Source organism: Gilliamella sp. B3023 (assembly GCF_026536845.1).
Lineage (GTDB): Bacteria > Pseudomonadota > Gammaproteobacteria > Enterobacterales > Orbaceae > Gilliamella > Gilliamella apicola_E.
Map to the genome: position 1 here is coordinate 57,672 of NZ_JAFNNH010000005.1, position 57,671 is coordinate 115,342.

Below are 57,671 nucleotides of genomic sequence, written 5' to 3' on the forward strand. Positions count from 1 at the left end.
ATACTTTCATACAAGGTCCTTTCAATACTTTTATAATTAATGCCTAAAATGACGCATATTGGTGAAGATCATGGCAATATTATGCTCATTAGCGGCTTGAATTACTTCGTCATCACGAATTGAACCACCCGGCTGAATAACACAGGTGACACCAACCGCAGCCGCGGCATCAACACCATCTCTAAACGGGAAGAATGCATCAGAAGCTACAACTGAACCAGCAACTTCTAGATTCTCATCTTGTGCTTTTATTCCAGCAATTTTGGCCGAATAAACACGACTCATTTGCCCTGCACCAATGCCAATAGTCATCTTATCTTTAGCGTAAACAATAGCATTAGATTTCACAAATTTTGCCACTTTCCAACAAAATAGTGCATCAGATAACTCTTTTTCAGTCGGTTGTCGTTTGGTAACTACCGTTAATTGGTCTTTGGTTACCATACCTAAATCACGATCTTGTACAAGCAATCCGCCATTAACGCGTTTTAAATCTAAACTGGCTTTTGTGCTCGCAGACCATTCGCCACATTCTAATACTCGAACATTTTTTTTCGTTTGTGTAATGGCCAAAGCATTTTGATCAACTGATGGTGCAATGATTACTTCAACAAATTGTTTATCAACAATAGTTTGGGCTGTTTTAGCATCTAATGGACGATTAAAAGCAATAATGCCCCCAAAGGCAGAAGTTGGGTCGGTTTTAAAAGCATTAAGATAGGCATTTAAGATGTTATCACTCACCGCAACACCACATGGGTTAGCGTGTTTAACTATTACACAAGCTGGTTCATCAAATGATTTTACACATTCTAATGCAGCATCGGTATCGGCAATATTGTTATAAGATAGCTCTTTACCTTGTATTTGTTTGGCAGTAGCAATAGAACCTGGCTCAAGATGTTCTTCCACATAAAAAGCTGCATGTTGATGTGAGTTTTCGCCATATCGCATATCTTGTTTTTTAACAACTTGTAGATTTAAAGTGCGAGGGAATTCACCAGCAGGCTTTTCAGTATCGCCATAATATGGAGGTACAAGTTTACCAAAATAGTTAGCGATCATACCGTCATATTGAGCAGTGTGTTCAAATGCTTTTATTGCTAAGCTAAATCGATACTTGAAAGAGAGGCAATTTTGCTGTTTATCTAACATATCAATGATTGTGCTATAGTCCTGACAATCAACAACAATGGCGACATCTTTATTATTTTTAGCTGCAGATCGCACCATAGTTGGTCCGCCAATATCAATATTTTCTATCGCATCTTCTAAACTACAATTTGGGTCAGCTACCGTTTTCGCGAAAGGATATAAGTTGACAACCACCATATCAATCGGTGCGATCTGATGTTGTTGCATCACTTCGTCATCAATCCCTCGACGCCCTAAAATGCCACCGTGTATTTTAGGATGTAACGTTTTGACTCGACCATCCATCATTTCAGGGAATCCCGTATAATTCGATACTTCGGTAACAGGAATGTGGTTGTCGATTAAAAGTTTGGCGGTGCCACCAGTAGAAAGGAGTTCAATATTACGTTCAGATAAAGCTTTAGCAAATTCAATGATTCCTGTTTTATCAGAAACACTGAGTAAAGCACGACGGATAGGACGAAACTGCTGCATGAAAAAGCTCCGAAATTGATATTCTAAATCCAAGTCTGTGAGCGGCTATTATATATAAAACGAGGAGCGATGTTTAGCATTAACTTTCTGAAAAAATAATTACCTAATAATTTGTATTTATTCAATGATATGGTCATTTTGCTTATCATAAAAGTAAAGCGAGTTGACACTTTGGATTTTTCTTTCATTTTGTTCTCGAGTGCTATTGCGATATTTTTGAGGACATAGACCAATTCTTTTTTTGAAGATTCGCGAAAAATAAAGTTGATCATCAAATCCGATTGAACGGCTAATTTCTGCGATACTCATATTAGTGGTTTGCAATAACAGTTTTGCACGATTTACCCGTTGCTCTTGTCGCCATTCTCCAATAGACATACCAATCTGGTCTTTAAATATATGAGCAATTCGCGATGTCGACAAACACACTTTCTGCGATACGATATCAAGCGTAAAATTATTTTCATCCAGAGTATCAATTAAATAGTTGCAAACTTGTAGTACTCGGGTATCTATTTTAGGGGGATTAGTGCAAGAAGTCTCTTGTGCGCAACGTATCAAGAATTGCTCTAACATGCTCATAGCTAAATTTTCAGAATATATCGTATTTGATTGCCCTACCTCGACAATTTTTATAAATAGCTGTTCTAGTTCATCTTTTACTTGGGTATTAGGGCGATAAAATCCCGTTTCTTTTAATCGGTTTTCCCAACTTAATAAATATTTCCATGTTGATTTTGGTCTGAAATATACCCAAAAATGAAACCAATTATTCTCATCTTCTTTACGTCCGTATAAATGGGGTTCTTTGGGAGGAAAAAGAACAAAGTCACCGGGATAACAATTAAATGATTCATCATCACGATAAATAGTACCTTGGCCTGCATAAGTGAGGTTAATAATGTAACCATTTAATCCATTAGGACGATCAATGAAAAAATCAAATTTTCCTTCTTTTTCGATCGGTGTTAAACCAGATACAAGATGGACATTAAATGAATAACCAGGTAACAAAGGGTTATTTTGTTGTTTATTGCTCATTTGTCATCACCAATTTTTTGAAACTATTTTATTTTTACATAAAAATTTTTTTTGAATAGTGATAATTGTGAGATCTACATCACAAAACAAATTAGGTGTGCAGAATCGTCTATATTTATAGCAACAACATACCTACTTGTTTTATCGATAATTATTTATTCTTCCAAAAAACTCCATTTAATTAGTCTTTGAGGTGTTAGCGGATGAATAAAAAAATAACCATTGGATTGGATTTTGGTAGTGATTCTGTCAGAGCTTTAGCGGTCGACTGTCAAAATGGGAAAGAGTTAGCTACAGCAGTAGTTTATTACCCACGCTGGTCTAAGGGCCAGTTTTGTGATCCGCAAAAAAATCAGTTCAGGCATCATCCCCTTGATTACATTGAGTCAATGACTCAATCAATACAATCTGTTGTCAATCAACTTAAATCTGATGCACAAAATATAGTTGCTATTGGTGTGGACTCAACAGGTTCTACCCCAGCACCTATTGATGAAAATGGCGATGTGTTAGCTTTAAAACCAGAATTTATGAACAATCCTAATGCAATGTTTATTTTATGGAAAGATCATACCTCGGTACACGAAGCTGAAGAAATTAATAGAGTGTGCAAAACTGAACCATACTCTAAATATTTGGAATATTGTGGTGGAGTTTATTCTTCAGAATGGTTTTGGGCGAAGATTATGCATATTTTTCGTCAAGACAGTGCTGTAAAAAATGCTTCTGCATCTTGGATTGAACTCTGTGATTGGGTACCTGCTTTACTTTCTGGAACGACAGCGCCAAATGCAATAAAGCGTGGTCGATGCGCTGCCGGTCACAAATGTTTTTGGAGCGAAGAATGGAATGGTTTACCCCCTTATGAGTTTTTTGAAAAACTCGACCCAAGTTTAGTTAATAACTTACCTTATCCTCTATTTGAAAAGACTTATACCGCTAATCATAAAGTGGGCACTATTACCCAAGAGTGGGCAGAAAAATTAGGATTACCAACATCGACCGTAATTTCTGGTGGTGCATTTGATTGTCACATGGGTGCCGTTGGTGCGGGTGCAAAACCTTATACATTAGTTAAAGTAATTGGCACCTCTACCTGCGATATTTTATTGGCAGAACAAAACGTTATAAATAATCGTTCAATTAAAGGCATTTGTGGTCAAGTAGATGGTAGTGTAATACCAAACTTTATAGGTCTTGAAGCCGGGCAATCAGCTTTTGGAGACATCTATGCATGGTATAAAAAACTCTTGTGTTGGCCTCTTGAAAAGTTAGTTTCAATCTCACCAGAATCTCAACCAATAGTGAAGGAGTTAAAACATAAATTATTAAATGATATTGCTCAAGCTTGGGCAGAAAACCCAAATCTAGACACAGTCCCTATAACGCTTGATTGGTTTAATGGTAGACGAACCCCTTATGCCAATCAACGAATCAAAGGTGTTATAACCAATTTAACGATTTCAACTGATGCTGCAACATTATTTGGAAGCTTGGTTTTATCAACAGCCTTTGGCGCTAGAGCAATTATGGAATGCTTTATTAATCAAGATGTGCCTGTTAATGAAATTGTCGCTTTAGGAGGAATAGCTAAAAAATCCCCGGTTATTATGCAAGCTTGTGCAGATGTAATGAATAAACCGCTGACCGTTGTGAGTTCAGAACAATGTTGTGCATTAGGTGCAGCAATCTTTGCGGCTGTAGCGGCCAATGTTTACGCCGATATTTCCACCGCTCAAAGTAGCATGTCTAGTAAGCTAGAAACCACCTTTATTCCTGATGAAAACAGGGTCCCTAAATATGAAGAATTATATAGAAAGTATTTAGTTTGGTCAGCATCTAGTGAGCCCAACTATAACGCTTAATTTAATTTAAAAAATATGAATAAATTATAAAGGAGTCCATTATGTTTGTTTATTCAGAAGCTGAAATTTGGTTTGTTGCAGGTAGTCAACACCTTTATGGGCCAGAATCACTTGAACAAATTAAAAAAAATATTCAAGAGGTAACAGATTATTTTAATCATGAAGCAAATCTACCCGTTAAAATTGTTCTCAAACCACTCGCAACAAAACCTGAGGATATATATAACCTTTGTCAGGAAGTAAATTATTCTTCAAAATGTGTTGGATTAATCACATGGTTACATACATTTTCGCCAGCTAAGATGTGGATTAATGGATTAACTCATCTGCAAAAACCTCTTCTACAACTTCATACTCAATTTAATAAAGTCGTTCCGTGGGATTCAATGGATATGGATTTTATGAATCTTAACCAAACTGCACATGGAGGACGTGAATTTGGTTTTATCGGTTCTCGTATGCGCCAACCTCATTCTCTGGTAACAGGTTACTGGAAAGATAAAGATGTTCATGAGCAAATTGGGAAATGGATGCGAGTTTGTGTGGCAATTAATGCAGAAAAAACCATGAAAATCGTTAGATTTGGTGACAATATGCGCGAAGTTGCTGTAACGGAAGGAAATAAAGTTTCTGCACAAATTAAATTTGGTTATTCAGTCAACACTCATGCAGTTGGTGATTTGGTTTCGGTCATTAACTCAATTGCTGATGGTGATGTCAATCAGCTAATTGATGAATATGAAACACTTTATAATCTTGCTCCCGTCGCCCAAATTGGTGGAGAGAAAAGACAAAACTTAATTGACGCAGCGAGAATCGAATTAGGTATTGAGCAATTCCTTAAACAAGGTAATTATGGCGGATTTACCACAACGTTTGAAGATCTATACGGTATGGCACAATTACCAGGACTTGCTGTCCAACGATTAATGGCTAAAGGTTATGGCTTTGCAGGTGAAGGTGATTGGAAAACCGCAGCATTACTAAGCACAATGAAATTAATGGCCAAAGGACTTTCTGGCGGCACCGCATTCATGGAAGATTATACCTATGATTTTACTGAAGGTAATGAGTTAGTTGTCGGCTCACATATGTTAGAAGTTTGCCCATCTATCATAGATGATGATGTCAAACCTTTACTTGATATTCAACATTTGGGCATTGGTGGTAAAGCCGATCCTGCTCGACTTATTTTCCCTGCAAAACCTGGTTTAGCAATCAATGCCAGTTTAATTGATATTGGTAACCGATTTAGATTAGTCGCTAATGAACTTGAGACAATCAAGCAACCTTATGCACTACCAAAATTACCTGTAGCATGTGCTGTTTGGAAACCAAAACCATCGTTAAAAGTATCAGCTGAAGCCTGGATTCTTGCTGGAGCAGCACATCATTCTGTTTATACCCAAGCACTTTCTATGGATTATTTTAAACTTTATGCGCAACTGCATAAAATTGAACTGTTGGTTATTGACGAAAGTACTCGAATCGATGATTTCAAGAATGAGTTACGTTGGAATGAGATTGCGTATTGTAATCCTTATGCTTGATAAATTTATTTTAGTTCAATGATTGGAAATATTTTTTCCAATTATTATCAAAATTACAGAATAAAGGGAATAAAGAGGTGGATATGAATACGTCTTTAACAACGAATAAAATGGAAATAAATTCTGCAAAAAAAATGACCTTTCTAATCGGCTTTTCAGCTGCAATGGCCGGTCTACTATTCGGTCTAGACATAGGTGTAATTGCGGGAGCTTTACCATTTATTACTATTCAGTTTGAACTAACTACTCAGCTACAAGAGTGGGTAGTGAGTTCAATGATGTTAGGAGCTGCTTTGGGGGCTCTATCCAATGGTTGGTTATCTTTTTATTTAGGTAGAAAATATAGCTTATTAGCGGGCGCCTTATTTTTTATTATAAGTTGCTTTGGATCAGCTTTAGCTCCTAATGTAGAAGTTCTTTTAGTCTGGCGAGTTATTTTGGGGTTTGCTGTTGGTATTGCATCCTATACGGCGCCACTTTATCTTTCTGAAATGGCGCCAGAAAACATTCGCGGTAAGATGATTGCTGCTTACCAACTTTTAGTCACAATTGGTATTTTAGTTGCATTTTTATCAGATACCTATTTTAGCTACACAGGTGATTGGCGAATGATGCTTGGTATCATTTCTATACCTGCAATCATATTGTTTATAGTAGTGATTTTCCTGCCTAATAGTCCTAGGTGGTTGGCATCAAAAGGACGATTAAATGAAACTGAGAAAGTTTTAAAATCAATTCGTAGCGATCCTGTAAAAATTCAACAAGAATTTAATGATATCAAGGATAGTTTACAGGAAAAACAGGAAGGCTGGACACTGTTTAAAGCAAACAAAAATGTACGCAGAACAGTTTATCTTGGTATGGCATTACAAGCGATGCAACAATTTACCGGTATGAATATTATTATGTACTATGCACCAAAAATCTTTAGCCTTGCAGGATTTGAAAGTACCCAGCAACAAATGATTGCTACAATTATTGTTGGTCTTACTTTTGTGTTAGCTACATTTATTGCAATTTTTACTGTTGATAAGTTAGGACGAAAACCAATTCTAAAAGTTGGTTTTGGTATTATGGCTTTAGGTACATTAGTACTAGGTATTTGTTTGCAACTTATCGAAAATGGTAATCCATCATCATTTACATCCTATGCAGCAGTTGGAATGGCAATTATGTGTATTGGTGGTTATGCAATGAGTGCAGCACCAGTGGTGTGGATTTTATGTTCTGAAATTCAACCTTTAAAAAGCCGTGATTTTGGTGTGACTTGTTCAACTGCGACCAATTGGATTTCAAATATGATAATTGGTGCAACATTCCTTACATTATTAAATCATATAGGTGTTGCTCAAACATTTTGGTTATATACCGGCATGAATGTTTTATTTATCTTCATTGTAATTTTCTTTGTACCTGAAACCAAAAATATTTCATTGGAACGTATCGAAAAAAATCTGATGTTAGGTAAAAAACTTCGTCATATTGGAGATGATCATTGAGGTTTATATTAGAACAATTGATATTGTTTTATGTTTATTCCTGATGTTTTATTTATTATCAAACAGGATGTTAATATGTTTACTGAATTAAAAGAACATGTTTTAGCAGCAAATTTATTATTACCTTATTATCAGCTTGTGACATTTACTTGGGGGAATGTATCTGCAATTGACAGAAGTAACGGTGTTATTGCTATCAAACCGTCAGGAGTCGCTTATGATAAGTTGCAAGTGAATGATATTGTTATTGTCGATCTTGATGGTAAAAAAGTCGAAGGTAAACTTAATCCTTCAAGCGACACACAAACGCATATTGAGCTTTATAAGGCTTTTGAACAAATTGGTGGAGTTATTCATACTCATTCAAGAAACGCAACAATTTGGTCTCAAGCAGGGTTAGATATTCCAGCTTTAGGTACAACTCATGCAGATTATTTTTATGGAGATATTCCTTGCACTCGCCAGTTAACACCAACTGAAATAATTAACAATTATGAACTCAATACAGGTAAAGTGATTATTGAAGAGTTTACTAAACGATCCATTGATGTATTGGCAATACCTAGTGTATTGGTATCCGGACATGGTCCTTTTAGTTGGGGAAAAAATGCAGATGATGCTGTTCATAATGCAGTTGTCTTAGAAGAAGTCGCTGCTATGGCATTAGCTACACGCAATCTAAATGTCGGCATAAAAATCCAACAAGAATTATTGGATAAACACTATTTCCGTAAGCATGGACAAAATGCTTATTATGGGCAGGGTTAGATATTTTTGGATAATATCAATCTACTGCAAGTAGATAAAAAAATCAGGCAAACTTTTGCCTGATTTTTTAAAGAGTTAGATTAATCGTCACTATAACCTAAACTACGTAATGCTCGCTCATCATCAGCCCAACCAGCTTTGACTTTAACCCATAATTCTAAATGAACTTTGTTATCAAAGAAAAGTTGCATATCTTTACGGGCTTCAATACCGATTTTTTTGATTTTTTCACCTTTGTTGCCAATGACCATTTTCTTTTGTCCATCGCGTTCAACTAGGATTAAGCCATTAATGCGGTACATGCCAGTACGTTCATCAACTTTAAATTGTTCAATTTCAACCGTAACCGAGTAAGGTAATTCATCACCTAAAAAACGCATTAGTTTTTCTCGGATGATTTCTGAAGCCATAAATCGTTGTGATCGGTCAGTGATATAATCTTCAGGAAAGTGGTGTTCACCAACGGGTAAATGTTTTTTGACAATATCTTTGATGATGTCAATCCCTTCACCTTTTTCTGCACTAATTGGCACAACATCTAAAAAGTTAATTTTTTGACTAATTTCTTGGATATGTGGTAACAGTTGGGTTTTATCTGTTACATTATCAATTTTGTTGATAACTAACAGTATAGGTGCCTTGCAATCTTTGAGTTTGCCTGCAACCATTTCGTCATCTTCAGTCCAGTGGGTTCCTTCCACGACAAAAATAACTAATTCAACATCACCAATTGAACTGCTAGCGGCACGATTCATTAAGCGATTAATCGCTCTTTTTTCTTCAATATGTAAACCGGGTGTATCAATATAGATAATTTGATCATCGCCTTGGGTATCAATTCCGACAATACGGTGACGCGTTGTTTGCGCTTTACGTGAGGTGATTGATACTTTTTGACCAAGTAGTTGGTTTAATAGTGTTGATTTGCCGACATTTGGTCTTCCAACTATGGCAACAAATCCACAATGTTGTTTTGATTCTGTCATTTTATTCCTAATTGGTTTAATGCTTCTTGAGCTGCGGCTTGTTCAGCCTTGCGACGGCTTAAACCTCGCCCTAAGTATTGGTGATCATCGTTTTCAATTTTACATTGAATTAAGAACTCTTGCTCATGATTGTCGCCAGTAACTTCAAGAATTAAATAACATGGTCTTTCATGTCGTATACCTTGCAAATATTCTTGTAAACGTGTCTTAGCATCTTTTTGCTTAATACCAGGTTGAATTTCATCTAAGCGTTTTTGATACCAAGATAAAATTATGCGGCGAATGTTTTCAATATCACTATCTAGATAAATAGCGCCAATGATAGCCTCTACTGCATCAGAGATAATGGATTCACGGCGAAAACCACCACTTTTTAATTCACCTTGACCTAAAATTAGGTAATCACCTAATTTGAATTCTTTTCCCATTTCAGCAAGTGTCTGTCCACATACTAAACTTGCTCGCATTTGACTAAGATCACCCTCATCTTGCTTGAGAAATCGATGATAAAGTTCATCAGCAATGACAAAACTTAATATCGAATCACCTAAAAATTCAAGGCGTTCATTATGCATTTTATTAGCACTACGATGAGTTAGTGCTAACTGAAGTAAAGATGTGTTTTTAAACTGATATCCAATAGCTTGTTGTAGTTGATTCAAATTTTTCATCACAGTTAGTGGATTCCACCTATACGGCTAAAACGAATTCCTGTTGGCCATTGATCAGGTTGTTTTTCAAAACTGATCCAAATAGTTGTAGCTCGACCAACAAAGTTTTTTTCCGGAACAAAGCCAAAATATCGACTGTCACCGCTGTTATCACGGTTATCACCCATCATAAAATAGTTATCTTGTGGAACAACCCATGTTCCGATCGGTTGACCATTTTGATGATAAAAATAACTTGTATCTTCCATTTTTCCAGGCGTTGTTAGAACATCGTGAGTAATTTCACCTAAGGTTTCTTGTTGAATTTTCATATCTAATGTAATTCTAGAGTTAGAATCAACAATACCCTTGTCTTTATATTGTTCTATTGTATAGAAGTCCGGGTTTTTCCCCATTTCGTTCACTTCTTTCCAATCACTTGCTTGGGGTTGAGTATAATGTAAATCTAATGGTTCAGAACGCTGACCAACACAATTATTATCGGTTGATTGACAAGCTGGATAAATGAGAATTTTCTTTTCATTAGACAAATAGACAATTTTATCGCCAGGTAAACCTACAACGCGTTTAATAATATCTCTATTTGATCCATCGGGGTGTTTGAAAACCGCAATTTCACCGCGTTTTGGGTGGCCAGTTGAAATTAAGACAGTATTGGTGATCGGATCACGTAATCCATATGAAAACTTTTGTACAGCAATAAAATCACCAACTAATAGTGTTTGCATCATTGACCCTGAAGGAATTTGAAATGGTTCATATATAAATGATCGAATAACAAAAACCACAAAAAGAACAGGGAAAAACGATGCTAAATTTTCAATCCAGCCTTTAGGTTTTCCAACTTCTGCCAAAATTTTACCATCAATTTCACCATTAGCTTGCTTACGAATCTCTTCAACTTTACGTTGTCTAGCTGGTTTCCATCGGTACTTCTCTAAAAACCAAAAGATCGCAGTAATGAATGTTGCTATTGTTAATATGATGGCGAATAAGTTAGCCATTTTTTATCCTCTTTAACTGATTAATCTTTACCAACATGTAGAATAGCCAAAAACGCTTCTTGCGGTAATTCTACATTACCTACTTGTTTCATGCGCTTTTTACCTTCTTTTTGTTTTTGTAAAAGTTTTTTCTTACGACTTACATCACCACCATAGCATTTAGCTAAAACATTTTTACGAAGTTGTTTAACTGTTGAACGAGCTATGACGTGGTTGCCAATTGCAGCTTGAATCGCGATATCAAATTGCTGACGCGGAATAAGATCTTTCATCTTTTCGACTAGTTCACGCCCACGGTATGGTGCATTGTCTTTATGGGTAATGAGTGCTAATGCATCAACACGCTCACCATTAATTAATACATCAAGCCTAACCATGTCAGCGACTTGGAAACGTTTGAAGCTGTAATCTAAAGAGGCATAACCACGTGAAGTTGATTTCAGTTTGTCGAAGAAATCTAAAACAACTTCAGTCATTGGAATTTCGTAAGTTAATGCAACTTGATTACCATGATAAACCATATTGGTTTGTACACCGCGCTTTTCAACACATAGAGTAATTACATTACCTAAATACGTTTGTGGAACTAATATGTTACATTCAGCTATAGGTTCACGAAGTTCTTGAATGTTATTCACTGCAGGTAATTTTGCAGGGCTATCAACATAGATAATTTCATTTTGAGTAGTCAAAACCTCATAAACTACTGTTGGTGCAGTAGTGATTAAATCAAGATTATACTCTCTTTCTAATCGTTCTTGAATGATTTCCATATGCAATAAGCCAAGGAAACCACAACGGAAACCAAATCCTAACGCACCAGAATTTTCAGGTTCATAAAAAAGCGAGGCATCGTTAAGGCTTAGTTTTCCTAATGCATCACGAAATGCTTCGTAATCATCAGAACTGGTTGGAAATAATCCTGCATATACTTGAGGTTTAACTTTTTTAAATCCTGGTAGTGGCTTGTCTGCTGGAGATTTTGCTAAAGTTAACGTGTCCCCTACAGGTGCTCCTAATATATCTTTGATCGCACAAACAACCCAACCTACTTCACCACAATGCAAGCAGTCTTTATCTATTTGTTTTGGAGTAAAGATCCCTAGGCGATCAACATTATAAGTCATTCCTGTACTCATAACTTTGATTTTATCACCTTTATTTAACTCACCATTCTTGATACGAATTAATGATACAACACCTAAATAGTTATCAAACCATGAATCAATAATTAGTGCTTGTAGTGGTGCATTCGAATCACCTTCTGGCGCAGGGATATCATGAACGAGTTGTTCAAGCACATCAACCACACCTACTCCGGTTTTAGCCGAGCATCTTACTGCATTGCTAGCATCAATACCAACAATGTCTTCAATCTCTTCTGCCACTCTTTCAGGTTCGGCTGCCGGTAAGTCGATTTTATTAAGTACTGGTACAACCTCAAGGTCCATATCAAGTGCTGTATAACAGTTTGCAAGAGTTTGCGCTTCAACACCTTGCCCTGCATCAACAACAAGTAATGCACCTTCACATGCAGCAAGTGAACGAGAAACTTCATATGAAAAATCCACATGTCCTGGTGTATCGATGAAGTTTAGCTGATATGTTTGGCCATCTTTAGCATGATAATCTAAAGTAACACTTTGTGCTTTAATTGTAATACCACGTTCACGTTCCAGATCCATTGAGTCTAAAACTTGAGCTTCCATTTCACGATCAGAAAGTCCTCCACAGATTTGGATAATACGATCAGAAAGCGTTGATTTACCATGGTCAATATGAGCAATAATTGAAAAATTGCGGATATTTTTATTCATATCAATAAGTTATATTTTAGTTATGTACTGTTAATTATCGTTAGTGTTATTGGCTATAAATAACAAGTCAAATAATCACGAAAATAGAAGCAAACATTCTACACATTAATGGTCAGTAAGCATAGTGTTATCGAGAGGTTTACGGCGATTTCTCAACAATATTTTGGGCAATTCTTTCAATTGTCCCTTCAGGTAAATTACCAATAATAATAATATTTTTGTTACCCAGATTAGTTGAGAATATTGTTCTTCCGCCCTGCTGAATAAGTTGATTAGGTTGACTTGCTTGCTCTAAAGAGACATTCACTGTAAAAGAAAATACGCCATCAGAAAACAATTTAGTTGCAATATCAGAACTATAAAAATTGACATTATACGCCGCTATTTCTTTAAATCCTTTTGGCAACCATGCTAAGCGCCAAGCATCAAGTAAATTATTCTGTTTTTCAATTGATAATAAAATTGGGTAAGTTCGATTATCAATATAATTTTTGAATTTTTTAACATCGAAATCAACATCGATATCAACAACTTTTAATTGATTAACAATGTCATTATCATCATCAATTAAGTCTATTCGTAATGGTAAGAAAGTCTCATCATCGATCCATATAACATAGCTATAGCGATCTTTGTCTTTTGCAATTATTTTAACTAATTGAGCACCACGATTTGCCGTTCTAGTTTTACCTAATAAAATAAAATCATAAATATTCGCTAATGAATTAAAGTCATTATAAATTACATCAGGAAATGCCTCTGTTATGCGAGAACTAGCAATCGAAAATGAAGGGCTATCAGGTTGAAAATAACTGGTGGTGTTGTTATGCAAGATAATCTCTTTTGCTGGACCTTCAAGATAAAGCAATTGCGCATTAATATTTTCTTTTTTAGCTGCGCCTAAGTGATTATATTCAAAAGTTGAGCCAAATTGTTCTCTATCTTGTGATACAAAATGAATTTGATAATCATTGATTTGCACCGCTTTACTCATTTTATTTAATAAATTTAACGCTTCATTTGTTTCTGTTGCCATGGTTGAGGCTGAAAACAATATAAAAAACAGAGTAATAATAAAATTATTACTCTGTTTTAGCTTTATTTTTATTAAAGAAAATAGAAAATTCATTTTTATTTAACGGGCATTTAACCTTTTTTGTAATTCATAATCTTGAACGAGCAATCTAATTTTATCGTATTGTCTTTTTTCAAGTAATTGCTTGTCATTATGTTGTATTCCACCAACAGGAGCTACATTAACACCCATAGGAACAGTATTAAGCGTTGGAGCACCACTGGCATCGTCCGATTGACCTTGATGATATTGAACACCAGCAATAATTGCTAATGTAACACAAGCAGCAAGTCCAACTTGGCTAACTTTAGCCACAACATCTTTAATTCGCACCCAAAATAGATTTTCAGCTTTAGGAATTGAAATCTCATCTTGAGAAGGTTGCTCTGTTAATTGTGGGTATAAATCATCATCCGCAATCGCCATAGCAACTTGATTGCTAATATCTAATGTTAATGAACTACCGTGCAATTCTCCTCGCATTGCTTCTCTTGCGATATGATAGCGATGCCAGCAGGATTGCAAACTTTCATCATGGCTAACGACATCAACAAAGTTATCGTCTGTAAACTCACCATCCATCAATAATGAAAGTTGCTGCTTCTGTTCTATTTGCATAGTAGATACCTTAATTTCTTGCTACCTATTTTAATTTGTTCAAACCACTAACTAATTAATGGTTTTATTTTTTCATCAATAGCATCACGTGCTCTAAAAATACGTGATCTCACAGTTCCGACTGGTGTACCCATAATTTCAGCTATTTCCTCATAACTTAATCCATCAATTTCACGTAGTGTGATGGCGGTTCTTAAATCATCAGGTAATGCTTCAATTGCTTCAAATACTACTCTTTCAACTTCTTTAGAAAGAACTAAACTTTCAGGGTTATCGACATCTCTTAATGAGTCTGCACCTTCGTAACTTTCCGCTTCACTTGCATCAATATCCGAAGATGGTGGTCGTCTGCCTTGCGAAGTTAAGTAATTCTTTGCAGTATTAACCGCGATTCGATACAACCAAGTATAAAAAATACTTTCACCTTTAAAAGAGCTTAATGAACGATAAGCTTTAATAAAAGTTTCTTGCACAACATCAGGTATTTCAGAAGGTAAAACATAACGTGATACCAAATGAGCTAGCTTATTTTGATAACGTACCACAAGTAAATTAAACGCATTTTTATCTCCGTTTAAAACGCGATCTACTAAAACTTGGTCTGTTATTTGCTCCCCCATTAAAGGCCATCCCTCATTATATTATCACTATTAGTGTGGCCCAAAATTGTGCACTCTAACAGTTAGATTCATAAATTTAAAAAAAGTTCCCATTATTTTAATAGAAATTTCATTTTCTTTGCTAATTCTTTTATTTTTTATCATGTTGCATACTAAAAAAGTACGTTCCTCAACTTTTTTAATATACTTTTTGAACAAAACTAATTAAGTAAGAAGATTTCGCGTTCACCAGCATCGTTGTATGTAATTTGGTAAAATTGTGGTAAATTAAAATTAACAGAGCTACTGGTGGTAAACGTAAAGCGGTCATCAGATAATACATAAAAATCATTAATATCCTTGACCATGTTCTCTTTGGTACCGTTACAATTACGGTAAATTTCGATCTGATTATGCTCGTTTAAAATGTATAAATCAAATCCATTTGCGGTATCTTCAAAAAAGAATTGAATAATACCTTCATAAGCGACGCTATCTATCTCTTTAGGTAATTCATTACTTTCATCTAAAATATTTAGCGGTCTACCTTGAACTTTGTTGTTTGATACTGCACCATAAAAATCAATAGCACTTTCAAATTGATGGAATGACACGCCAAACCGTTCGAAGAATAGATACCAAGACGCCCCATCAATTCTCAATGGCTTAACTTGTGTTGAATTATTTTTAGTTGTCGATAATCTCAAATCAACACAATTGTACATCAGCCTTTTCATTTGATTTTTAATTTCATTACTTAGCTGGTTACTATAACAAAAGATTTCGACCGAATTGGGTAAATCAGCATCTTTGTGCATACGATTGAGTAAAGCTTTTATAGCTTCTAGCACACACAAAGTACCACTAAAATGCAAGACCCGAATTTCATTCCATGAATTACGATAAAGCAAATCAATTGAGCTAACCAAACTTAATTCTTGCTTACCATAGTTTAGAACATTAGTGCTGATTTCATCTTCTAACTTTAAATTAACCGTTGGATCGTTTTCTAAATTCAATATGATTGCTAAATGGCGTATTTCACACGGACCATATAATTGTTCTTCTGTTGCTGTTGGAACATCAATTGGAAAGTAATTTTTCAGATCTTCAATCAGTTTGGTGATTTTTTTGTTATCACGGTCATCACCATCATAATAGTAAAATTGAGTTGAATCTGAAATCAAACCATTAAAGTAACACCAACCAACTAATTTGACTAAGTATTTACTATATTCTAGATATTGATGTCCAACAATCGAATTGAGTTTAGGTTTTTGGTTATAAACATACCAACCAGCTCGATTAATCCGATCTTCTTTAACATGGATAAAAGTTAAAACATCTTCCTGTAAATTATCAGAAATATTCAATTTCAATGTAGAGATTTTACCAGGAAGAACTTCAAAAGAGGCATATAATTTGCGAGTCAGTATTGCTAGATCTTGTGGGCTAATCAATGAATCTAAATTGTTACGACGGCCAAAATTGAGCAAATTTCGATAACCCGTCATCATAGTATGTAGTAATATTTCGTGTATTTCACGAACTTGTTCTATTTTCCAAGTTTTACTAGCATCTAATTTTTCCAATAATGATTGTTGCCACCCCCAATTTTGTACAAATTCATTTAATATGTCACGTCGCCATGACGATGAATTTGCTTTTTGTGACAATTTTTCATTCACTTTTAAATAAAAGCAATGTCTAACTAATTCCAGTCGTTGAAAATCTCTAATATTTGTTAGATAGTTTGAGATCCTATCCAATAACATCGAGTATGAATCAAGATAGTGATGGGAATGGATTTCTCCTTTTTGAATTAATTCCCGCATATCAAACGCGATAGGCCTATTTTTTGGATAGATCGAAGAATAAGCTTCAAGTAATAATGTTTTTAATACTGCTTTGAATGGTGAATCGATACTTTTATACAGTTGCCATAAACTTGCACCAAAGTACTCTTCAGCAGATAAACCCGTCAAAGGTCCAAAATCAATCCATTCTTCGCGTTTGATGATATTCGATACAACTAATGCCTGAACACATTTTTCATAGGTTGGATAAGTGACGTCATTGACTGTAAAATCAGAAGGAATCGCAAACCATAACAGACGTTTACCTGCTAAAAGGTTGGCTGAACGGTAAAATTCTTCGAGTAGTAATATGTGCTGTGCAGATCCACAGTTTTCACCCATTAGACATTCATGATGTTGGTTAATAAACCGATCGACGTCAACAACAAATAAAGTAAGTTTAATGCCGAGATCTTTAGCCCAAGTTTCTATTAATCTGCACTTCTGTATTAATGCTTGCTTTTTAACATCAGATAAACTATTTTCGATACAGATCCATATATCAAGATCTGATGAGGTAGATTGCCCGATGGAACATGTGCTACCCATTGAATATAATGCAGAAATATTGGCGTGATTTTTTTTATTTACCTCACTGAAATTGAACTCATTTTTTAACTGTTCAACAATTTCATTGGATGGTTGATAATACGCAATACCTAATGGAGTCTCTTCGCCCGCATAACCTGGCAGATTGGGATGGTTAAAATGAAAAAGAACTGGCAATAATGAAAAGACACGCTGAAATTCCAGAGACATACCACTTTGAGCACGTTCGTGTTTTAGTATTGCAAGATCATCAAGTTCTTTTTTTATATTATTTATATCGTATTGCATAGCATTATTCAGGTGAAACAGATGTACTATTGACGAACAATTTCTCCAATAATTTTCTATTATAGCGTAAAAAGAATGTAAATTTACAAATAAATGAAATAAATATTATGATCACCCTAGAAAAAATATCACAATCTTTGAAAAATACCAAAAACCAATTTCAATTCATGAATAAAGCTGCCGTGTTAATCCCTATTATCACTATTGAAAACCAATTGCACCTGCTTTTTCAGGTACGTTCAAAAAAACTTAAATGGCAACCAGGGGATATTTGTTTTCCTGGAGGACGAGTTGAGTTATCGGATATCAGCCCTGAATATACCGCCAAACGTGAAACTTTCGAGGAGTTGGGTATTACGCTTGATCAAATTACCCTATTAGGACAATTACCTAAATTTTATGCCTCATTAGGCATGATAATTTATCCTTTTGTTGCAAAAATTGAGCATGTAGATAAATTGGATAATTTACAAATTAATCATGATGAAGTTGAGTCGGTTTTTACGGTTCCATTAGAATGGTTTATTGAGCATTCCCCCAAAAAAGCAACTATGTTTGTTGGCTTTAAACCTGATGATAATTTCCCTTTTGAATTAGTTCCAAATCGCACAGCAAATTGGCAAAAGAAATCGCAACATGATGTACACTTTTATCAGTATGGTGATTATGTCATTTGGGGATTAACTGCACAGATAATTAATTGTTTTATAAGCACCATAAATATAAATGCTTAGCTATAATATGATGATTTATTACAAAAATAATATTATTTAATATCGTAATATTTCTTTAGCATAAAATGCTTAAAAATATATTCTTTACAAAAATTTAAAGTGATACCTACACAAATATTCTAATTGATATATACTATTTAACGGTTATTTTTCTTTTCCACAATTTCCACATTGTTTTATCTAGCTGTTTGAAAGAATTAGTAAAAGATAGATCCCGAGAGCGTTTTTCGTTTTCATACTCTCATGCAATACCCTCATAGAATAAGCGTTACAGATTGTTTTTTTATTTTTATAACATAAATACAAAGGACATTATTATGAAACGTTATAATAAATCATCTATTGCATTAGCTTTACTATTATCTCTACCTATTGCCAATATTTATGCGGCTTTACCATTAACAGCAGAAGAAAGTAATAACTTAATTCCCTTCAAAGAAATCTCTGTAACCGGTAGCTACTTACAAGCACAAAATGCAGCAGATGATATATCAAAAGCTGCAGACGAAGTTGGTGCTAAATATTATCATATAACTGGTATTGAACAACCTTCTACAGGCACATCAACTGATCGTGCAATTGTTTATGCCGATGTTTATAAATCAAATGCACCTATTGCGGTAAGCAAAGAAGAAGTTACTCACAACGGTGTTGTGCTTTATCCTCGTTCAAAAGCCCTTTATTATTTACCATTTGCAGTCGTAAAATTTAAAGGCGATTATAATAACACTTCTGAAATTTTAGATGCAGCGAGTAAAATCGCTTCTGAAAAAGATGCCTATGCGTTTTATGTTTACTCAATTATTGCTGATGATGTAAAAAATCGTGAACAAGATGTTGATGTTGCATTATACAAAAAAGAGGCGCCAGTTCGTGACTTTATCATTTCTAAAGCAATCGCAGGCCAAGATGCTTATGAAATTACGAGCGAAGCCTTCAAAATCATGAAGCCATATAAAACAATCGTTTTCCATGGAACATTTAACAATACCAGCGAAGTTAGCGCAGCAGCACAAAAATATGCTATCGCTAACGATGCACACTTCTACTATGTAAAAGAAATATCAAATAACCGTGCTGAAACAGCGCAAACTGTTTATGTAAATTTATATAGATAATCATTTTTTCAAGGCTGTCCATGCGTAAAAACTCTTTTTTCCGCATGGATAGTTTTTATTCAATTTTTGCATGTCAGTAATAAAAAATATCTTTATCAATAAATTAATTTTCCCACATTTTTAACATTGAAATAAGTATCAACTTAATTGAAACGTAATGATTGTATCTTTCTATTAAATTTAAGAATTAAAAGGTAAGGTAACATGATGTTATTGAAAGGATTTAAATTTAAAAAGTTTTCTCAATTTTCAATAAGGTTTATTGTTTTATTAACAAGTTCGATATTTTTAATGAGTAATTTAGCTTTTGCACTGGTAGCAGTCACAGCACAATCTATTAATGGCAATCGCCCATATTTTATCGATCCTGATGCGGTTGGTGTTAATGGTTCCCGAGAGTATGATCAACAAAACTTCCAATATTTTGGGATAAAATTCCAATCTCAGGTTTTTACGGGAATCAATGACCTAAATCGTCAACTAAAAAATATCAATTTCCCTCAAGTTGATCCCAATGCCACCACACCTAATCAATTAATGACATCGTTAAAATCTAATTATGGTCTTGACGGTACAATGATACCTTTTTCCATGTCTAATCCAGTTGACAGTCAATTAGTTGCTGATGATGATGGAGATAGTATAACTCAAATAACCCCACCCGATGGGGGATTTAAAATAGATTGGTTCTATCGCTATGATAATAAATCCTATTTATTACTTGAATCAGATAGAAACAGAACTTTTTGTGAGTTGGCAAGATTAGGTTGGAGTCCTTATATTAGAATTTCAGGCTCTATTGCTTTAGTAACGCAATATGGTGTTCCAAATTATAAAGTTTATCCAGGAGCTAAAAAAGATTTTTTGATTTACAATGCAATCAAACCAACTGTTTGTGCCAATCGTCCATCAATTGTGCATTCATTCCTCTTCGAAAATCGGGATTATACTGGTGATTGGGTCTATTTAACTTGGGGGGATGCTAATCAACACGTTATTGATTCTGGTTTCGTCAATAAAGTAAGTTCTGGTGGGTTTCCAACAACAGGATTTGATCAAGCACGATTCCTTATGTTTATAGCTGGAGCACCATTTGATTTATCGACGATAACATCATCAAATAGTTCAAAAGGCGTGAATATAGAAATAAACCAAATTACTGTTGGTGATATAGATAGTCATCTAATTAATACAGGGCTTCAAGTAAAATTGACAGGTGAAGCAACGGATGTAAATCCTACCTTTACCATAAAATCTGATGGCGAAGATATATACACGTTTACGATTAAGAAATGGTTCACATCACCAAGCCAAGATGTTTACCATTACAACCAAAGCGCAAGTGTTTGCAATGGTAAATATGTTGTTCCTACTATTGAGGATTTGACCAATAGCGACCAAAACCTTATAACCAATGGCCCATGTAAGTCAGATAATAATTCTGATAACTGTTTGGCTATTACAACTAATCACTATTATCGTAGGATTGGTAATAGCCTTCTAGGAGAATGGGGTAATATAACAAACGAAGGAAAACTTTATCACCACACCTACCCGGGTAACCATTTTCCTAAAGGTCATCTATATTGGACATCTGATGAACGAGATGCTACCAACCAATATACTGTTGGTACGACTATAGGAGCGATTGAGTGGCAACCAAAAAATAATGAATTATATTTCGTCTGTGTACTTAAACAATAATTGTTCTAATCATTGCGCTTGTAGATTAAAGTGCGATGATTATTACTTTTAAGTTTGACTGCACATTAATTCATTTCTCGACAGCAAACTAAAGTATTAAGTTAGGTCTTAATGGCTGGGGTACCAGGATTCGAACCTGGGCATGGCGGGATCAAAACCCGCTGCCTTACCGCTTGGCTATACCCCAATTATAAAGGAGAAAAGATATCTGGTACGGGTAGTGAGATTTGAACTCGCACACCTTTCGGAACTAGAATCTGAATCTAGCGCGTCTACCAATTCCGCCATACCCGTGAAAAGGAATAACTAAGAATGTAAAAAGCAAAACAGATTAGTTAATAGATATCAAAATTTGCAGATTGGAATGGCTGGGGTACCAGGATTCGAACCTGGGCGTGGCGGGATCAAAACCCGCTGCCTTACCGCTTGGCTATACCCCAATAAAGGATAGATATTAAGATTAAATGGTGCGGGTGAAGGGACTTGAACCCCCACGCCTCGCGGCGCCAGAACCTAAATCTGGTGCGTCTACCAATTTCGCCACACCCGCATAATATACTTTCGGTTAAAGTATAACTTAATCTTAATGGTGGCTACGACGGGATTCGAACCTGTGACCCCATCATTATGAGTGATGTGCTCTAACCAACTGAGCTACGTAGCCATTTCATTCGCAACGTCATAACCAACACTGCGAGGCGCATTATGCTTGTGTTACGGCAAATCGTCAACCCTTTTTTTTAGATATTTTGAAAAAAAGTGACAATTGATTAAGATGCAATCAAATACCGTTTAATAACGCTTCAATTCGCCTTTTTTGTAACTCATCTTGAATCAACTTTCCTTTATAACCTTCAGCAATAATATTTTGAACATTAACGCCATGAGCTAATTTATATGCCCTTTCTAGGTACTTTGCTTGTGGAAATGATTCTGTTTTAGCATAAGATTGGCTAGCAATAATTAATTGATTAAGATGATGAGGATTACGCCAAACATCTATTCGATTGAATAAATCAATAATTTGTTCAGCTGTTAATTGTGTCACGTTTTCAACTTTAAGACGGTATTGCTGCACCATTATCGCTAATTTTGTATATTGATTTGGTGCTTTAATTTGTGAACAAAGTTTCTCTGCTTCAGTTGCTAATTCACCAAATAATACTGCAAAACGAACCGTTAAATCATCGGTTAATAAAGTAGATTTCTTTAATGCATCTGCAACAGTATTAGAAAGAATTAATGATGGAAATAATATCGCCAAAGCACCACATTGTTTTAACACTTGAAAATAAACTTGTGGATCGGCACTTGCTAATGCCTTCTCGGTCTCTTTCCAAACACGCTCTGGAGTAAGAGTATTTATTTCTCCAACTAAAACCATCTCTTCCATTAACTTTTGTGTTTCAGATGCGATTCTAAAACCTAAATGATAATAACGAGCAGCAAATCGAGCAACTCGTAACACTCGTAAAGGATCTTCTCTAAACGCAGGGGAAACATGACGCAATAATTTAAGTTTGATATCATCAATACCATGATAAGGATCGACAAGATTACCATCTTCATCCATGGCGATAGCATTAATAGTCAGGTCTCGGCGGATAAGATCTTGCTCTAAGGTAATATCCTTACTAAAGTCACAAATAAATCCAGTATAGCCTTTACCCGATTTTCGCTCGGTTCGAGCTAAGGCATATTCTTCTTTTGTTATGGGATGTAAAAAGACTGGGAAGTCTTTACCAACTTGTTGATAACCTAGAGCTAAAAGCTCATCGGGTGTAGAACCAACTACAACCCAATCTCGATCAACAAGAGGAAGATGTAATAATCTATCTCGAACAGAACCGCCAACAAGATAGAATTTGCTCATTTAGCGCATCCAGCGATCTTTTTTGCGGCGACCCGGCATAATAGCTGGCAAAATTAAACCTAATAGGAATCCACCACCAGCTACTAAGCCACCATAAGTAAACCAAGTAACAATAAGGTCTCGTCGCTTGTCATCAACTTGATTTAGCATTGATTCAAGTTTAGTGTCTTGTGATTTATTGATTTGTTCTAATTCTTTATTTCTAGCTTGTAGGCTTTCAATTGTTTGTTCAGCTTGTTTTAATTTTTCGGAATAATCATTGATAGCATTTTGTCTATACTGCTCTGCGTTATCAACCTTATCTTTATATTCCGCAAGTTTTGACTCTAACGTTGGGACAAGTACTTTAAGGCTAGGTTGATCTTTTAGTTTATTTGATTCAATCCAAGCCGAGCTACCGTTAGGAAGTTGTATTCGGGTGTATTTACCGTCAGCGCTTTTCTCTAGTTCTGCAACTTTTTCCCCTGCTTTAACAGCATTCGTATAGGCATATTGAGAACCTGGACCGCGGCGAAGATAAATATCAACATTTTCAGTCACATATTTATCTGCTGCTTCAACACTAAAAACCAGCGTAATTAAAGAAAATAACGTAATAATATTTTTCATAATATTTTAAAATTTCACCCATGATTAAAAATCATAATAACACAAAATACTGCCTTTTCGCACAACCATTTGCAATAAAAATTGCTTAATTAACCATTTTAGAAAAATAAAATGGAAACGATTACATTAATTGAGATCTTAATCACAAAATTAAAAATTAATCATATTAATTAATGAAAATTATTATTATTCTATATCGGAAAAGTGATTAACCTTTGGAGAGAATATGAATTGCCATCTTAGAACCCGCGATATAGATATTATCTTACGCACCCAACCTTATGCTGAACTCTGCTATTTTGGTAAACGATTACAAAACGTAAATCTTGATGATATCGATATGCTTATACCTGCCGTACCCAATTCACGTATTGATATCGATGTCCCGTTCACCCTTTGTCCTGAGGAAGGAGTAGGAAACTTTAGCACGCCAGGACTAGAAGGTCATCGAAATGGTAAAGATTGGTCACCAGTTTTTGTTACCAAAAAAGTAACCAAGAAAAAAAATGATATAACTATAATTAGTGAAGATAGTATTGCAAAACTTCGTTTGACTAGTAAGCTGATTTTAGACGAAACCGGTGTATTACAATGTCAAAATAGTCTGACTAATCTAGGTAAAGAACCATATCAAGTCAACCGTTTATCTGTAACATTACCAATTCCTGAACGTGCACAAGAATTAATGGCATTTAGTGGTCGTTGGATTAAAGAGTTCTTCCCTCACAGAACAAAAATCGAACATTGTGGATACCTGCAAGAAAACCGCCGTGGTCGTACTTCACACGAATACTTTCCGGGTATGGTAGTTGGTACTGATGGATTTAAAGAACAAACTGGTGAAGTTTGGGGTATCCATTTAGGTTGGAGTGGTAATCATCGTATCCAAGTTGCAGTGAAAAGTAATGGTAAGCGCTTCATCCAAGCCGAAGCGCTTTATCTTGCTGGAGAAATATCATTAGCTAAAGGTGAAACTTTAAGTACTCCTTGGCTTTATGCAACCTATAGTAATGAAGGCTTAAATAAGATGAGCCAGCATTTCCATCAATTTTTACGCCAAAATATTATTCATTTCGCAAGCGATAAACCTCGTCCTGTCCATCTTAATACTTGGGAAGGAATCTTCTTCGATCACAACCCAGATTACATCATGAAAATGGCGACAAAAGCAGCACAACTGGGTGTTGAACGTTTTATCATTGATGATGGTTGGTTTGGCAAACGTGATGATGATTATCAAGCATTAGGCGATTGGTATTTAGATAAACGCAAATATCCAAAAGGACTTGAACCAGTTATCAAACATGTAAAAAAACAAGGAATGGAATTTGGTATCTGGGTTGAGCCAGAAATGATCAGTAAAAACTCTGATCTTTATCGAGCACATCCTGATTGGTTACTTGAATTACCTGGCTACAATCAACCTGAAGGCCGTCATCAATACTTACTTGATTTACAAAATCCAGCGGTATTTGATTATCTACTCGAAAGATTAAATTGGTTACTCGGTAGTTATGATATTGACTATATTAAATGGGATATGAATAGAGAAATTGTTCAGGCAGGCCACGAAGGTCACCCAGCTGTAGTTGGACAAACTAATGCGGTTTATCGTTTAATGGATATTCTGCAAGAAAAATATCCTAATGTTGAAATTGAATCATGTTCTTCTGGTGGTGGTCGTATAGATTTTGAAGTGTTAAAACGTACTCAACGTTTTTGGGCCTCAGATTCAAATGATGCATTAGATAGACAAATCATACAACGAGGTATGAGCTACTTCTTCCCACCTGAGGTAATGGGTGCTCATATCGGTGGCAAAACTTGTCACACCACCTATCGTGAATTAGATATGAATTTACGAGGTTTAACAGCATTATTTGGACATATGGGTGTTGAGCTCGATCCAGTGAAAGAATCGGCAGAAGAACAAAAAGGTTTTACTCATTATATCCGTTTACATAAACAGCTACGCCCATTATTGCATAGTGGTAATAGTGTACGTTTAGATGTTGATGATAGCGCAGCTATGCAAAGCTATGGTGTGGTCAGTCAGGATAAAAAAGAAGCAGCATTTATTATAGCGCAATTGGCATTACCGACTTATGCATTAAGTGGTAACTTACGCTTAGTTGGATTATTAGCTGATAAGCAATACAAAATCGAAATTCTAGATCTACCTGATCACATTGATCCGAAAGTAAATGGTCACGCCATGAAATCATTTCCAAAATGGATGACAACAGATACCACACTGTCAGGAGATTGGTTAATGAATATCGGCTTACCATTACCTGTACTCGATCCTGCTACCGCAATGTTAATAAAAGTTACGGCAAAATAGTACGAACTGGTTAAAATTTAACTAATTTGAGGGGAATTTAGTCAATTAATCATTCCCCTTATTAATAAATTACAACTGAAACGATTCAGGCGTCAATGCTTTGTTGGCAAAGCCAAAATTTTGCTTTATTATCATACATTAAGTCATAAAAGTGAGCAGATATCTGTATCAGCTATTTAAGATAAGTAAGAACGTATTCTGTAATATTTCATAACTTCATTATGAATCATTTTTGGCTTAGTTATTAACAGTTCTACTTAACTTGATACCAACACCAAACTAATAATAAACTTTAAAAAAGTTACGGTAATAATTTAAAAGGTTTTTTTATGGCGACAATAAAAGATGTTGCACATTTAGCTAAAGTTTCTGTTGCGACAGTCTCGCGAGTGATTAACAACGCCGAAAACGTTAGTGATACCACACGCGAAACCGTAAAAAAAGCCATGGAAAAATTAAGTTATTATCCTGATGCTAATGCTCGTGCATTATCACAACAAAACTCTAATACTATTGGAATTGTTGTGGCTGACGTATCCGATCCTTTTTTTGGCGCTATGGTTAGCACGGTAGAAAAAGTTGCATCCAAAACAGGACATTTTTTGCTAATTGGTAATGGTTACCATAATGAACAACAAGAATATAATGCAATAACTCACTTAATAGAGCATCGCTGCTCATCACTAGTCGTTCATGCAAAAATGTTACCCGATAGCAGATTGATAAAATTAATGGAGCAAGTGCCAGGGATGGTATTAATCAATCGGCTATTGAAAGGTTTTGAAAAGCGTTGTATTGCTCTAGATGACCGTTATGGTTCATATCTAGCCGTAAAACATTTAATCCAGCATGGACATACTAAAATTGGATATTTATGCTCTAACCATGAAATTTCTGACTCGTCCGATCGGTTACAAGGCTATAAAGATGCATTAATTGAACACAATATTGATGTTAATGAAAACTTTATTGCCTTCTCCTCACCTAATGAAGAAGGAGGAGAACAAGCAATGATGTCACTATTGGAACGTAATCGAGAAATTACCGCAATTGCCTGTTATAACGACTCAATGGCCGCTGGTGCAATGTCTGTGTTATATGATAACGACATAAAAATTCCAGCAGAAATTTCCATTATTGGATTTGATGATTTGCTACTTGCGCGCTATTTACATCCAAAATTAACCACCATCCGTTACCCACTTCATACAATGGCTGAACAAGCTGCGGAACTGGCATTATGCTTGGCAAAAGGCGAAGCACCTTCAGCAAATTTAATTAATATATATACGCCCACCCTCTCTAAACGGTATTCAGTCTATCCAATTGAATAATTAATACAAAATATAAATTAATCAAAGTATACCTACCAATGTAATCGCATACATGAAAAATTAAAATTATAAAAACAAAGTCAATCAAATAAAAATGTATTCGATTACACAAATGTTAACTTGATCACTGTTTTCAATAATTGAATCATTATAATTAAAAAGTCAAAAAAGATTTTAGACATTATCAGATATACTTGAACAAATGGAGAGGCTTATGAATCCGTCCCTAGATGATATTATCAACAGACAAGATTGGAATAATCTATCTGTATTAAGCATGAACAAACTTGATACCCATCCAAAATTTCATAGTTGGCGAAACAAGCAAAGTGCTAAAAATAATGCTGATTCAAGTGCCATTATTTCACTTAATGGTGACTGGTTTTTTAGTTATTACCAAAATCCTAAACAAGTACCTGTATCATGGTTAAAAAAAGAAATAGATAAAAATACTATTCCAGTTCCATCAAATTGGCAATTACATGGCTATGATGCGCCTGTTTATACTAATATCCGATATCCATTTCCTTATAATCCCCCATTTGTTCCTGAAGATAACCCAACTGGTTGCTATTCTCGCTATTTTAAAATTGATAAAAAATGGTTAAATAAAGGGGACACAAGAATTATATTTGATGGTGTCAGCTCAGCATTTCATCTTTGGTGTAACGGCAATTGGGTTGGCTATTCACAAGACAGTCGCATCGCTGCTGAATTTGATTTAACGCCTTTTTTAAAAGAAGGTGAAAATCGAATTGCTGTATTAGTATTGAAATGGTGTGATGGTAGTTATTTAGAAGATCAAGATATGTGGCGATTAAGTGGTATTTTCCGTGGAGTTTCACTACTTAACAAACCAAAATCACATTTGAGTGATATTCATGTTAAAACAGAGCTTGACGCTTGCTATCAAAATGCAATATTAAAATTGCAAGTTAACGTAAAGCATGACAGTGAGATGGACATGCTAAATGTCGGTATTGAGTTATGGCAAAAAGACAAACTCATTCTTGAACAAACGCAACCAATCGGAGTATCTTTTGTTGATGAAAAAGGTGGATATAATGACCGAATGACATGCCATATCCCCGTCAATAAACCACAATTGTGGAGTGCCGAAACCCCAAATCTTTACCGACTAGTTGTTAGCTTAAATCATAAGAAAACCGGCTTGATTGAATCAGAGGCTTATAATATTGGTTTCCGAACTGTTGAAATCAAACATGGTCAACTCTGTTTAAACGGTAAACCACTTCTTATTAAAGGAACTAACCGTCACGAATTTTATCCTGATATGGGCTATGCTGTTACCGAACAAGCCATGTTACACGATATCAAGTTAATTAAACAGCACAACTTCAACGCTGTACGTTGCAGCCATTACCCTAACGATCCTCGTTGGTATGAACTTTGTGATGAATTTGGACTATACGTAGTTGATGAAGCCAATATTGAATCGCACGGCATGTTCCCAATGTCTCGATTATCTGACGATCCTCGTTGGTTAGCAGCTTATAGTGAACGAGTAACTCGCATGGTTCAACGTGACCGAAATCATCCTGCCATAATTATTTGGTCATTAGGAAATGAATCAGGGCATGGGGCAAATCATGATGCACTATACTCATGGATAAAAAGCAATGACCCAACTCGTCCAGTGCAATATGAAGGTGGTGGTGCCAATACCAAAGCTACTGACATTATTTGCCCTATGTATGCCCGAGTTGAACAAGATCAACCTCATCCTAATGTGCCTAAATGGGCGATAAAAAAATGGATATCCATGCCAGATGAAGAGCGACCACTCATTTTATGTGAATATGCTCATGCAATGGGAAACAGTCTAGGTGCATTCTATAAATATTGGCAAGCCTTTAGACAATATCCTCGATTACAAGGAGGATTTATTTGGGAATGGGCTGATCATGGTATTCGTTGCCATACCAAATCTGGCGAAAGTTATTGGGCTTACGGTGGTGATTTTGGTGAAGCGTATCATGATAGACAATTTTGTTTAGACGGTTTAGTGTTTCCTGATCGCCAAGCACACCCAAGTTTAATTGAAGCTAAAAAAGTACAACAACCTTTCCAATTTAAACTTGTAAACCAAAAACCATTAGTTATTGAAGTAAAGAGTGAGTATTTATTCTATACTACTAACAATGAAACATTAGAATGGGAATTGTTGGTTGATGGTAAAACCCAACTGAGTGGTAAAGTTAAACTGACTATTTCACCTAATAACCCTATTGAACTCAAACTTATAGATGACATTGATAATAACTTTGATGGTGAAGACTTACACTTATCACTCAGAGTCATCCAAAATAGAGCTACTACTTGGTCTCCAGCAAAACACGTTGTGGCTTGGGAACAATTTAAATTAACAAATAGGTTTATTCCACAATTAGCATTTAGTAACAACAAAACATCACTAAAATTAACTGAAAATAAAAACGAATTTGTTGTTAATTGGAAGAACCAGAGTTGGCAAATCAACAAAAAAACTGGCCAACTTAGTCAATGGAGCAAAAACAAAAAACCACTATTAGCCAGCGCTATTGCAGATCAGTTTATACGAGCACCAATCGATAATGATATTGGAATTAGTGGTGACTTTGACAGTAATAACAATCCATATGCATGGGTCGAACAGTGGAAGGCGGCGGGTTACTTTGATTTAAGCCACAAATGTTTAGCAATAAGAGCATCACAAACTGAGAATTATGTGATCATTGAAGTTTTGCACAGCTACTCGGTGAAAAAACGCAAAGTTATTCAAAGTAAGTGGGTACATCAGTTTGATCTAGATGGTATCTTAACTATCTCAGTTGGAGTGGACATTGCCAATGACATGCCAGCACCAGCTCGTATAGGTTTGACGTATCAATTAAAAGGGATACCAAAACAGGTGAAATGGCTTGGCTTAGGACCACATGAAAATTATCCAGATCGAAAAACTTCAGCGATTTTTGGTGATTGGTCATTACCATTTTCTGAACTTTACACACCTTACATTTATCCATGTGAAAACGGCCTACGCTGTGATGTAAAACAATTAACACTTAATGAGATGACGATTACTGGTCATCAATTTAACTTTAACATCAATCAATATGGAACTAAACAGTTGATGGAAAAAAGTCATAGACACTTATTAGAACCACAACAAGACGCCTATGTCAGTATTGATGCTTATCATATGGGAATAGGCGGTGATGATTCTTGGACACCAAATGTTCACAGTGAATATTTACTAACCGATAAACATTATCGATATCAACTAAAATTAAAATGTTGATTTACATAATTTCTTCAAAAAATTAAAGGCACAACTATTTGTGCCTTTTTATTTAAGCTAAATTCTCACCATCAAACAATTTATCAAGTTTCTCAATAAACTCTTGTTTTGGTAGATGGTAAAAAACGCCTTTATCCGGAAGTCCACGTAAGAATAAATAGTAAACTCCGCCAAAATAAGTTTCATATCGATAGTCGGGTAAACGACTTCGCAAAAATCGATGCAACGCCAAACAATAAAGTTGATATTGCAATTCATAACGATGCTCACACATTACTTGATTTAATGCTTGCTCAGTATAGGCCTCTATACCATCACCTAACCAATTTGATTTATAGTCAACAATATAATATTTACCTTGATACTCAAACACTAAATCGATAAATCCCTTTAACATGCCTTGTACCGTTTCAAAATCTAAAGGTGGACACTGTTTAGATAAATCATCGTATTGTTTGCATAAACTATCTAGTTGCGAGCTAGTCACGGCATGGCGAATAGGAAAATAGAATTGTAGTTCATTAATGCATTTGCTATTTAAAATACTGGCTAATGTCGAACAATCTTGATGTAGTTTAGTTGTTAATACTTGTTGAAGCCAATCATTTAGTACCCTTAACCAAGGTTCATCCAAACCCAATTTTTTAATCGTAGTTGTACATAATTCATCGGCATTACTTGGCGTTAAATTTTCCATAATGGAATGTAACAATGTACCAACATAAGCACCTTTTGGAAAATGATGAATATCATATTGCACCTCAGATAATAAAGAAGCATCTGGCGGTACACGACTCTCACTCCAATCACTAGCTAAATTAAAACCATTGTTATGTTTTTGTAACTCGGTATAGCTTGTCACTCGCCAACTATTAGATAATTTACGTTTAAATTCATTAGCAGCCAGTAACATATTAGGAGCTTCTGTGGCAGTATACTGCTCCCCCAATATAGGTAATTGTAGTTCAACCAAATCTGCAAATTTACCAATCGAGCGTAATTGGCCTTTTAATAAATAATCAATTGCTGATTGACTCTTTTTCAATGATGCTAAGCCAACACTACAATGATAGATTGAGCGCGTCATCGCCACATAAAGTAATCTTAGATCTTCAGCTAAACGTTCATCTTCAATTTGTTGTTTGACATCATCGGTTAATAACCAAGCATAAGTGGGTTGATAATCATTATTTTTATCATGATAAAACTGACTATCTGAATTACGAAATTGGGCAGCAAATGGTAACCATACAATAGGAAACTCTAAACCTTTTGATTTATGGATCGTAATAATTTTTACTAAATTTTCATCGCTTTCTAAGCGTTGTTCATGATTTTCTATATTAGAGTCAGGGCTGACAATTTGCCTAGATAACCAACGAACCAAAGCATGTGGGCTATCTAGTTCATCAGCGGCTTCTTGCAGCAATTCACCTAAATGCATAAAGTTAGTTAATGTACGTTCACCATTTGGGCTAGCTAGGATATTTTCAGCTAACTTACGCTTTTTCATCATCCGCCGCAACATTACTAACACACCATAATATTGCCAAATAATCTGGTACTGTTTGAACTCCTCTATCAACCCTTCCCATTTATCTTGATCATCGATAATTTGCTCCAGCTCGGCCATTGTTTGCCCTAATAGTGTCGTCATTAAAGCTAAACGCAAAGCCGCTTCATTTTCGGGCATTAAAACAGCTTGTAATAGATAAAGAATCTCTTGTGCTTCTTTAGATAAAAATACGCTATTACGATTGGATAAATAAACGCTTTTAACCCCAAAAGCAGCCAATTTTTGTTGGATGATTTCGGCTTCGCGCCCAGTTCGGACTAAAATCGCAATATCAGCAGTGGTGATTGAACGATGCTCATCTTTATCCTTTATCAAAATTGTTGGATCTGTCAACCAAGTCACAATTTGCTTAGCGCAACAGCTAGCAATATGTTCTTGATAATCTGTTTTTGTGGTAACTTCATCAGGTAATAAATAGGCTGTTAACGCATTAACTTCATGTTGATTGACGATCAATCCTTTATGCTGATTTCTTTCAGCACTTTCCATTGGAAAAAAAGAAATATTTTCAAAAATAAAAGGATTATCATGATTGCTAAATAGTGCATTGACTGCATCAACCATAGACGATGAGGAGCGATGATTAACCTGCATAGTAAAATTATTATCACCGGTTGATAATTTCGCTTTTAGATAAGTAAAAATATCCGCACCTCGAAAACTATAAATAGCTTGCTTCGGATCACCAATAAACAGTAAACCGGTTGATTCAGGATAACGACCATAGATACGATCAAAGATTTTATATTGCACAGGATCAGTATCTTGAAATTCATCAATCAGAGCCACGCAATATTTTTGCGCAATACTTTGTGCTAATCGCTTTCCATTTCTAGCTCGTAAAGCACAATTTAACTGGCTTAATAAATCGTCAAAACTTATCTTACCAAGTTTAACTTTTTGCGCATAAATACCTTTTTGAATGACGCTAACGATATCCATTAAAATTTCGCTACGTAAATCAATAGCACTATTGCATAACCGATCGATCTTTTCAAAAACAACATGAACAGGAGGATCTTTATCTTGCTTAGTTTTTTCAATTAAAATCGATTGGCTAAATTTAGTTAATTCACTAGGTATTTTGAATGATTGGGTGGGTAATTGGGCCCAAGCAGTCACTTTAGCAAACCAATTCGGTAAAAAGCGGTTATTATAAGATTGTTTATTAACTCCTGATCGAGCAATGATTTCAGGAAGATCTGCAACAGAATCTAACCACAGTTTTTTAACTAATTCGATCTGCTCAAGATGTTTTCGATAAAACTGCTCGATCTTTTTAGTAATGTCAAAATTCTCTTCTTGCGATTGATCAAATTCAAAATTTAAATAAGGATTAATATCTGATAATAACGATTTTGGATCTTGCCAATAATCAAGAATTAAATAAACTAACGCTCTATCAAGCGGAACAAAATAGTGACGCCAAAAATCTTGGACAACTTGTAACTTTAGGTCTTGCTCATCAGTAATCAGCGTCTGCTCAAACAGTACCCCAGATTCAAAAGCATGGCTAGTTAAAATGCGTTGACAAAAACCATGGATAGTATAAATCGCTGCATCATCCATTGATTGTTGAGCTTGAGTTAGTCTTTGTATAGCATCATCTGTATCTTCAACTAAATCAATTAGCTGTTGATAGATAGGATCTTCATGACGACCTTGTAAAAATCCTAAACGCAGTTCTTGGATATTTTGTCTTATTCGCGATCTAAGTTCTTGAGTTGCAGCTTTTGTAAAAGTCACAACTAAAATTTGATTAACCTCTAGCGGTGTAGGATAGTTATTTTTACCAATCCCAAGTAATAACCGGAGATAAATGAATGCGAGCGAATAGGTTTTACCAGTCCCAGCCGACGCTTCGATCAGCGTTCGACCTGTTAACGGTAAATCAAAAAGATTAAGTTTTTTTATTCCACTACATGAAACCATTCTAACTTTCCTGCCGCATTGGATGATAGTTCAACACAAGCAATAGCAGCTGTAGGAAACATTGGTGGTGAAACATCTGGACATAATTCATTAACCAAATAACCAACTAAAGGAAGATGGGAAACAATAATTACATTCTCGATCCCACGAGCGGGAAGTGTCATTAATAAATCGGCAATATGGGAAGGACTTCCACCTGGCACCAAAAAATTATCAGTTTCAACTTTAGGTATGTGGCAGTATGAAGACAATTCAGAGAAAGTCTGTTGTGCTCTTAGATAAGGACTAACTAACCCTAAATCAAATTTGAAATCTTGCTGATTAAGCCATATACCAGCCAAACTGGCTTGTTTTCTACCAAAATCAGTCAATGATCGACTTGCATCAGATGAAGCAGAAAAACCTGCTTCACCATGCCTCATAATACAAATCTTCATAAAACAGGGATTAACGTAATTTTAATTGGAAGATCATACATTCTGCACCACAACAGAAAGTGAATTTAGCTGTCAATTTATAGCCATTTTCTACTTTATCGATGCTGCTATTGATTTCGCAAGGTTCTGTTTCAACATCTTTAGCTGCTTGTGTCAAAGAGGCTAATTTTGCTTTTGCTTCTGATTCAGTTGTGAAAATATTTTCATATTCTGCACTACAATCTTCATTATCAATAATTGTGCCGACATCAACACAACAACAAGCTGGTGTTTCATTAGCTTTACATTTATTTAGAGAATCTGTCATCCTATACCTCTGTTCACCGATTGAATTGGTATTAGTATACTCTGAATAAACACCAAGGGCAAAATGTAAAAAAGCTTTACCACGGCAAAAATTTTTAGCGTATATTAGTTCCTAATTTTTATATTTTTGAATTAATTTGTAATATTATGGAACAGTATAATCACGTTCGTAAAATGGCTATTTTAGTAGCGGCAACCTTCTTCATGGAAAATCTAGACGCTACGGTGATAACCACAGCAATTCCCGCAATGGCGAAATCATTTTTAACTAATCCACAAGATTTATCTATCGGTATTAGCGCCTATATGTTAGCACTTACAATTGGCCTTCCCGCGAGTGGCTGGATAGCAAATCGATTTACAGCTTATCGTGTCTTCTCGATTTCAATTATATTATTTATGTTGGCATCAATATTGTGTGCTTTATCGACTAACCTAAACATGTTTACTATCGCAAGATTGATTCAAGGTTTAGGGGGATCATTAATGGTGCCAGTAGGTAGAACAGTAGTACTAAGTCGAACTGAAAAACAGCATCTTGTTAGCACAATATCAATTCTCGTTTGGCCAGGTTTAATTGCACCATTGATGGGACCAATTATTGGTGGATTCTTTGCCCAATATCTCACTTGGCATTGGATATTTATCCTCAATATTCCATTAGGCTTTATTGCATTATTTTTCGCTCATCACCTATTACCTAAAGAACTACCTGAAAAACGCTCATTTGATATTGTTGGATTTATCGCTTGTGGCTTAGGCTTATTATTGTTTGTGTATGGACTTGAAATGGTTTCCCACTCAAATAGTCGTTTATGGCTAGCTCTCGGCACTTCCTTTGCAGGTTGCCTAATATTAATCTTCGCCTATTATCATCTCACGCATACACAATACCCATTAATTAGCCTATACGCATTTTCAAAACGCACATTTAGAATGACCTTCTTTGGAGGTTCACTAATACGGATGGGTTTAAACAGTGCTCCATTTATTTTACCACTAATGTTTCAAGTCGGTTTTGGATGGTCACCATTAACAGCTGGTTCCTTATTACTTTCACTATTCGCAGGAAATATCATTTTCAAAACCATTAATACACCTTTAATTCACAAGTTTGGGTTTCGTAAAATTCTAATCGTTAATGGTCTATTATTGTCATTTAGTTTTGTATTGTGTGCGCTCTTCACGCCAAAAACACCAATCATTTGGATTATATTGGTTCTATTCTTTTCTGGTGGTGCACGTTCGATCCAATTTACTACAATAACAACCTTAAGTTTTTCAGAAATTGAAAAAAACGAAATGCAAAGCGCTAATATTTTATCAACCCTTTTTCAACAACTAAACAACGTGCTAGGCATTGTTTTAAGTGCCTTATTTCTATTTATTGCGTCAAGCTATAATGGACATAATCAGATAATGGTTGAAGATTTTCGGTTAGCATTATTTATGGTGGCAGGAATGACTTTATTGGCGATGATTGATTTTATTACGTTACCCAAAAATGCTGGCAACAATTTAAATGAAAAAAAACCTCTGCCATAAGATGCAGAGGTTTAAGATGAATTAAAGTCCTAAAACTTAGGTGCTGATGGGCGACCCCGTTTTTTCGCAAAACCTTTATCCTTAGACTCAGGTTTACTACTTCTACTTCCACGCTTAGCTTCAGATGGTTTACCTGTAACTAAACTCATTTTCATCGGTTGATTTAGCACTCTAACGCGCTCAAAGTGCTTAAGGATATCTTTAGGCATACCTTTTGGTAATTCTACTGTTGAATAAGTCTCGTAAAGTTTGATATTACCAATATAGCGACTACTAATATCAGCTTCATTGGCAATTGCACCAACAATATGGCGCACTTCAACACCGTTTTCTTTACCAATTTCAATACGGTACATATCCATCTCGCCAACATCTCGACGCTCACGACGTTTTGGAGACTCACGATTATCGCCTCGTAAACGACGCTCACCACTTCGACCATCACGATACTCTCTTGTTGGTTTAAAGACCGGATCAGGAGGAAGAATTAACGGACGATCACTTTGTGCTAAACGTAACAGTGCAGTTGCAATCGTTTCAAGATCTGCACCACTATCAGCTTGGATTTGAGTTAATAACGATTGATACTGATCTAAATCCGCACTCTCAAGTTGTTGTTGAACTTGCTGAGTAAATTTAGCCAAACGACGTTTTTCAAGCAATTCTTTAGATGGTAGTGCCACTTCCGGAATGGGTTTCTTGATAGTTTGCTCAATATTTTTAAGCAAACGACGCTCACGACTATCCACAAACAAAATCGCTCGCCCTGCTCGTCCAGCGCGTCCAGTTCGTCCGATACGATGAACGTACGATTCAGAATCAAGTGTAATATCATAGTTAATTACTAAGCTAATACGCTCAACATCTAACCCTCGCGCTGCAACATCGGTTGCAATTAAAATATCTAAGCGACCATTACGTAAACGATCGAGTGTTTGTTCTCGTAGTTGTTGCGTCATATCACCATTTAAGGCTGCACAACTATAACCGTGTTTTTCTAATACTTCTGCTACTTCTAAAGTTGCAGTTTTAGTACGCACAAAAACAATCGCAGCATCAAAATCTTCAGCTTCTAAGAAGCGCACAATTGCTTCATTCTTACGCATACCGCGTACTAACCAATAGCTTTGATCAATATCAGGAGCCGTTTGATTAGTCCCTTTGATTTGCACTTCTTTTGGATTATGCATAAAACGTTTAGTAATACGACGAATTGGGGCTGGCATAGTTGCTGAAAACAGCGCCGTTTGATGATCTTCTGGAATTGAAGCCATAATGCTTTCAACATCATCAATAAAGCCCATTCTTAGCATTTCATCAGCTTCATCTAATACTAAACCTTTAAGATTAGAAAGATCTAAAGTCTTACGGTTTAAATGATCTAATAAACGACCAGGCGTCCCCACAACAATTTGAGGACCTTGTTTTAATGCACGCAATTGCACATCATAACGTTGACCACCATAAAGAGCTAATACTTTAACCCCTTTTACATATTTAGAATACTCAGCACAAGCATCAGCAACTTGAATAGCTAGCTCACGTGTTGGTGCTAAAACCAATAATTGTGGCGCTTTCAAATTAGCATCAATATTCATTAAAAAAGGGATTGAAAAGGCTGCAGTCTTACCACTACCTGTTTGAGCCATACCTAATACATCATTACCCTCTAAGAGTAAGGGAATACATTCAGCTTGGATTGGTGATGGTTTGGTAAAACCAAGATCATTTAATGCATTAAGGATTTCCTCAGATAAACCAAGGTCAATAAAAGATATTTCTTTTGTCATGTAAACTCGCTTATAAATTTGCCTATATACGCTTAATATTTGGTTAGGATTACATTTGATCGTTATTAATCAAGATAATTCATGAGGATTACTGCATACATCACAAATTATGACTATACCAAAATAAAGAAGCCTATATAAATTTATGCCAGCTCACTAAATTGAAAATTTACAACTCACCCCAATAACTAACAACCAATACTTACTCAATCAAATAGCCATTTATTCTAATGCAATTGATATTTGAAAAAATACAATTGATAAGAAACATGTAAAGAATCGAGAATATATTTTGGGCAAATCAGAACTACGCTATAACAATATTTTCACTTTTAAACTGGCATGACCCTTGTTACTTTTCGTCAAGTAACTTAATTTCATAGAGCGCCTGTTGATGTTCAACAAAGTTATAAATATTATTTGCTAAAGCATATTTAAATAACATTTTGGCACGCTCATTGTTACCTTTACTTTGGTAATATTTACCTAAATAAAAGTAAGCTTCACAAAGGCGCTCGGCTAATTGCCGATCATTTTCAACACCTTGTTGAAGGTTTTGCATTAATTTAGATTCGCTTATCTTACCTAAATAAAATGCAATGATATTACTGCCATAACTCGATTTATCGTTAATAAGATCGTAACGTTTTTGTAGCTGAGTTAAGGCAGCTTGTTTATCTATTTCTTTTTCAATCAAATAAAGCCATAAAATCCGAATAGGCTCATTGACATCATATTTATAAAATTTTTCTGCATCAAGCTTTGCAGCTTGATAATGCCCAGTACGATACAGAGTTACTGCACGATTAAAATAGGCATAAGCATAAGATGAATCCAGCTCTAATGTTGTATTAAACGCCATCATCGCATTATCGAAATCACCGTCTCTTAACGCATAAGTACCCAGAAAATTATATACATCTGGAATTTCTGGGTTAAAGCTTAAAAGATGGTTAAAATCGCTTTGTGCAAATGCTTTAAAACCTAATGAATCGTAAATAATTCCTCGTTCAAAAATAAGCTGCATCCTAGATGGGGTATCAAGATCGCGACTTGATAACTGCTGACTAATTTGCGCTATTTTCAATTCATCGTCATAGGTAACTTGCTCAGGAGCAACAAGTAACGGCTGAGAATTTGAACAACCTGACAAAATAATGACTGCAAGAATACAGCACAACATCCTCAGGTTGAATAATCTCATTTTTTAACTCCTGGTGAATAATATCTTATTCAGCTGCTGGCTCAACATCAGAATTCGGCTCAACAGCATCTTTCATACTTAAACGAATTCGACCTTGGCGATCAATTTCAAGTACTTTAACATTCACTTCTTGACCTACTTTCAAGTAGTCTGCAACTTTCTCAACACGGTGATCAGCAATTTGAGAAACATGAACAAGTCCTTCTTTACCACCAATAATTGATACAAAAGCACCGAAATCAACAATACGGGTTACCTTACCAGTATAGATTTTACCAATTTCAACATCAGCAACTAAATTATTAATACGTTCGATTGCATCTTTAGCCTTATTGCCATCAGTTGCCGCAATTTTAACTGTACCATCATCAGTAATTTCAATGGTAGTACCAGTCTCTTCAGTTAGTGCACGAATCGTAGCACCACCTTTACCGATAATATCGCGTATTTTATCTGGATTAACATTCATCGTATAGATACGAGGAGCAAATTCAGAAATTTCCTGACGAGGTTTATTAATTGCTTGTTCCATCACCCCTAAAATATGCAAGCGAGCACCTTTAGCTTGATTTAATGCAACTTGCATAATTTCTTTAGTGATACCTTCAATTTTGATATCCATTTGAAGTGCACTCACACCTTCGCGGGTACCGGCTACTTTGAAGTCCATATCACCTAGATGATCTTCATCACCTAAAATATCAGATAACACCACAAAGTTATCGCCTTCTTTCACAAGCCCCATTGCGATACCTGCAACAGAAGACTTAATTGGCACACCAGCATCCATAAGCGCTAATGAAGCACCACAAACTGAAGCCATTGAAGAAGAACCATTAGATTCAGTAATCTCTGAAACCACACGAACAGTATATGGGAACTCTTCTTTACTTGGCATTACAGCAGCAACACCACGCTTAGCTAAACGACCATGACCAATTTCACGACGTTTTGGCGAACCAACCATGCCAGTTTCACCTACTGAGTATGGAGGGAAGTTGTAGTGTAATAAGAATCGCTCAGTATACTCACCAGTTAACTCATCAATAATCTGAGCGTCACGTTCAGTCCCCAAAGTTGCTGTCACTAGTGCTTGAGTTTCACCACGTGTAAATAAAGCACTACCATGCGTTCTTGGTAATACATTGGTACGAATATCAAGCGCACGAATCATATCTTTTTCACGACCATCAATGCGTGGCTCACCAGCAATAACACGTTGACGAACGATTTGACTTTCTAAATCAACAATAATATTGATAACTTCGTTTTCATCAAGCTCTTCGTCTTTCTCTTTAAGTACCGCTAACACTTCTTCTTTAATCAAATCGATTTGTGCATAACGAGCTTGTTTTTCAGTGATACGATAAGCCTCACCTAAACGAGCTTTAGCTAAGTCAGAAACAGCATTAAACAGCTCTTCATTTTTAGCAGGTGCAACCCAATCCCATTTTTCACAATTCGCTTTCGCTACAAACTCATTAATATTATCAATAACAACTTGTTGTTGATCATGACCAAAAACCACCGCAGCTAACATCTGATCTTCAGTTAACAAATCAGCTTCTGATTCAACCATTAACACGGCACTTTTGGTACCTGCAACAACCAAATCTAAACGGCTTGATGCTAGCTCTTTAACTGATGGATTTAGCACAAACTCATCATTGATAAAACCAACACGTGCTGCGCCAATTGGACCATGGAACGGTACACCAGATAAACAAAGCGCAGCCGATGCACCAATCATCGCCACCAAATCAGGGCTAACATCTGGATTTACAGACACCACAGTTGCAATGATTTGAATCTCATTAACAAAACCTTCTGGGAATAAAGGACGAAGTGGACGGTCAATTAAACGAGCAATTAACGTTTCGCCTTCGCTCGGACGACCTTCTCGTTTAAAGAAACCACCTGGAATACGGCCTGCTGCATAAGTACGTTCTTGATAGTTAACGGTTAAAGGAAAGAAGTCTTGCCCTTCTTTCACTTTCTTATTAGCTACTACAGTCACAAAAACCGCAGTATCGTCCATATTGACCATAACCGCAGCTGTTGCTTGACGCGCCATAATACCCGTTTCTAATGTAACTGTATGACGACCATATTGAAATTTTTGATATGTCGGATTAAACAAAATAAATTCCTCTTGTTATAAATCATGTTGAAGTTTGATATTTCGACAGGAAGCAGCGCAATGCTGGAACATATTGATACACACTTCAACCATGTGGGGGATACTCAACAAAAGATTATTTCACTGTCACGACTAATGACAAATCTATAAATTATAGAGCTCTCATTAGTCGCGCGAAACATGAGACATAATCTTCTATTTTTATTAATTTTTCTCTACAAAGCAATTAAACATGCTTTTCGAGCTCAGCATTATAGCAAAGCCCTAAATTTATACAACGAAAAAGAGGCCTAAGCCTCTTTTCAAGTAGATAAATATTAGCGACGTAAACCTAGTTTTTGAATCAACTGGTTATAACGGTCAAAGTCTGTACGACGTAAATAATCTAATAATTTACGACGGCTAGAAACCATACGTAATAAACCACGACGGCTATGGTGATCTTTCTTATGCTCAGAAAAATGACCTTGTAAATCATTAATACGCGCAGTTAAAAGAGCGACTTGAACTTCAGTTGAACCAGTGTCGTTAGTACCACGACCATATTCAGCAACAATTTTCGCTTTTGCTTCTACAGTTAGAGACATAATAAACCTCTTAAAATAAATAAAAAAATGGAATGACCGATCTCTAATTCAGACATTCCTCGGTATTCATATAATCAATATATGAATTGTGCGCAATTATACTGGAATTTATTGAAATAGCAATTTGATTTAGTAATTTAAAACGCTTATTTAAGTTTAAAACCATATTCTTCTTGGATAAGCTTTTTCAACGCTTCAATATAATTTTGCGCCGACAAACTTAATTGCGCTTTTTGCGAAGTTATCCAACCGATTAAAATCTTCTCATCAACGGCTAAAGGAATAGACAAAATATCCGAACCATTCAAATCAGTACTGAGCACGCCAGTACTAATTGTATAACCATTTAACCCATGCAATAAATTAAACAACGTCGCTCTGTCACTTACATGAATACTTTTCTTATGATAGACGGTACTTAAAATCTCTTCCGAAAAATAAAAAGAGTTATATTCACCCTGTTCAAAAGAGAGATATGGAAAATCCTCCAAATCTTCAAGCGTCAACGACTTCATAGCAGCTAAAGGATGATGGGTGCTAATAAACACATGAGGATCGGCTTCAAACAAAGGATTAAAAGTAAGACGATGCTCTTTAAGCAGACGCAAAATCACCTTTTGATTAAAATCGGTCAGATACAAAATACCCACTTCACTACGCAAATTGGCAACATCAGTAATGATGTCGTAAGTCCGCGTTTCACGTAAGGTAAACTCATATTCATCTGTATGATTCTTCTTGATTAAATTAACAAACGCATTAACTGCAAACGCATAATGTTGCGTTGAAATACTGCATAACTGCTTAGAGGGTTCTTTTTTTGAAAAATGTTGCTCCAACAATTGAGCTTGATCTAAAACCTGCTTAGCATACCCCAAAAATTCCACACCATCAGCCGAGAGTGAAACCCCTTTTGATGTTCTTACAAAAATCTCGATACCGAATTCGGCTTCCAAATCCTTAACCGCAGTAGAAAGACTAGGCTGAGTAATATAAAGATTCTTAGCAGCCTCATTAATCGAGCCTGAGCGAGCTATTTCTAAAATGTAACGTAATTGTTGAAGTTTCATAATATTACAAGCGACCGAAACTAATCTTAATTAAGAATATAAGCTACTATAAACATTGTAAGTATAATTGTACAGAAAAAGGAAAATAGCTTGTTTGTAGGATTAATCGGTGTATTTTTAAGTTTCAAAAACCCCTTTCCTCAACTTTTTAGGCTTCGGTTTCATAAGATTTTATTGTGTCCTCATTCACCATTGATAGGGTTTATAAACTGCTTATGCAGCTGTAAAGGCACAAATTAAGGGAATTCTACAGTATTGTGCTTTCTAAACAACTTATGCAGCTGTAAAGTAAACACTTCAACGACTGTAGTTTTATGAGCATTTCTAAACAACTTATGCAGCTGTAAAGGCGTGCCCTCCACAAGTTTTAAATGTGTTTTATTTCTAAACAACTTATGCAGCTGTAAAGTGGTGACATCACCCGATTTTGTCAGCATTAACTTTCTAAACAACTTATGCAGCTGTAAAGACCTAACACGAGCTGAACTATCGAGAATCACCTTTCTAAACAACTTATGCAGCTGTAAAGGGAGTGTGAATTGGAGTAAAATTGTGGGAAGTTTTCTAAACAACTTATGCAGCTGTAAAGCAAATGAGCGCCCCCAAATTTTATAATCAATCTTTCTAAACAACTTATGCAGCTGTAAAGAATACAATGAGCATATATCCGTATGTTAGCGATTTCTAAACAACTTATGCAGCTGTAAAGAAACATTACTTGCCGCAGAATGCTTTATTAGATTTCTAAACAACTTATGCAGCTGTAAAGAAATATTTGGCAACCACATTACTAATACACCATTTCTAAACAACTTATGCAGCTGTAAAGCTACTGGAATGCGTGCAGTTTCAACGCCCGCATTTCTAAACAACTTATGCAGCTGTAAAGTAGAACATTACATACTATAAACATCGTTTATAAAAAGACAAAGAGTAATTTTAGTTTTCAAAACCCTTTTTTTTAACTCTTTTACAATATATTGATTTTTAATGGTTTTATTTTTTGCTAAAAAAAAGGGTTATTAAAGTTTGTATTTTGAACTCCACAAAACCCCGCCCCTCAACTTTTTTGCTGTGTAACAGCCCAAAAAACTTTTTAGCTTAAAGTAAATTTACAGCAACATACCAAGGTATTTTTTGGATTTGAAAAAGCTTTCTTCAAAAAATTTTGAAGCTTATCTTACTGAGCATTATAAAAAGATTTAAGGGCATTATGATAATGCCCTTAATACTTAATTAAAAATCAGGGATGGTTGCTATTTTGCTTAGTCCATAACTGTTAAATTCACCCTGCACAGGTGTTGTACATTTTTCTTGTCTTAACCACATGATAAAGTTTTGACCAGTGCTTTTGCTGGTGAAATGAAGATGTGGATAATTCAATTGAACGCTACTCCATTTTTCAATCATTTTATTTTTTACTTCATCTGACCATTTACCTTGTGCAGTTAAACGTTTTTCAGCTCGTCTTAAAGCGCTTTGCCCTTTAGGATTGACGCGAATTAAACGTAGGTAACCTTTAATATTAGTTGGAACCGGGGTTATAGGTAAGGCGACAGTATAATCACTAACCACCGTCTGCAAGGCAGTTTTAAATTGTTGTAACTGAGCTTCATCACCAAATAATCGAATAATTCCGCCTAATGTTCGATGAACATTATAACAAGGGAAACTAACCGCAATATTACCTTGATAATTAACCAAAACTTGATGAAGTGATTGCATCACTTGGTTAATCACTTCTGTTTCAGTTATCTCAAGTTGTGGGATTGCTCTTAGTTCAAAATAGTGAGTGAGCATAATAATTACTCCTTACCACTTGCACCAAATACACCACCGCGAATCAATACCGCTATGACATAATGTTGTTGTTCAAGTGATGGCTTTTCCCCTTTTAGTACCCAGTTATCAAATAGCGTGTAAAAGTCATGTTTTTGTTTAGGTTGACGGAAAGCATGCCCCATAGTTGTGACGGCACCATAAGGTTCGATAGCAATTGGAAACTCTGCTTTTTCATCATACCAGGTATCAATGGTTCGAATAGCATTGCTGATTTTTTGCGAGTGCATAGCTGCTTGTTCATTTTTTTCATAGAGAACTTTGCTCTTTTCTTTACCGGTATCCAATATTAATTCTTGTGATGGATAAACTTCTTGCCCAAGTCCCATTTTTAATTTAGCTTGAATATTGAAAATAACAAACTCTTCGCCTAAAAGCCCTGCTTCAATAAGAGAAGTAAGCTCATTTACCGATTTATCATCATAATCAAATGAATTAAGTTGATATTTTTTAATATCATTAATTTCAATAATTGGGTTATCATTATCTTTACGATAGATTGCAATACTGATTTGCTCCGCAGCCATACGGTTACGCCATAACCAGCGGCCGTTTAATATGTTGATAGCATAGCGTTTAGCTAATGTTTTCATCCCTACTGATTTGATATAGCTTTGCGTAATTTTTGTTAACTCTTCTTGGTAATTAATATCGTTACAAACAGATGGCGCCCCTAAAAAAGGTAATACTTTGCAACTCCATTTAACCACTAGAGTATCTTTATCCGCATCTAGTGCTGCTACATCTACAGTTTGCAGATTGGGGTTTTGAATTTCAGTGTCTAATTTAGCTGGATCATTTGCTGTCGCATTTTTAAGCCGATTTGAAATAGTACCTCGTACTGATTTTTGTGATAGTCGTACTGGGGTTAATTTTTTTTCATCCTGGCTATTTTGCTGGGCAAAAATAGCATCGGAAATATCTAAACTACGTTCAAATGCTAATACTGATGCGGTAGTGATTTTATCTTTACTCATAATTAATTCCTTTTTAATGCTAACCTTGTTTAATTAATCTTGATTTATAATATAAATATCTGCGCCATTGGATTGTAGTTCACTGCAATTATAATGCCAAAACGCGTGTGAGAAGTTATCTTGTAACTTTAGTGGAAAAACCCACTTGCCTAATCCATAAATACACTCAACAAATTGTGCCGGATGTTCATTATTACGTGCATGTTCAACCTTTCCAGGCTCAAACAGAGGGGAAATAGCTTGATAACCAAGAGGTATTGGAACTAACCAACCTCGACCATGTTTAACCGATGTAGTTTGCCAATGCTCTTTTTCTTGAGGTAGATGATGCAACATGGCCATTTCAACTAGGGCATCAAGACCTGTTGCATCCGGATCTTGCTGTTGTAGCTCGGCGGTGATCTCATGTAAATCTTGCTGCGCTTCAATTAAGACAAAAGCAGGTAATAATGCCTTAATTAAATCATCTTGAGATTCTGAGGCTGAGAATAAGCCAACAGATTCAATATCAATAACCTGACCGCCTGCAATACGCTGTTGATAAAGCTTCTTCGTTATTTGCTCAATAAATCTTTTTTTATCATCAGCATCATCAAGTGTTTCACGATCCTCTATTTTTATTTCAACTACCAAAGAAACGTCTAGATGTACTCGCCCTTCTTCAATAATTGAACGTGTATCGCCATTTTTACCGAGTGGGTTACGAGTTAATCGAAAAGTATAATCGGTAAAAGCGTTAGGACGATAGATCTGTGGGTCACATTCATGGCAAGCGATCAATACGCCATCTAGATAAACAGGTGTATCTGATTCAATTTTTAGATTTAAAGCATGAATTGCCCCTAAAAATCCTGATATTGCTGGAAATCCATAAGTTAATGGGCTAGATATGGTATTAGCATTATGGATTATGACGTGATCAAAAAGTAAATAATAACGTAATGATGCCATTAGAAAATCCCCTCTTTATTGCGCTTACTTGCTTTAACTACTGCACAAAATTCTCTACGCCACTCACGATATTCAGCATCGGAAAAATGTTTATTCGCGTTTTTGAATTTTTCTTTCAGCGCATTTTGGATCCACGAAGCGAAATCAAGTTCTAACTCGACTAGCCATTTACCAAGCTCGTATTGAAGTTTGAAGGATTCTTCACCTTCAAGTTCAGCCCGATTCGGATCAAGCCAAAGTTTTTGTGACATTGGTAATGAATAATCACGACTCCAACCAGTAGGCAAGGTGGTTTGAATATGCCTAGCAAATTTAAGCAACAATGTTAAAATTATCGAGATAGCTTCTTTGCGATTATTTCGTTCTTCAACAACATTTTTGGGTTCGACAACCATATCGAATAGTAAACGAAAACCAAATCGACAAAAATATTGAAGGGCATTATTAAAAATGGTTTCTTGGCTAATACTTATTGATGGATATCTTGATTTTGTAAATTTAGGCGGCATTGAAGGTAATAGATAATTTTTACCATTTTGCGATTGAACTAATTTACTTACATTAAGAGGTTTAGTTCCTCCAAGTTTTAATATAGCTAAATCTTTGAAAGAAAAATAAGATTGATGTTCAACATCTTTGGTTTTTCGCAATTCACGGGCTTTTTTATTCTCTTGCGAATATCGTCTTTGGATCTTTTCATAAACTAGATAACAAAGTGAATTAGGATGCAGTGGAATAAGTAAGCGATAATTATGTTCTGAATGTGATAGATACGAACTATCACTATTTGGCCAAAAAATTTGTTTATTAAGTTGCGAAGCTTTAGGTTTCTGGAAATCATCAAAAATTGCTTTTTCCAAACATTGCAAATAATGATTTGCCATTTCGTTATCATCTGATAAAGCTCGCAAAATTTCAGGATGATTATCAATAATGAGTTGTGATACGGTAATATCATCTTTAACTATCTGATTAAGAAAAGCATAAACACTTCCAACTCTAGCAGCGTTATTAGTACAATCAAATGGTAAAATATTAGGCGTTGCAGACGAGACAAATTGATAATTATCAGGTTTAGCTTGTAAGTTATAGTTAATGTTACAATTTTTAATCCCCGAATGAATCCCTTTTGCTGAGTGAGTAACAACTGCAACACCTTCTAATTTTTGGGTAATAAAATTTTCAATCCAAGTTTCAAATTCAAAGTGTTTACTTAACTCTTGAATTTTATTATTAATCTGCTTAATTGCAGCGCTATCATTTGAAGAAATTGCTTTCTCTAGGTTTAGTAATTCATTTGCATAATCCGAACTATACATAGTTGCAAGACTATGTGTCATCCCCTTTCTAATATCTTGACAAGAAATATTATTCATTGTCGCTCCTTGCACACATTTTTACTCTATTACGATTATCGGTTTTATATTTAAAATTTTTTAGATATAAGGAATAATATCTAATTTGAACGATACAATTTAATATAAAATATATTAACAATAGCAACTATATATGAAAAAAACAAAAAATCAAATTTATTTAATCGGAATACGGATGTTATTTAATACCTTACCAATAACATATTAAAAAATCGAAAGATTTAAAAAAATAAATATTAATTTTTGAACCGCCTATACGGCGGTTAATTAAAGCGATTACATTTAATCGGAATACTTTATAAACTACCTACACGGCAGAGCAAGCAAGTATAAAGTAAATACTTAGTCATTACTAGCATGGAGATAACTTAAATAATTACCTTTGCTCTCAATAGCTATCTTTGTAAAAACCAAAATAAGGGTGGAAGCGCCATCGTGTTTCGCTATTTAAGTTGACAGTACAAAATTCATTGGCCAATCGATAATGATTTTTATACGGGATATATTCTGCTATTTGCGCAAGCGCTTGTTCAACAGTATTGGTTAACCAAGACTGTATCAACGGATTATCAAATTGCCAATTTTGATAGATAAAATTACTATTTTGCAGATCACAACTGAGTTCATTTGGCGTTTGCCAAGCTATTTCAGCATAACTAAATTGATGTTCGCCTTCTTCATCTAATTGGCAAATATATTCATCTTGTGATTGTTCTTGCATTCTAAATGGCGAAATTAATTGAAGGTGAACACAATGATGATGAGCTAAATTGGGTTGCCAATAGCTAGTGACATAATTACATTTTTGAGCATTAACTGGAAACAAGTTAGCCATAACATAATGTTCTAATCCAGCAAGAGTTAACTCATTTTGATTATCTGAGATAATACGGGGAACAGCATTAATATTCATTAATTGATCGGATGTTATCAATTGGTCAGTTTTATGCGTTTTTAATAAAAAAAGTGATTTTTGTTCAAAACCTGGCTTTGTGAAACAAGGATTATGAATACCTAAATTATTTCCATACTTTATCGATTTTAAATTGCTACCTAATATAGCCACATTCGCTTTTTGGGCTATTTTTTCTGGTCTGTGGCGCCATACTCGGCCGACTAATTGAATAATTGAACGCATTGAAGATGGCTCTATAATTGCCCAATCATAATCATGATCACGCCCAACTTCAGTAACTGGAGTACCTATTACAATAAAAATTTGATTCTTTTTATCACTGTTTGCTATAGCGGTACGGATTTCAGGTTGTTCAAATAATTGGTTAGGATCACTGCGGTTTAATATTCTATCCAGCTTTTCCTCTAATTGGCTACGTAACAATAATAATTGTCTAGCATGATAGACTACCAAATGAAATTTGACATCTGCCGGTAACTCGGTTTGATTATAGAATTGTTTAGTCAGCAACATTACATCATCTATATGCGCAAAGCGCATTAAACCTATACTGATTTTCTTGCTTGATTTCTCATCTTGTTGATGATGATCTAAATGAAAGTGGTAGGCTTGTTCTAGTAACTGTTTTGCCAATAAAGCATATCCCTGATCTAAATTTTCTTTTTTATCTAATGAATAATTTAATAATTCCAAAATCTGCCCTTGACGACGACAAACTCCTTTTTCAAGTTTTTTTACTCTTTGTTCAACAAATTGATTATGATGATCTCTAAAATTATTAGTATCTAATACTTGTTCAATTGATTGTTGATATTCATCAAACCACCCGCAGACAATGCTACTATCATGTTTTCCATTATTTTGATTAAATATTTTCCTTCCGGCTTGATAGGCATCAAACAAGCCAACAATTAAATCAGGCGTTAAAGTAGCCGATGAAAGAAGTACTTTACTGCCATAAAGCCCTGCTAAGTGAACTAATCTTGCTAAAGCAGGTAAATCTTGCTGATCAAAATCATCGGGTTCATCTAAAATCAAATCAGAAGTAAGCAGTCTTAAAGTAGGTGCAATATATTTGCCACCTCGAACACATTCGCTCGCTTGCATCAGATGATCAACAGTACATGTGACAATTGGCGTATAAATTAATTTACGAGCTTTACTATTTTCGATAATCGTACCTAATTCATTATCAGCAATACCGCTTTCTGCCACATCAATAAATTCATCGACTAATGATTCTATCGACTCACAACCAAGGCTATCTAGATTAGCTTTTCGTTTATTATCTGAAGTTTTGTTTTGATTTTCTAAATCAAATAAGGTTTGGATTGCTTTGCCACCAACTAAAATAGCCAAATGTTCATCGGTCAAATGCAATCTTTCACGTAATGCATTGCCAGTTTGTAGCGTCAATACCCTTAAACCTAAGGCAATGGTAAAACGCACTCCACGTTGGGGGCTTGACAACGCATACATAATACGCCCATTAGCTAAGGTTTTACCACAACCGGTAGATGCCATATTAACGCCAAAAAAACCATTATTATCGCTCAATTGTTGATAACTTCTGGACAAATCAAAAGCATGGTTTTGCCATTGAAAGCGTTTATTTGTCGTTCGTTTGGTAAATGGCTTATGCTGATTGATTGCCGGTAATTCTTCACTCAATTTGGGTAATAGGCGAGCAAACCTTGCTGTAAGATTAGCAACACCAATTAGATGATCATCTAAACGTTGTTTTGCTTTTGGACCTTTATTGGTATTAGCAATAAGTATTGCATTATCTTCATCTGCTTCTTTATCATAACATGGTAAACTAGAATAGTTATGATCTGCAACCATAAGGCTTAATCGGGATAGGTGCAATAATAATGTATCAACTTCTGTGAGTTGCATTAAAGGGGCGTGATTAAATGCTTTACTTGCATAGCGACTTAATTTTTTTAGCCAAGTTTGACTTAAGGTGATATCACTTTTCAATTGCCAAAAGTGCTCAGGGAATGGATGTTGACTATCGCTATTTTTAACCCATTTTTCAACGGCTTTGAATGTTTTAAAAAAGCTTTTTGTTGTTAGCTGAGAAATATCAAAGTCATCTTTTTGTTTTTCTTGACAATCTTTGTATTTAATAGGCATTAAGAAAGGCATACGATGATGTGATACAATTAACCAACCAATCCATTGTGCAAATAATGGCAATTGAGAAAGATCACATTTTTCAATCTTCGATAATTTCAGATACCAATCTGGTTTTTGCTGTTGATAATCGGCAAAATTAGCTAAACGTGTTAGTACCTCTTGATTGGTAGTACAATCGTGAATCATCAGTAAAAATAACTGTAATGAAATCCACTCATGTCGATATGGATCTCCAGTTATTGAAGCTTTACGTAATTTATCTTGAAAACCAACTGTCGCTTTACCTAAATCATGCAATAATGCAGCAATAGTTGCAATAAGTTGTATGGATATAGCATGTTGCCAAGAATTTTCGTTATCACTTCGTAAAATATTTCGTTTTGTACGATTAGTCGGCACTCGTCCTTGCTGGTTAAATTGGCTTTTATCGCCGACAATCCAAAGGAGATCAGTTAGATTTTTTCCATGTGTCCAGTAGCAAGCAACAGCAGTATTTTTTCGAGCGGTTTTTCGTAATAATTTATAAAGCGTTTGTAAACCGGCTGAAGTTATCGGCGTTTGCCAAGTTCGTTCACCACAACGCTCAGCAAATTGATCGATGATTCGGCGGGTTTCTGTTAATGCTCTTTTTTTGCATTGGCTCACAAGTAAAATATTCATGTTTTATCCGCAATTTGTTTTAACGTATCAATAATCATATCGAGCGCGCCTAATTGCGCGAATTGTGAAATACAAGATTGACGAAATGTTTTCTCATCATCACCTTGCATAGCAGATATAAAAGCTTGAGGTAAAACCATGCCATCTTTAATAATATCAGCAGCATCAAAAACTAAGCCGCCACGTCGAGTTTTGCCATGTAAAATAGCTAAACCATGTGGCAAACCTAATACCCAACAAGCCGTAGCACCTAAACCATAAGCTAAATAATTACCATGATCTAAAAATTGATTAGCAGGATCATGGCTGTTACCTCGAGTGGCATGCTCTCTTTTAAATTTGTCATCTTGCAACGTTAATTGATTTGCCATTGCATACAATCTTTTGCTAAATCGTCCTTCTGCTGTTAACAGAGATTGACTATTTTTAGCCGTATCAAACTGTTCTCTGGCATCGTTGATAATGTTAGTTAATTGATTTTGATCTACTGTCCAATCATATTCTAACCAACTCGATTGAATGATGTTAAGTCGATGCTGTTGTAACATTTTAGCGGCTTTTAATCGGCGCTGATCATCAAACCAAAATTGGCACCAACTTTGTAAGTATTCAGTTGCACGATACTCACTTTGAGGTGAAAAAAATTGACAAGCAAACTCTGATTCGGTCGAAGCAAATAGTGGTGTTCCGCCGCCACCACAAAATCCAATCATTACCCCGGCTCTTGAAAGTTCACGGACAGCAGCTTGCGTTAATGAAGTACCGGTACCAAGTAAAATGCAGGTGGTGTTAGCTATCGGAATGTTCCAATACAATGATTGCTGCCCTTGATCGGTGACATACTCAACTCGACCACCATTGACTAAAACCCGGCAGTGTTCTAAATAATAAATATTAGCACGCTTGGAATGTAAAATGGTTTTAAGATCAGAAGAGTGAATCAAATCCATGATTATAAGAAAATAAATTCAATTTTTACATAATGACAAATTAACACTGTTTTATGTAAAAAACGAGCTTTTTTAAATAACAATTTTTATAAAAGCTAATTCAATAAATCGCTTTACTAATTATAAGATGATAAATTATTAACCAGTTTAAGATGATCGTTGTTTAAATAAAATACAATGACAATTCCAGCCATTAAAATAAGAGCATTTTAAAACGCAAAAACCCCGCTCCTCAAAAAATTTTCAGGAGCGGGGTTTTGTGATTAATCGTAAGTATCTTTTTATTCTCTAAGAGAAGAAGTTTTCATAGATGAGTTTGATACTCATAATAGTGGAAACGGTAATAAGCATTGGTCTTATCAATTTTCGCCCTTTAGCGATAACCATTTTTGCCCCTAATCTTGCGCCAATAAATTGACCAACAAGCATAACAAGACCAATTGACCATACCACTTCTCCACCAACAATAAAAAAGATTAAGCCCGCTAAGTTAGAGGTAAAATTGAGTACTTTGGTATGTGCAGTGGCTTTGGTTAAATTAAAACCGGCAAGGGTGATATAGGCTACTGCGTAAAATGAGCCAGCTCCGGGCCCAAAAAAACCGTCATAAAATCCGATAGCTAATGCTGGTAATAAGGCGAATTGGATTATGGTTAGACGACTTTTACGGTCATTTTCCCCAATGGTCGGGGAGAGTAAGAAATAGAGCCCAACACTAATAGTTAAGATCGGTAAGAGTAATTTTAAAAAGTCAGCTTGTATATGCATGACGGATAATGTGCCAAGCGCCGAGCCAATAAAGGCACAGGTAATTGCGAATTTTTGCTGTTTTAAATCAACCATGCGTTCACGAATAAAGTAAAGGCTGGCAGAGAAAGATCCCCCAGTACTTTGTAATTTATTGGTGGCTAAAGCGCTGGCTGGCGGTAAGCCAACCGCCAAAAGTGCCGGTACCGTTAATAGCCCACCGCCACCAGCGATAGAATCAATAAAACCAGCCAACATGGCTATAAAAAAAAGTAAAGCCAGTAATTCGTAACTCATGATTATTTTACATCACTACATTGTGCAAGGTGTCGAAGATAATGATCCATTAAAACAATTGCAACCATTGCTTCAGCAATTGGTACTGCTCGGATCCCCACACAAGGATCATGTCGACCATGCGTCGATACTTCAACGCTATCACCATTAACATTAATCGACTGCCCGGCAATTTCAATACTTGGCGTAGGTTTTAAAGCAATACTTGCCAAAATGGTTTGCCCGGAGCTAATACCGCCCAAAATACCGCCAGCGTGATTAGATAAAAAACCTTCAGGGGTAATTTCATCACGATTTTCACTTCCGCGTTTGTTGACAGTAGCAAATCCGTCACCTATTTCTACCCCTTTGACGGCATTGATGCTCATTAGGGCATGGGCAAGATCGGCGTCGAGTTTGTCAAAGACTGGTTCACCTAATCCTACTGGCACATGCTCAGCCACTATACAAACTTTAGCACCGATAGAATCACCCTCTTTTTTTAGTTTTCTTAGTAATTCATCAAGAGCTTCCAATTTGCTTTCATCAGGGCAAAAGAAAGGATTTTGGTCTACTTGTTGCCAATTTTTTAGTTGGCACTCGATATCACCCATTTGAGCTAGATAACCGCGAATAGTGATACCCAGTTTTTCATGTAAATATTTTTTAGCAATAGCACCTGCAGCAACTCGCATGGCGGTTTCACGAGCTGATGATCGACCGCCACCACGATAATCACGAATTCCGTATTTTTTTTGGTAGGTGTAGTCAGCATGACTAGGTCTGAAGATATCTTTTATTTTGCTATAATCTTGCGAACGTTGGTCAGTATTTTCAATAAGTAATCCAATGCTGGTTCCTGTAGTTACCCCTTCAAATACGCCTGAAAGAATTTTTACTTGATCCGCTTCGCGACGCTGAGTTGTGTAGCGAGATGATCCTGGGCGACGACGATCAAGGTCATGTTGCATATCGGATTCGTTTAAACTCAGTCCTGGTGGTACTCCATCGACAATGCATCCTAATGCAATTCCATGTGATTCACCAAAGGTAGTGACTTTAAATAATTTACCAATTGAATTTCCTGCCATAGTTCTCTATTCCGATTTTATTTTTTATATTTAATTTATTTAAAATAATGTTGATAAGCTTTAAGGTCATTATAGGTCAGTGAAAATACACCTAGTCCACCATGTTCAAAAGTTATCCAGTTAAATGGTACGTCTGGATACTGTTCTTGTAAAGATACCCAGCTGTTGCCGACTTCGCAAATTAATAAGCCTTCTGGTGTTAAATAGTTACTTGCATCATGTAAAATTCTTTTCACTAAATCTAACCCATCAAGCCCAGCTTCAAGCGCCAATTTTGGTTCATATAAAAATTCATCTGGAAGATCATTCATGTCTTCATCATCGACATAAGGCGGATTAGTGACGATTAAGTCATATTTGTTATCAGGTAATCCATTAAACAGATCAGATAGAATTGGGGTAACTTGATATTGCATATCATGCATTTCAACATTGGTTTGAGCAACATCAAGAGCTTCAAGTGAGATATCGGTAATATCAACTTGCGCCTCAGGGAAGGCATAAGCACAGGCAATCCCAATACAGCCACTACCGGTACAAAGATCTAAGATTTTCTTTGGTTGACTAATAATTAAGTCTTTAAATTGATTGTTAATCAATTCGCCTATCGGAGAGCGAGGTATTAATACCCTTTCATCAACATAAAAGCAGTGACCACAAAACCATGCTTGATTGGTTAAGTAAGGTGTTGGTAAGCGATCAGTAATTCGCTTATTGATGATCGCATTTAATTGTTGTTTTTCATCGCTAGTTAGATTTGATGCATAAAACTCAGGGGGAATAAATAATGATAAGCCTAACGTTGCTAAGATAAGTTGTTTAGCTTCATCTATAGGATTATCTGTTCCATGCCCTAGAAAGATATCTGATTGACTAAGTTGTGACGTGGTCCAGCGTATATAATCCTGAACGGTGCGTAAATTTTCCATATTAACTCCGGAAGATCAAGGAGAAGATGAGGTTACTCGTCAGGTCATTAACCTTGTGCGAATATGTCACCAGTAATGAGATAGAACCTCTGGGTTCTTTGCTGCAATGACTAAATAAATTTTAATGGCGGTGAGGAAGGGATTCGAACCCTTGATACGTTGCCGTATACACACTTTCCAGGCGTGCTCCTTCAACCACTCGGACACCTCACCTTAATTTAGCACCCGCTTTAAAAAAGCAGGGTGCATACTATAATTATCTGGACCAAATTAATCAAGTCTTAATTCACGCAAACAACAACGCCAAAAGCTGCAATAATGGATAAAATTAATACGGTTGCAACTAAAGCATATTTTAAGTCAGTACACATAGTCTTTTCTCCTTACTTTTGTTTTAACACTATTCAATTGGTGTATCTAAAGATAAAAATCCACCTAAGTTTTTACTTTCTTCAATACTTGGATAATTAGGTATTAAGTCAAACAAGATCTCTACCGATTCATCTAAGAATGGATCTGGCTGTTTATAATCTTTAGGTAGTTCCTTTAAATTATTAATAGGTGCTAGACCTGCACGGTTTAAACGTTCATTCATACGCTTAAGGTCTCGCTCTTCTTTAGTTTTTTGCTCTGTTTCACGTTCATTTTTATTTAATGAGACAGTGAGATTGTCATTTTTTTTGCTATTAAATTCTTTAATGTCTTCTTCGATATAGTTGAATTCTGGGTTTTTAGCAATTCGAGCTTCATGTTGCGATTTTAAGTTTGCTAATAGTGGTTTGATGTTTGCTACAGTTAAATAGTCTGCAGAAGGAATTTTATCCCATGGCATAGCATTATCTAAGAATCGTTCACCTGTTTCATCAACATATTGGCTTTTGGTCATTTCAATATCAGGATCAACACCCTTTAATTGGGTACTGCCACCATTAATACGATAGAATTTTTGGACAGTATATTGAGCACCACCAAGTTCAGGCCAGCTTGGGTGTAAACGAGCATCAACTGGGTATGAAATACCTCGTGAAGTTTGGACTGTTCCCTTGCCATAGGTGGTTTCACCAACAATTACTGCCCGACCATAATCTTGCATTGCTGCTGAGAAAATTTCTGATGCTGAAGCACTATAACGGTTAATCATCACAACAATTGGACCGCTGTAGTCAATACCTTTATTTTTGTCATCATAAGTTGTGATTTTTTGAAGGTTATCACGCACTTGTACGACTGGACCATTGTCAATAAATAAACCTGTTAACTCAATAACTTCAGCTAAGGAACCACCACCATTATTGCGCAAATCAATAACTAGGCCTTGTAATTTTTCGCTGTTAGCTTCCATTAATAATGATTGAACCCTTTTGCTTAACCCAATATAGAAGCTTGGTATTTCAATAA

General features: G+C 35.6%; 42 protein-coding genes, 6 tRNA genes, 1 pseudogene and 1 CRISPR repeat array (2 of these 50 cut by a window edge). Of the genes and pseudogenes, 11 read left to right on the top strand and 38 right to left on the bottom strand.

Annotated features, from left to right (window positions below):
- The 3 genes and pseudogenes from purD to araC form a co-directional block, all read right to left on the bottom strand.
- On the bottom strand, nucleotides 1-10 hold the start of the coding sequence (gene purD / locus J3U16_RS04495) for a phosphoribosylamine--glycine ligase (protein ID WP_065562173.1). It extends 1,280 nt beyond the left edge of the window; only the first 10 of its 1,290 coding nucleotides appear in the window; the start codon lies at nucleotides 8-10; the stop codon falls past the left edge of the window.
- Between the two features lie 26 nt (nucleotides 11-36).
- Nucleotides 37-1,629 carry a bifunctional phosphoribosylaminoimidazolecarboxamide formyltransferase/IMP cyclohydrolase gene (gene purH / locus J3U16_RS04500; RefSeq protein WP_267330129.1) on the bottom strand — a complete coding sequence of 531 codons (1,593 nt, stop codon included), beginning with the start codon at nucleotides 1,627-1,629 and terminating at the stop codon, nucleotides 37-39.
- 195 nt (nucleotides 1,630-1,824) lie between these two features.
- Nucleotides 1,825-2,670: pseudogene (gene araC, locus J3U16_RS04505) on the bottom strand (arabinose operon transcriptional regulator AraC); the annotation flags it as partial.
- 203 nt (nucleotides 2,671-2,873) lie between these two features.
- Here araC and J3U16_RS04510 point away from each other — a divergent pair.
- The 4 genes from J3U16_RS04510 (at nucleotide 2,874) to J3U16_RS04525 (ending at nucleotide 8,352) form a co-directional block, all read left to right on the top strand.
- A complete protein-coding gene (locus tag J3U16_RS04510; protein ID WP_267342547.1) occupies nucleotides 2,874-4,535 on the top strand; it encodes a ribulokinase in 1,662 nt (553 codons plus the stop codon).
- A gap of 41 nt (nucleotides 4,536-4,576) precedes the next feature.
- The gene (gene araA / locus J3U16_RS04515; RefSeq protein WP_267342549.1) at nucleotides 4,577-6,085 is read left to right on the top strand and encodes an L-arabinose isomerase; all 1,509 of its coding nucleotides are present in this window, start codon (nucleotides 4,577-4,579) and stop codon (nucleotides 6,083-6,085) included.
- 83 nt (nucleotides 6,086-6,168) lie between these two features.
- Nucleotides 6,169-7,584, top strand: a complete 1,416-nt coding sequence (locus J3U16_RS04520; protein ID WP_065734316.1) for a sugar porter family MFS transporter — start codon at nucleotides 6,169-6,171, stop codon at nucleotides 7,582-7,584.
- Nucleotides 7,585-7,659: 75 nt separating this feature from the next.
- Entirely contained in the window at nucleotides 7,660-8,352 is a 693-nt protein-coding gene (locus tag J3U16_RS04525; RefSeq protein WP_065562459.1) for an L-ribulose-5-phosphate 4-epimerase, read from the top strand.
- Between the two features lie 80 nt (nucleotides 8,353-8,432).
- On the opposite strand, the gene era is transcribed toward J3U16_RS04525, so the two are convergent.
- The 8 genes from era to J3U16_RS04565 form a co-directional block, all read right to left on the bottom strand.
- The gene (era, locus tag J3U16_RS04530) at nucleotides 8,433-9,338 is read right to left on the bottom strand and encodes a GTPase Era (protein WP_065562179.1); all 906 of its coding nucleotides are present in this window, start codon (nucleotides 9,336-9,338) and stop codon (nucleotides 8,433-8,435) included.
- On the bottom strand, nucleotides 9,335-10,009 hold the full coding sequence (gene rnc, locus J3U16_RS04535; RefSeq protein ID WP_065562460.1) for a ribonuclease III: 675 nt from the start codon (nucleotides 10,007-10,009) through the stop codon (nucleotides 9,335-9,337). The genes era and rnc overlap by 4 nt, the downstream gene beginning before the upstream one ends.
- A gap of 5 nt (nucleotides 10,010-10,014) precedes the next feature.
- On the bottom strand, nucleotides 10,015-11,013 hold the full coding sequence (lepB, locus tag J3U16_RS04540; protein WP_065734315.1) for a signal peptidase I: 999 nt from the start codon (nucleotides 11,011-11,013) through the stop codon (nucleotides 10,015-10,017).
- Between the two features lie 20 nt (nucleotides 11,014-11,033).
- Nucleotides 11,034-12,830 carry a translation elongation factor 4 gene (gene lepA / locus J3U16_RS04545; RefSeq protein WP_065562181.1) on the bottom strand — a complete coding sequence of 599 codons (1,797 nt, stop codon included), beginning with the start codon at nucleotides 12,828-12,830 and terminating at the stop codon, nucleotides 11,034-11,036.
- Nucleotides 12,831-12,969: 139 nt separating this feature from the next.
- Nucleotides 12,970-13,866, bottom strand: coding sequence for a MucB/RseB C-terminal domain-containing protein (locus tag J3U16_RS04550; protein ID WP_065734314.1), 897 nt, complete (start codon nucleotides 13,864-13,866; stop codon nucleotides 12,970-12,972).
- Nucleotides 13,867-13,965: 99 nt separating this feature from the next.
- A complete protein-coding gene (locus J3U16_RS04555) occupies nucleotides 13,966-14,523 on the bottom strand; it encodes an RseA family anti-sigma factor (RefSeq protein WP_065562183.1) in 558 nt (185 codons plus the stop codon).
- A 47-nt stretch (nucleotides 14,524-14,570) separates the two neighbouring features.
- On the bottom strand, nucleotides 14,571-15,143 hold the full coding sequence (gene rpoE, locus J3U16_RS04560; RefSeq protein ID WP_065562184.1) for an RNA polymerase sigma factor RpoE: 573 nt from the start codon (nucleotides 15,141-15,143) through the stop codon (nucleotides 14,571-14,573).
- Nucleotides 15,144-15,343: 200 nt separating this feature from the next.
- A complete protein-coding gene (locus J3U16_RS04565) occupies nucleotides 15,344-17,815 on the bottom strand; it encodes a class I adenylate cyclase (protein WP_065734312.1) in 2,472 nt (823 codons plus the stop codon).
- Between the two features lie 107 nt (nucleotides 17,816-17,922).
- Here J3U16_RS04565 and J3U16_RS04570 point away from each other — a divergent pair, with 107 nt between their 5' ends.
- From J3U16_RS04570 to J3U16_RS04580, 3 genes are all read left to right on the top strand, one after another.
- Nucleotides 17,923-18,549, top strand: a complete 627-nt coding sequence (locus J3U16_RS04570; protein ID WP_065562186.1) for an NUDIX hydrolase — start codon at nucleotides 17,923-17,925, stop codon at nucleotides 18,547-18,549.
- Nucleotides 18,550-18,866: 317 nt separating this feature from the next.
- Nucleotides 18,867-19,667, top strand: coding sequence for a YdgH/BhsA/McbA-like domain containing protein (locus J3U16_RS04575; RefSeq protein ID WP_065734310.1), 801 nt, complete (start codon nucleotides 18,867-18,869; stop codon nucleotides 19,665-19,667).
- A gap of 291 nt (nucleotides 19,668-19,958) precedes the next feature.
- Entirely contained in the window at nucleotides 19,959-21,371 is a 1,413-nt protein-coding gene (locus J3U16_RS04580) for a hypothetical protein (protein ID WP_267342552.1), read from the top strand.
- 112 nt (nucleotides 21,372-21,483) lie between these two features.
- Here J3U16_RS04580 and J3U16_RS04585 read toward each other — a convergent pair.
- From J3U16_RS04585 to J3U16_RS04615, 7 genes are all read right to left on the bottom strand, one after another.
- Nucleotides 21,484-21,558: transfer RNA gene (locus J3U16_RS04585), tRNA-Gln, on the bottom strand.
- 22 nt (nucleotides 21,559-21,580) lie between these two features.
- Nucleotides 21,581-21,665: transfer RNA gene (locus J3U16_RS04590), tRNA-Leu, on the bottom strand.
- A gap of 71 nt (nucleotides 21,666-21,736) precedes the next feature.
- Nucleotides 21,737-21,811, bottom strand: a tRNA-Gln gene (locus J3U16_RS04595).
- Nucleotides 21,812-21,836: 25 nt separating this feature from the next.
- Nucleotides 21,837-21,921: transfer RNA gene (locus J3U16_RS04600), tRNA-Leu, on the bottom strand.
- Nucleotides 21,922-21,958: 37 nt separating this feature from the next.
- Nucleotides 21,959-22,035: transfer RNA gene (locus J3U16_RS04605), tRNA-Met, on the bottom strand.
- 117 nt (nucleotides 22,036-22,152) lie between these two features.
- Complete coding sequence (locus J3U16_RS04610; RefSeq protein WP_324169876.1) at nucleotides 22,153-23,244, bottom strand: multifunctional CCA tRNA nucleotidyl transferase/2'3'-cyclic phosphodiesterase/2'nucleotidase/phosphatase; 1,092 nt, start codon at nucleotides 23,242-23,244, stop codon at nucleotides 22,153-22,155.
- Nucleotides 23,245-23,853, bottom strand: coding sequence for a TIGR04211 family SH3 domain-containing protein (locus tag J3U16_RS04615; protein ID WP_065562190.1), 609 nt, complete (start codon nucleotides 23,851-23,853; stop codon nucleotides 23,245-23,247).
- A 226-nt stretch (nucleotides 23,854-24,079) separates the two neighbouring features.
- Between J3U16_RS04615 and J3U16_RS04620 the strand changes: the two genes are divergently transcribed.
- From J3U16_RS04620 to J3U16_RS04630, 3 genes are all read left to right on the top strand, one after another.
- A complete protein-coding gene (locus J3U16_RS04620) occupies nucleotides 24,080-26,197 on the top strand; it encodes an alpha-galactosidase (protein WP_267330125.1) in 2,118 nt (705 codons plus the stop codon).
- A 329-nt stretch (nucleotides 26,198-26,526) separates the two neighbouring features.
- The gene (locus tag J3U16_RS04625; protein ID WP_267330124.1) at nucleotides 26,527-27,531 is read left to right on the top strand and encodes a substrate-binding domain-containing protein; all 1,005 of its coding nucleotides are present in this window, start codon (nucleotides 26,527-26,529) and stop codon (nucleotides 27,529-27,531) included.
- 202 nt (nucleotides 27,532-27,733) lie between these two features.
- Complete coding sequence (locus tag J3U16_RS04630; RefSeq protein ID WP_416380744.1) at nucleotides 27,734-30,832, top strand: beta-galactosidase; 3,099 nt, start codon at nucleotides 27,734-27,736, stop codon at nucleotides 30,830-30,832.
- A gap of 52 nt (nucleotides 30,833-30,884) precedes the next feature.
- Here the strand turns inward: J3U16_RS04630 and recB are convergent, their stop codons facing one another.
- Genes recB through J3U16_RS04645 form a run of 3 tightly spaced genes read right to left on the bottom strand, consistent with a single transcriptional unit; the run spans nucleotide 30,885 to nucleotide 35,084 of the window.
- Nucleotides 30,885-34,340, bottom strand: coding sequence for an exodeoxyribonuclease V subunit beta (gene recB, locus J3U16_RS04635; RefSeq protein WP_267342554.1), 3,456 nt, complete (start codon nucleotides 34,338-34,340; stop codon nucleotides 30,885-30,887).
- Nucleotides 34,319-34,762, bottom strand: a complete 444-nt coding sequence (gene sixA / locus J3U16_RS04640) for a phosphohistidine phosphatase SixA (RefSeq protein ID WP_218058379.1) — start codon at nucleotides 34,760-34,762, stop codon at nucleotides 34,319-34,321. Before sixA ends, recB begins: the two co-directional genes overlap by 22 nt.
- A gap of 25 nt (nucleotides 34,763-34,787) precedes the next feature.
- Entirely contained in the window at nucleotides 34,788-35,084 is a 297-nt protein-coding gene (locus J3U16_RS04645) for a YfcZ/YiiS family protein (protein ID WP_065562196.1), read from the bottom strand.
- A 146-nt stretch (nucleotides 35,085-35,230) separates the two neighbouring features.
- Here J3U16_RS04645 and J3U16_RS04650 point away from each other — a divergent pair, with 146 nt between their 5' ends.
- Complete coding sequence (locus J3U16_RS04650; protein ID WP_267342555.1) at nucleotides 35,231-36,628, top strand: MFS transporter; 1,398 nt, start codon at nucleotides 35,231-35,233, stop codon at nucleotides 36,626-36,628.
- 29 nt (nucleotides 36,629-36,657) lie between these two features.
- Here J3U16_RS04650 and J3U16_RS04655 read toward each other — a convergent pair whose 3' ends face one another.
- The 17 genes from J3U16_RS04655 to prc form a co-directional block, all read right to left on the bottom strand.
- Nucleotides 36,658-38,418 (bottom strand): DEAD/DEAH family ATP-dependent RNA helicase, encoded by a 1,761-nt coding sequence (locus tag J3U16_RS04655; protein WP_081299458.1) that lies wholly within the window; start codon nucleotides 38,416-38,418, stop codon nucleotides 36,658-36,660.
- 352 nt (nucleotides 38,419-38,770) lie between these two features.
- The gene (gene nlpI / locus J3U16_RS04660) at nucleotides 38,771-39,622 is read right to left on the bottom strand and encodes a lipoprotein NlpI (RefSeq protein WP_065734300.1); all 852 of its coding nucleotides are present in this window, start codon (nucleotides 39,620-39,622) and stop codon (nucleotides 38,771-38,773) included.
- A gap of 25 nt (nucleotides 39,623-39,647) precedes the next feature.
- Nucleotides 39,648-41,762, bottom strand: a complete 2,115-nt coding sequence (gene pnp, locus J3U16_RS04665) for a polyribonucleotide nucleotidyltransferase (RefSeq protein ID WP_065562199.1) — start codon at nucleotides 41,760-41,762, stop codon at nucleotides 39,648-39,650.
- A gap of 317 nt (nucleotides 41,763-42,079) precedes the next feature.
- Nucleotides 42,080-42,349, bottom strand: coding sequence for a 30S ribosomal protein S15 (rpsO, locus tag J3U16_RS04670; protein WP_065562200.1), 270 nt, complete (start codon nucleotides 42,347-42,349; stop codon nucleotides 42,080-42,082).
- Between the two features lie 146 nt (nucleotides 42,350-42,495).
- The gene (locus tag J3U16_RS04675; RefSeq protein ID WP_065562201.1) at nucleotides 42,496-43,419 is read right to left on the bottom strand and encodes a LysR family transcriptional regulator; all 924 of its coding nucleotides are present in this window, start codon (nucleotides 43,417-43,419) and stop codon (nucleotides 42,496-42,498) included.
- A gap of 201 nt (nucleotides 43,420-43,620) precedes the next feature.
- A CRISPR array of direct repeats spans nucleotides 43,621-44,308; the repeat unit is 28 nt; unit sequence TTTCTAAACAACTTATGCAGCTGTAAAG.
- A 347-nt stretch (nucleotides 44,309-44,655) separates the two neighbouring features.
- Nucleotides 44,656-45,219, bottom strand: a complete 564-nt coding sequence (gene cas6f / locus J3U16_RS04680) for a type I-F CRISPR-associated endoribonuclease Cas6/Csy4 (protein ID WP_267330120.1) — start codon at nucleotides 45,217-45,219, stop codon at nucleotides 44,656-44,658.
- 5 nt (nucleotides 45,220-45,224) lie between these two features.
- Nucleotides 45,225-46,235, bottom strand: coding sequence for a type I-F CRISPR-associated protein Csy3 (gene csy3, locus J3U16_RS04685; protein WP_267330119.1), 1,011 nt, complete (start codon nucleotides 46,233-46,235; stop codon nucleotides 45,225-45,227).
- Nucleotides 46,236-46,268: 33 nt separating this feature from the next.
- Nucleotides 46,269-47,186, bottom strand: a complete 918-nt coding sequence (gene csy2, locus J3U16_RS04690) for a type I-F CRISPR-associated protein Csy2 (protein ID WP_267330118.1) — start codon at nucleotides 47,184-47,186, stop codon at nucleotides 46,269-46,271.
- Nucleotides 47,186-48,562: a type I-F CRISPR-associated protein Csy1 gene (csy1, locus tag J3U16_RS04695; RefSeq protein ID WP_267330117.1), complete on the bottom strand. Its 1,377-nt coding sequence runs from the start codon at nucleotides 48,560-48,562 to the stop codon at nucleotides 47,186-47,188. Before csy1 ends, csy2 begins: the two co-directional genes overlap by 1 nt.
- Nucleotides 48,563-48,950: 388 nt before the next feature.
- Nucleotides 48,951-52,280: a type I-F CRISPR-associated helicase Cas3f gene (gene cas3f / locus J3U16_RS04700; protein ID WP_267342556.1), complete on the bottom strand. Its 3,330-nt coding sequence runs from the start codon at nucleotides 52,278-52,280 to the stop codon at nucleotides 48,951-48,953.
- On the bottom strand, nucleotides 52,277-53,230 hold the full coding sequence (cas1f, locus tag J3U16_RS04705) for a type I-F CRISPR-associated endonuclease Cas1f (RefSeq protein WP_267342557.1): 954 nt from the start codon (nucleotides 53,228-53,230) through the stop codon (nucleotides 52,277-52,279). Before cas1f ends, cas3f begins: the two co-directional genes overlap by 4 nt.
- Nucleotides 53,231-53,518: 288 nt before the next feature.
- On the bottom strand, nucleotides 53,519-54,274 hold the full coding sequence (locus tag J3U16_RS04710; protein WP_267329556.1) for a TSUP family transporter: 756 nt from the start codon (nucleotides 54,272-54,274) through the stop codon (nucleotides 53,519-53,521).
- Nucleotides 54,275-54,276: 2 nt separating this feature from the next.
- Nucleotides 54,277-55,344: a chorismate synthase gene (gene aroC / locus J3U16_RS04715; protein WP_267330114.1), complete on the bottom strand. Its 1,068-nt coding sequence runs from the start codon at nucleotides 55,342-55,344 to the stop codon at nucleotides 54,277-54,279.
- 35 nt (nucleotides 55,345-55,379) lie between these two features.
- Complete coding sequence (gene prmB / locus J3U16_RS04720) at nucleotides 55,380-56,273, bottom strand: 50S ribosomal protein L3 N(5)-glutamine methyltransferase (RefSeq protein WP_267330113.1); 894 nt, start codon at nucleotides 56,271-56,273, stop codon at nucleotides 55,380-55,382.
- 125 nt (nucleotides 56,274-56,398) lie between these two features.
- Nucleotides 56,399-56,486 (bottom strand) — tRNA-Ser (locus J3U16_RS04725).
- 68 nt (nucleotides 56,487-56,554) lie between these two features.
- Nucleotides 56,555-56,644, bottom strand: a complete 90-nt coding sequence (locus J3U16_RS04730; protein WP_267330112.1) for a YnhF family membrane protein — start codon at nucleotides 56,642-56,644, stop codon at nucleotides 56,555-56,557.
- A 29-nt stretch (nucleotides 56,645-56,673) separates the two neighbouring features.
- Nucleotides 56,674-57,671, bottom strand: partial view of a carboxy terminal-processing peptidase gene (gene prc / locus J3U16_RS04735; RefSeq protein WP_267342558.1) — the end only. 1,075 nt of this gene lie beyond the right edge of the window; 998 of the gene's 2,073 nt are visible here — the last part of the coding sequence; its start codon lies off the right edge, out of view; its stop codon occupies nucleotides 56,674-56,676.

Excerpts from the sequence above, each read along its gene's own strand:
- purH (WP_267330129.1), bottom strand. The coding sequence starts at position 1,629 with ATGCAGCAGTTTCGTCCTATCCGTCGTGCTTTACTCAGTGTTTCTGAT.
- J3U16_RS04510 (WP_267342547.1), top strand. The coding sequence starts at position 2,874 with ATGAATAAAAAAATAACCATTGGATTGGATTTTGGTAGTGATTCTGTC.
- araA (WP_267342549.1), top strand. The coding sequence starts at position 4,577 with ATGTTTGTTTATTCAGAAGCTGAAATTTGGTTTGTTGCAGGTAGTCAA.
- J3U16_RS04520 (WP_065734316.1), top strand. The coding sequence starts at position 6,169 with ATGAATACGTCTTTAACAACGAATAAAATGGAAATAAATTCTGCAAAA.
- J3U16_RS04525 (WP_065562459.1), top strand. The coding sequence starts at position 7,660 with ATGTTTACTGAATTAAAAGAACATGTTTTAGCAGCAAATTTATTATTA.
- era (WP_065562179.1), bottom strand. The coding sequence starts at position 9,338 with ATGACAGAATCAAAACAACATTGTGGATTTGTTGCCATAGTTGGAAGA.
- rnc (WP_065562460.1), bottom strand. The coding sequence starts at position 10,009 with ATGAAAAATTTGAATCAACTACAACAAGCTATTGGATATCAGTTTAAA.
- lepB (WP_065734315.1), bottom strand. The coding sequence starts at position 11,013 with ATGGCTAACTTATTCGCCATCATATTAACAATAGCAACATTCATTACT.
- lepA (WP_065562181.1), bottom strand. The coding sequence starts at position 12,830 with ATGAATAAAAATATCCGCAATTTTTCAATTATTGCTCATATTGACCAT.
- J3U16_RS04550 (WP_065734314.1), bottom strand. The coding sequence starts at position 13,866 with ATGGCAACAGAAACAAATGAAGCGTTAAATTTATTAAATAAAATGAGT.
- J3U16_RS04555 (WP_065562183.1), bottom strand. The coding sequence starts at position 14,523 with ATGCAAATAGAACAGAAGCAGCAACTTTCATTATTGATGGATGGTGAG.
- rpoE (WP_065562184.1), bottom strand. The coding sequence starts at position 15,143 with ATGGGGGAGCAAATAACAGACCAAGTTTTAGTAGATCGCGTTTTAAAC.
- J3U16_RS04565 (WP_065734312.1), bottom strand. The coding sequence starts at position 17,815 with ATGCAATACGATATAAATAATATAAAAAAAGAACTTGATGATCTTGCA.
- J3U16_RS04570 (WP_065562186.1), top strand. The coding sequence starts at position 17,923 with ATGATCACCCTAGAAAAAATATCACAATCTTTGAAAAATACCAAAAAC.
- J3U16_RS04575 (WP_065734310.1), top strand. The coding sequence starts at position 18,867 with ATGAAACGTTATAATAAATCATCTATTGCATTAGCTTTACTATTATCT.
- J3U16_RS04580 (WP_267342552.1), top strand. The coding sequence starts at position 19,959 with ATGAGTAATTTAGCTTTTGCACTGGTAGCAGTCACAGCACAATCTATT.
- J3U16_RS04610 (WP_324169876.1), bottom strand. The coding sequence starts at position 23,244 with ATGAGCAAATTCTATCTTGTTGGCGGTTCTGTTCGAGATAGATTATTA.
- J3U16_RS04615 (WP_065562190.1), bottom strand. The coding sequence starts at position 23,853 with ATGAAAAATATTATTACGTTATTTTCTTTAATTACGCTGGTTTTTAGT.
- J3U16_RS04620 (WP_267330125.1), top strand. The coding sequence starts at position 24,080 with ATGAATTGCCATCTTAGAACCCGCGATATAGATATTATCTTACGCACC.
- J3U16_RS04625 (WP_267330124.1), top strand. The coding sequence starts at position 26,527 with ATGGCGACAATAAAAGATGTTGCACATTTAGCTAAAGTTTCTGTTGCG.
- J3U16_RS04630 (WP_416380744.1), top strand. The coding sequence starts at position 27,734 with ATGGAGAGGCTTATGAATCCGTCCCTAGATGATATTATCAACAGACAA.
- recB (WP_267342554.1), bottom strand. The coding sequence starts at position 34,340 with ATGGTTTCATGTAGTGGAATAAAAAAACTTAATCTTTTTGATTTACCG.
- sixA (WP_218058379.1), bottom strand. The coding sequence starts at position 34,762 with ATGAGGCATGGTGAAGCAGGTTTTTCTGCTTCATCTGATGCAAGTCGA.
- J3U16_RS04645 (WP_065562196.1), bottom strand. The coding sequence starts at position 35,084 with ATGACAGATTCTCTAAATAAATGTAAAGCTAATGAAACACCAGCTTGT.
- J3U16_RS04650 (WP_267342555.1), top strand. The coding sequence starts at position 35,231 with ATGGAACAGTATAATCACGTTCGTAAAATGGCTATTTTAGTAGCGGCA.
- J3U16_RS04655 (WP_081299458.1), bottom strand. The coding sequence starts at position 38,418 with ATGACAAAAGAAATATCTTTTATTGACCTTGGTTTATCTGAGGAAATC.
- nlpI (WP_065734300.1), bottom strand. The coding sequence starts at position 39,622 with ATGAGATTATTCAACCTGAGGATGTTGTGCTGTATTCTTGCAGTCATT.
- rpsO (WP_065562200.1), bottom strand. The coding sequence starts at position 42,349 with ATGTCTCTAACTGTAGAAGCAAAAGCGAAAATTGTTGCTGAATATGGT.
- J3U16_RS04675 (WP_065562201.1), bottom strand. The coding sequence starts at position 43,419 with ATGAAACTTCAACAATTACGTTACATTTTAGAAATAGCTCGCTCAGGC.
- cas6f (WP_267330120.1), bottom strand. The coding sequence starts at position 45,219 with ATGCTCACTCACTATTTTGAACTAAGAGCAATCCCACAACTTGAGATA.
- csy3 (WP_267330119.1), bottom strand. The coding sequence starts at position 46,235 with ATGAGTAAAGATAAAATCACTACCGCATCAGTATTAGCATTTGAACGT.
- csy2 (WP_267330118.1), bottom strand. The coding sequence starts at position 47,186 with ATGGCATCATTACGTTATTATTTACTTTTTGATCACGTCATAATCCAT.
- csy1 (WP_267330117.1), bottom strand. The coding sequence starts at position 48,562 with ATGAATAATATTTCTTGTCAAGATATTAGAAAGGGGATGACACATAGT.
- cas3f (WP_267342556.1), bottom strand. The coding sequence starts at position 52,280 with ATGAATATTTTACTTGTGAGCCAATGCAAAAAAAGAGCATTAACAGAA.
- cas1f (WP_267342557.1), bottom strand. The coding sequence starts at position 53,230 with ATGGATTTGATTCACTCTTCTGATCTTAAAACCATTTTACATTCCAAG.
- J3U16_RS04710 (WP_267329556.1), bottom strand. The coding sequence starts at position 54,274 with ATGAGTTACGAATTACTGGCTTTACTTTTTTTTATAGCCATGTTGGCT.
- aroC (WP_267330114.1), bottom strand. The coding sequence starts at position 55,344 with ATGGCAGGAAATTCAATTGGTAAATTATTTAAAGTCACTACCTTTGGT.
- prmB (WP_267330113.1), bottom strand. The coding sequence starts at position 56,273 with ATGGAAAATTTACGCACCGTTCAGGATTATATACGCTGGACCACGTCA.
- J3U16_RS04730 (WP_267330112.1), bottom strand. The coding sequence starts at position 56,644 with ATGTGTACTGACTTAAAATATGCTTTAGTTGCAACCGTATTAATTTTA.